General features: G+C 63.1%; 54 protein-coding genes, 1 tRNA gene and 1 pseudogene. 34 read left to right on the top strand and 22 right to left on the bottom strand.

The genetic code is table 11. The annotated features are described in order from the left end of the window. Positions 1–187, top strand: a pseudogene (locus AC1D1L_RS27360) (integrase); the annotation flags it as partial. Between the two features lie 291 nt (positions 188–478). On the opposite strand, the gene rpoH reads toward AC1D1L_RS27360, so the two are convergent. Together rpoH and AC1D1L_RS27370 are read right to left on the bottom strand one after the other, a co-directional pair. Then, on the bottom strand, positions 479–1,390 hold the full coding sequence (gene rpoH, locus AC1D1L_RS27365) for an RNA polymerase sigma factor RpoH (RefSeq protein WP_112559526.1): 912 nt from the start codon (positions 1,388–1,390) through the stop codon (positions 479–481). 188 nt (positions 1,391–1,578) lie between these two features. Then, positions 1,579–2,619, bottom strand: a complete 1,041-nt coding sequence (locus AC1D1L_RS27370) for an RluA family pseudouridine synthase (protein ID WP_477344389.1) — start codon at positions 2,617–2,619, stop codon at positions 1,579–1,581. Positions 2,620–2,645: 26 nt separating this feature from the next. Here AC1D1L_RS27370 and AC1D1L_RS27375 point away from each other — a divergent pair, with 26 nt between their 5' ends. From AC1D1L_RS27375 to AC1D1L_RS27400, 6 genes are all read left to right on the top strand, one after another. After that, positions 2,646–3,026: a fimbrial protein gene (locus tag AC1D1L_RS27375; RefSeq protein ID WP_436261691.1), complete on the top strand. Its 381-nt coding sequence runs from the start codon at positions 2,646–2,648 to the stop codon at positions 3,024–3,026. 10 nt (positions 3,027–3,036) lie between these two features. Continuing rightward, positions 3,037–3,444 carry a VOC family protein gene (locus AC1D1L_RS27380; protein ID WP_477344390.1) on the top strand — a complete coding sequence of 136 codons (408 nt, stop codon included), beginning with the start codon at positions 3,037–3,039 and terminating at the stop codon, positions 3,442–3,444. Positions 3,445–3,536: 92 nt separating this feature from the next. Further along, positions 3,537–3,611 (top strand) — tRNA-Glu (locus AC1D1L_RS27385). A 699-nt stretch (positions 3,612–4,310) separates the two neighbouring features. Then, positions 4,311–4,892 carry a VOC family protein gene (locus AC1D1L_RS27390; RefSeq protein ID WP_352591263.1) on the top strand — a complete coding sequence of 194 codons (582 nt, stop codon included), beginning with the start codon at positions 4,311–4,313 and terminating at the stop codon, positions 4,890–4,892. 25 nt (positions 4,893–4,917) lie between these two features. Beyond that, positions 4,918–5,802 carry a glutathione S-transferase family protein gene (locus AC1D1L_RS27395; RefSeq protein ID WP_477344391.1) on the top strand — a complete coding sequence of 295 codons (885 nt, stop codon included), beginning with the start codon at positions 4,918–4,920 and terminating at the stop codon, positions 5,800–5,802. Between the two features lie 232 nt (positions 5,803–6,034). Beyond that, complete coding sequence (locus AC1D1L_RS27400) at positions 6,035–6,403, top strand: hypothetical protein (protein WP_477344392.1); 369 nt, start codon at positions 6,035–6,037, stop codon at positions 6,401–6,403. 134 nt (positions 6,404–6,537) lie between these two features. Here AC1D1L_RS27400 and AC1D1L_RS27405 read toward each other — a convergent pair whose 3' ends face one another. Both AC1D1L_RS27405 and AC1D1L_RS27410 read right to left on the bottom strand, forming a co-directional pair. Next, positions 6,538–6,753: a hypothetical protein gene (locus tag AC1D1L_RS27405; RefSeq protein WP_477344393.1), complete on the bottom strand. Its 216-nt coding sequence runs from the start codon at positions 6,751–6,753 to the stop codon at positions 6,538–6,540. 719 nt (positions 6,754–7,472) lie between these two features. Continuing rightward, positions 7,473–7,826 carry a hypothetical protein gene (locus tag AC1D1L_RS27410; RefSeq protein ID WP_436261681.1) on the bottom strand — a complete coding sequence of 118 codons (354 nt, stop codon included), beginning with the start codon at positions 7,824–7,826 and terminating at the stop codon, positions 7,473–7,475. A 417-nt stretch (positions 7,827–8,243) separates the two neighbouring features. On the opposite strand from AC1D1L_RS27410, the gene AC1D1L_RS27415 reads away from it, so the two are divergent. From AC1D1L_RS27415 to phoB, 7 genes are all read left to right on the top strand, one after another. Then, positions 8,244–12,767, top strand: coding sequence for a PAS domain-containing protein (locus AC1D1L_RS27415; RefSeq protein WP_477344467.1), 4,524 nt, complete (start codon positions 8,244–8,246; stop codon positions 12,765–12,767). A gap of 495 nt (positions 12,768–13,262) precedes the next feature. Then, positions 13,263–14,291: a PstS family phosphate ABC transporter substrate-binding protein gene (locus AC1D1L_RS27420; RefSeq protein WP_477344394.1), complete on the top strand. Its 1,029-nt coding sequence runs from the start codon at positions 13,263–13,265 to the stop codon at positions 14,289–14,291. Positions 14,292–14,386: 95 nt separating this feature from the next. After that, entirely contained in the window at positions 14,387–15,847 is a 1,461-nt protein-coding gene (gene pstC, locus AC1D1L_RS27425; protein WP_477344395.1) for a phosphate ABC transporter permease subunit PstC, read from the top strand. Continuing rightward, the gene (gene pstA, locus AC1D1L_RS27430; RefSeq protein ID WP_203279577.1) at positions 15,844–17,160 is read left to right on the top strand and encodes a phosphate ABC transporter permease PstA; all 1,317 of its coding nucleotides are present in this window, start codon (positions 15,844–15,846) and stop codon (positions 17,158–17,160) included. The genes pstC and pstA overlap by 4 nt, the downstream gene beginning before the upstream one ends. Before the next feature lie 17 nt (positions 17,161–17,177). Beyond that, entirely contained in the window at positions 17,178–18,002 is an 825-nt protein-coding gene (pstB, locus tag AC1D1L_RS27435) for a phosphate ABC transporter ATP-binding protein PstB (RefSeq protein WP_112559514.1), read from the top strand. A 41-nt stretch (positions 18,003–18,043) separates the two neighbouring features. Next, positions 18,044–18,748, top strand: coding sequence for a phosphate signaling complex protein PhoU (phoU, locus tag AC1D1L_RS27440; RefSeq protein ID WP_477344396.1), 705 nt, complete (start codon positions 18,044–18,046; stop codon positions 18,746–18,748). Between the two features lie 16 nt (positions 18,749–18,764). Continuing rightward, entirely contained in the window at positions 18,765–19,454 is a 690-nt protein-coding gene (gene phoB, locus AC1D1L_RS27445; RefSeq protein WP_010911896.1) for a phosphate regulon transcriptional regulator PhoB, read from the top strand. A 24-nt stretch (positions 19,455–19,478) separates the two neighbouring features. Here the strand turns inward: phoB and AC1D1L_RS27450 are convergent, their stop codons facing one another. Then, a complete protein-coding gene (locus tag AC1D1L_RS27450) occupies positions 19,479–20,714 on the bottom strand; it encodes an ROK family protein (RefSeq protein WP_477344397.1) in 1,236 nt (411 codons plus the stop codon). Positions 20,715–20,978: 264 nt separating this feature from the next. Here AC1D1L_RS27450 and xylF point away from each other — a divergent pair, with 264 nt between their 5' ends. From xylF to AC1D1L_RS27470, 4 genes are all read left to right on the top strand, one after another. Beyond that, positions 20,979–22,019, top strand: a complete 1,041-nt coding sequence (xylF, locus tag AC1D1L_RS27455; protein WP_477344398.1) for a D-xylose ABC transporter substrate-binding protein — start codon at positions 20,979–20,981, stop codon at positions 22,017–22,019. 149 nt (positions 22,020–22,168) lie between these two features. After that, complete coding sequence (locus tag AC1D1L_RS27460; RefSeq protein WP_112559795.1) at positions 22,169–23,500, top strand: sugar ABC transporter permease; 1,332 nt, start codon at positions 22,169–22,171, stop codon at positions 23,498–23,500. Positions 23,501–23,513: 13 nt separating this feature from the next. Beyond that, positions 23,514–24,311 carry an ATP-binding cassette domain-containing protein gene (locus AC1D1L_RS27465; protein ID WP_192259350.1) on the top strand — a complete coding sequence of 266 codons (798 nt, stop codon included), beginning with the start codon at positions 23,514–23,516 and terminating at the stop codon, positions 24,309–24,311. A gap of 165 nt (positions 24,312–24,476) precedes the next feature. Next, positions 24,477–26,123 (top strand): CHASE domain-containing protein, encoded by a 1,647-nt coding sequence (locus AC1D1L_RS27470; protein ID WP_477344400.1) that lies wholly within the window; start codon positions 24,477–24,479, stop codon positions 26,121–26,123. A gap of 38 nt (positions 26,124–26,161) precedes the next feature. Here AC1D1L_RS27470 and AC1D1L_RS27475 read toward each other — a convergent pair whose 3' ends face one another. The 6 genes from AC1D1L_RS27475 to AC1D1L_RS27500 form a co-directional block, all read right to left on the bottom strand. Next, positions 26,162–26,404 carry a YMGG-like glycine zipper-containing protein gene (locus AC1D1L_RS27475; protein WP_112559509.1) on the bottom strand — a complete coding sequence of 81 codons (243 nt, stop codon included), beginning with the start codon at positions 26,402–26,404 and terminating at the stop codon, positions 26,162–26,164. 83 nt (positions 26,405–26,487) lie between these two features. Then, a complete protein-coding gene (locus AC1D1L_RS27480) occupies positions 26,488–26,814 on the bottom strand; it encodes a hypothetical protein (RefSeq protein ID WP_477344401.1) in 327 nt (108 codons plus the stop codon). A 151-nt stretch (positions 26,815–26,965) separates the two neighbouring features. Beyond that, a complete protein-coding gene (locus AC1D1L_RS27485) occupies positions 26,966–27,148 on the bottom strand; it encodes a hypothetical protein (RefSeq protein ID WP_477344402.1) in 183 nt (60 codons plus the stop codon). A gap of 182 nt (positions 27,149–27,330) precedes the next feature. Then, entirely contained in the window at positions 27,331–28,371 is a 1,041-nt protein-coding gene (locus tag AC1D1L_RS27490) for a sensor histidine kinase (protein WP_477344403.1), read from the bottom strand. A 165-nt stretch (positions 28,372–28,536) separates the two neighbouring features. Next, positions 28,537–28,704, bottom strand: a complete 168-nt coding sequence (locus tag AC1D1L_RS27495) for a DUF1328 domain-containing protein (protein ID WP_023670098.1) — start codon at positions 28,702–28,704, stop codon at positions 28,537–28,539. Positions 28,705–28,929: 225 nt separating this feature from the next. After that, positions 28,930–29,724: a response regulator gene (locus AC1D1L_RS27500; protein WP_192259355.1), complete on the bottom strand. Its 795-nt coding sequence runs from the start codon at positions 29,722–29,724 to the stop codon at positions 28,930–28,932. A gap of 221 nt (positions 29,725–29,945) precedes the next feature. On the opposite strand from AC1D1L_RS27500, the gene AC1D1L_RS27505 reads away from it, so the two are divergent. Continuing rightward, a complete protein-coding gene (locus AC1D1L_RS27505) occupies positions 29,946–30,140 on the top strand; it encodes a NepR family anti-sigma factor (protein ID WP_477344404.1) in 195 nt (64 codons plus the stop codon). A 3-nt stretch (positions 30,141–30,143) separates the two neighbouring features. Next, positions 30,144–30,695, top strand: coding sequence for a sigma-70 family RNA polymerase sigma factor (locus AC1D1L_RS27510; protein WP_023670095.1), 552 nt, complete (start codon positions 30,144–30,146; stop codon positions 30,693–30,695). A gap of 51 nt (positions 30,696–30,746) precedes the next feature. On the opposite strand, the gene AC1D1L_RS27515 is transcribed toward AC1D1L_RS27510, so the two are convergent. Beyond that, a complete protein-coding gene (locus tag AC1D1L_RS27515) occupies positions 30,747–31,124 on the bottom strand; it encodes a response regulator (protein WP_112559504.1) in 378 nt (125 codons plus the stop codon). Between the two features lie 291 nt (positions 31,125–31,415). On the opposite strand from AC1D1L_RS27515, the gene AC1D1L_RS27520 reads away from it, so the two are divergent. The 3 genes from AC1D1L_RS27520 to AC1D1L_RS27530 all read left to right on the top strand — a co-directional run bounded on the left by AC1D1L_RS27520 (position 31,416) and on the right by AC1D1L_RS27530 (position 33,114). Continuing rightward, a complete protein-coding gene (locus AC1D1L_RS27520; protein ID WP_436261669.1) occupies positions 31,416–32,177 on the top strand; it encodes a Crp/Fnr family transcriptional regulator in 762 nt (253 codons plus the stop codon). 136 nt (positions 32,178–32,313) lie between these two features. Beyond that, positions 32,314–32,640 carry an ElaB/YgaM/YqjD family protein gene (locus tag AC1D1L_RS27525; RefSeq protein WP_142866548.1) on the top strand — a complete coding sequence of 109 codons (327 nt, stop codon included), beginning with the start codon at positions 32,314–32,316 and terminating at the stop codon, positions 32,638–32,640. Positions 32,641–32,652: 12 nt separating this feature from the next. Then, positions 32,653–33,114: a hypothetical protein gene (locus AC1D1L_RS27530; RefSeq protein ID WP_477344405.1), complete on the top strand. Its 462-nt coding sequence runs from the start codon at positions 32,653–32,655 to the stop codon at positions 33,112–33,114. A 20-nt stretch (positions 33,115–33,134) separates the two neighbouring features. Here AC1D1L_RS27530 and AC1D1L_RS27535 read toward each other — a convergent pair whose 3' ends face one another. Continuing rightward, entirely contained in the window at positions 33,135–34,655 is a 1,521-nt protein-coding gene (locus AC1D1L_RS27535) for a sensor histidine kinase (RefSeq protein ID WP_477344406.1), read from the bottom strand. A 169-nt stretch (positions 34,656–34,824) separates the two neighbouring features. Between AC1D1L_RS27535 and AC1D1L_RS27540 the strand changes: the two genes are divergently transcribed. Beyond that, positions 34,825–35,019: a hypothetical protein gene (locus tag AC1D1L_RS27540; RefSeq protein WP_352585274.1), complete on the top strand. Its 195-nt coding sequence runs from the start codon at positions 34,825–34,827 to the stop codon at positions 35,017–35,019. Between the two features lie 26 nt (positions 35,020–35,045). Here the strand turns inward: AC1D1L_RS27540 and AC1D1L_RS27545 are convergent, their stop codons facing one another. After that, on the bottom strand, positions 35,046–35,966 hold the full coding sequence (locus AC1D1L_RS27545) for a diacylglycerol/lipid kinase family protein (RefSeq protein WP_477344408.1): 921 nt from the start codon (positions 35,964–35,966) through the stop codon (positions 35,046–35,048). A 256-nt stretch (positions 35,967–36,222) separates the two neighbouring features. Between AC1D1L_RS27545 and AC1D1L_RS27550 the strand changes: the two genes are divergently transcribed. Then, positions 36,223–37,536 carry a PRC-barrel domain-containing protein gene (locus AC1D1L_RS27550; RefSeq protein ID WP_477344409.1) on the top strand — a complete coding sequence of 438 codons (1,314 nt, stop codon included), beginning with the start codon at positions 36,223–36,225 and terminating at the stop codon, positions 37,534–37,536. 108 nt (positions 37,537–37,644) lie between these two features. Here AC1D1L_RS27550 and AC1D1L_RS27555 read toward each other — a convergent pair whose 3' ends face one another. Further along, positions 37,645–39,192: an alkaline phosphatase family protein gene (locus tag AC1D1L_RS27555; RefSeq protein ID WP_477344410.1), complete on the bottom strand. Its 1,548-nt coding sequence runs from the start codon at positions 39,190–39,192 to the stop codon at positions 37,645–37,647. A 221-nt stretch (positions 39,193–39,413) separates the two neighbouring features. Here AC1D1L_RS27555 and AC1D1L_RS27560 point away from each other — a divergent pair, with 221 nt between their 5' ends. From AC1D1L_RS27560 to AC1D1L_RS27575, 4 genes are all read left to right on the top strand, one after another. Further along, positions 39,414–40,346 carry a VOC family protein gene (locus AC1D1L_RS27560; protein WP_477344411.1) on the top strand — a complete coding sequence of 311 codons (933 nt, stop codon included), beginning with the start codon at positions 39,414–39,416 and terminating at the stop codon, positions 40,344–40,346. Positions 40,347–40,350: 4 nt separating this feature from the next. Next, complete coding sequence (locus tag AC1D1L_RS27565) at positions 40,351–40,983, top strand: alpha/beta hydrolase (RefSeq protein WP_352585283.1); 633 nt, start codon at positions 40,351–40,353, stop codon at positions 40,981–40,983. Further along, positions 40,976–41,275, top strand: a complete 300-nt coding sequence (locus AC1D1L_RS27570; protein WP_477344412.1) for a GNAT family N-acetyltransferase — start codon at positions 40,976–40,978, stop codon at positions 41,273–41,275. Before AC1D1L_RS27565 ends, AC1D1L_RS27570 begins: the two co-directional genes overlap by 8 nt. A gap of 224 nt (positions 41,276–41,499) precedes the next feature. Continuing rightward, entirely contained in the window at positions 41,500–42,558 is a 1,059-nt protein-coding gene (locus AC1D1L_RS27575; RefSeq protein WP_352585285.1) for a dipeptidase, read from the top strand. Here AC1D1L_RS27575 and AC1D1L_RS27580 read toward each other — a convergent pair. From AC1D1L_RS27580 to AC1D1L_RS27595, 4 genes are all read right to left on the bottom strand, one after another. Continuing rightward, on the bottom strand, positions 42,555–42,803 hold the full coding sequence (locus AC1D1L_RS27580) for a hypothetical protein (protein ID WP_477344413.1): 249 nt from the start codon (positions 42,801–42,803) through the stop codon (positions 42,555–42,557). The two genes, AC1D1L_RS27575 and AC1D1L_RS27580, sit on opposite strands and share 4 nt — an antisense overlap. A gap of 2 nt (positions 42,804–42,805) precedes the next feature. Further along, a complete protein-coding gene (locus AC1D1L_RS27585) occupies positions 42,806–44,041 on the bottom strand; it encodes an aminomethyl transferase family protein (protein ID WP_477344414.1) in 1,236 nt (411 codons plus the stop codon). Between the two features lie 211 nt (positions 44,042–44,252). Then, positions 44,253–45,818 carry a phytoene desaturase family protein gene (locus AC1D1L_RS27590; protein WP_477344415.1) on the bottom strand — a complete coding sequence of 522 codons (1,566 nt, stop codon included), beginning with the start codon at positions 45,816–45,818 and terminating at the stop codon, positions 44,253–44,255. Further along, a complete protein-coding gene (locus AC1D1L_RS27595) occupies positions 45,805–47,424 on the bottom strand; it encodes a phytoene desaturase family protein (protein ID WP_477344416.1) in 1,620 nt (539 codons plus the stop codon). Before AC1D1L_RS27595 ends, AC1D1L_RS27590 begins: the two co-directional genes overlap by 14 nt. A 254-nt stretch (positions 47,425–47,678) precedes the next feature. Here AC1D1L_RS27595 and AC1D1L_RS27600 point away from each other — a divergent pair, with 254 nt between their 5' ends. The 5 genes from AC1D1L_RS27600 to AC1D1L_RS27620 all read left to right on the top strand — a co-directional run bounded on the left by AC1D1L_RS27600 (position 47,679) and on the right by AC1D1L_RS27620 (position 52,807). After that, positions 47,679–48,479: a class I SAM-dependent methyltransferase gene (locus AC1D1L_RS27600; RefSeq protein WP_477344417.1), complete on the top strand. Its 801-nt coding sequence runs from the start codon at positions 47,679–47,681 to the stop codon at positions 48,477–48,479. 27 nt (positions 48,480–48,506) lie between these two features. Further along, positions 48,507–49,172, top strand: a complete 666-nt coding sequence (gene betI / locus AC1D1L_RS27605; RefSeq protein ID WP_112559488.1) for a transcriptional regulator BetI — start codon at positions 48,507–48,509, stop codon at positions 49,170–49,172. 55 nt (positions 49,173–49,227) lie between these two features. Continuing rightward, positions 49,228–50,307 carry an ABC transporter substrate-binding protein gene (locus tag AC1D1L_RS27610; RefSeq protein ID WP_477344418.1) on the top strand — a complete coding sequence of 360 codons (1,080 nt, stop codon included), beginning with the start codon at positions 49,228–49,230 and terminating at the stop codon, positions 50,305–50,307. Positions 50,308–50,423: 116 nt separating this feature from the next. Further along, positions 50,424–51,500: an extracellular solute-binding protein gene (locus tag AC1D1L_RS27615; protein ID WP_477344420.1), complete on the top strand. Its 1,077-nt coding sequence runs from the start codon at positions 50,424–50,426 to the stop codon at positions 51,498–51,500. Further along, positions 51,497–52,807 (top strand): flavin monoamine oxidase family protein, encoded by a 1,311-nt coding sequence (locus AC1D1L_RS27620; RefSeq protein WP_477344422.1) that lies wholly within the window; start codon positions 51,497–51,499, stop codon positions 52,805–52,807. Before AC1D1L_RS27615 ends, AC1D1L_RS27620 begins: the two co-directional genes overlap by 4 nt. On the opposite strand, the gene AC1D1L_RS27625 is transcribed toward AC1D1L_RS27620, so the two are convergent. Genes AC1D1L_RS27625 through AC1D1L_RS27635 form a run of 3 tightly spaced genes read right to left on the bottom strand, consistent with a single transcriptional unit; the run spans position 52,771 to position 55,635 of the window. Further along, positions 52,771–53,844 carry an ABC transporter ATP-binding protein gene (locus AC1D1L_RS27625; protein WP_477344423.1) on the bottom strand — a complete coding sequence of 358 codons (1,074 nt, stop codon included), beginning with the start codon at positions 53,842–53,844 and terminating at the stop codon, positions 52,771–52,773. The two genes, AC1D1L_RS27620 and AC1D1L_RS27625, sit on opposite strands and share 37 nt — an antisense overlap. A gap of 52 nt (positions 53,845–53,896) precedes the next feature. After that, positions 53,897–54,721, bottom strand: coding sequence for an ABC transporter permease (locus AC1D1L_RS27630; protein ID WP_477344424.1), 825 nt, complete (start codon positions 54,719–54,721; stop codon positions 53,897–53,899). After that, positions 54,718–55,635, bottom strand: coding sequence for an ABC transporter permease (locus tag AC1D1L_RS27635; RefSeq protein WP_477344425.1), 918 nt, complete (start codon positions 55,633–55,635; stop codon positions 54,718–54,720). Before AC1D1L_RS27635 ends, AC1D1L_RS27630 begins: the two co-directional genes overlap by 4 nt. Positions 55,636–55,855: the final 220 nt, after the last annotated feature.

A 55,855-nucleotide genomic window follows, 5' to 3' on the forward strand; every position in this document is an offset into this window, starting at 1 on the left:
TGGCGGCTTCATCTATGTCTCGCAAGCGCTGGCCGGCGAGCCGGTCGCAGCCGCGCAGACCGAGGACGGCGAATGGACACTCTCCTTCCATGCCCATCCGCTCGGCATCATCGACACCAGGCGTATGAAGCTTGTCCGCCGCAGCGCCGCGCCAACCAAACCGCTTGGCGCTGCGCCGGACGCATAGGGGAAGAGAAGTGTTACCTATGTATCCGGTTCATTCTGTTACCCATCTATCGGCTGGACAGCGGCAGCCGGATGAGGGGCGGCGCCAACGTTTGTTGTGATCGCGCCGCTGCTCTTGTGGTGGCAAACCCGAAATCTCGGCGCTGCCCTCATTGTCCTGCCGGACATTTCTCCCCGTATAGTGACGGGGAGAAAGGGCTGTCACGCCGGTTTCGCCAATCGCCAGCGGACACAAAAAGGCGGCGCCAGTTTCCTGGCGCCGCCTTCGTGTCTTTCGTAACCGAACCCGACCTTAAGCCGCGGGCTGCGCCTCAATTGTGCGCAGGGCCTGCGTCTGGCGCTTGGCGGCGGCCTTGACCGCATCCTGCACCTTCTCGAAGGCGCGCACCTCGATCTGGCGCACGCGCTCGCGGCTGATGTCGAACTCGGCCGACAGCTCTTCCAAGGTCAGCGGCTCTTCGGCGAGGCGACGCGCCTCGAAGATGCGCCGCTCGCGATCGTTGAGCACGGCAAGGGCGCCCGACAGCATGCCGCGCCGGTTTTCCAGCTCGTCCTGCTCGATCAGCATGTCTTCCTGGCTTTCGTGGTCATCGACCAGCCAGTCCTGCCATTCGCCGGATTCGCCTTCGCTGGCGCGGATCGGCGCGTTGAGCGAGGCGTCGCCCGACAGGCGGCGGTTCATCGACACGACTTCGGCTTCGGAGACGTTCAGCCTGGTGGCGATCTCGGTGATCTGTTCGGGCTTAAGGTCGCCATCGTCCAGCGCCTGGATCTTGCCCTTCACCTTGCGCAGGTTGAAGAACAGGCGTTTCTGATTGGCGGTCGTGCCCATCTTGACCAGGCTCCACGAACGCAGGATGTACTCCTGGATCGAGGCCTTGATCCACCACATGGCGTAGGTCGCGAGGCGGAAGCCACGCTCGGGTTCGAATTTCTTGACGGCCTGCATCAGGCCGACATTGCCTTCCGAGATCACCTCGCCGATCGGCAGGCCGTAGCCGCGATAGCCCATGGCGATCTTGGCGACGAGCCGAAGGTGGCTGGTGACGAGTTTGTGCGCAGCGGAAGTGTCTTCATGCTCGGCGTAACGCTTGGCGAGCATGTACTCTTCCTGCGGCTGAAGCATGGGAAAGCGGCGGATTTCTTCCAGGTAGCGGCTGAGGCCGCCTTCGCCGGAAACGATACTGGGTAGTGACTGGGCCATGATAGCGCCCCCTCTCTATTAGAGTGATGCCCCCGAAACGCGGCGGGCATATGACGCGAGCACCAAAAGGCTCGCCCGCGACAACCGACTTATATAGGAACAAAACCAGAAAAGACAGGCATTTGTTCAACACGAAACAGTGTGTCACGCCAAAGTGAACAATGCCGCTCAGGTTTTAGATGGCGGGTTTAGAGTTTGCGAAAGCCGCCGACGAGTTCCTCCATGTCCCTCGGCATCGGCGCCTCGAACCTCATCGGTAGATGGGTAGTCGGGTGACGAAATGCAAGGAGCCAGGCATGCAAAGCCTGCCGGGAAAATGCGTTGACCTGGCTTTTCAGCGGCTCGGGCAGCCGGTTGACTTTGGTGCGGAAGGCCTGGCCGTAATCGGGATCACCGATGACGGGATGGCCGATATGGGCCATGTGGACGCGGATCTGGTGGGTGCGGCCGGTCTCCAGCCGGCATTCGACCAGGCTGGCGGTGGCGAACGCCTGCTGGTCCTCGCCGAAACGCTCCTGCACGGTGAAATGGGTGATGGCGTGGCGGGCGTCGTCGCGGCCTTCCGGCACCACGGCGCGGCGCACCCGGTCGGCGGCGCGGCCGAGCGGCGCGTCGACCGTTCCCGTCGGCCGCGGCGGGATGCCCCAGACCAACGCCAGATAGGCGCGTTCGAGGTCGCCGGTGCGGCCATGGTCGGCAAAGGCCTCCGACAGCGCCTTGTGGGCACGGTCGGTCTTGGCCACGACCATGACACCACTGGTCTCCTTGTCGAGGCGATGGACGATGCCTGGGCGTCTGACGCCGCCAATGCCTGAGAGACTGTCGCCGCAATGATGGATCAGGGCGTTGACCAGCGTGCCGGTCCAGTTGCCGGCGCCGGGATGGACGACGAGGCCGGCCGGCTTGTTGATGACGATAAGCTCGCCGTCCTCATAAAGCACGTCGAGCGCGATGGCCTCGCCTTGCGGTTCGGCCGGTTCGGGTTCGGGCATGACGACCGAGACACGCTCGCCAGCACTCATCTTGCGCTTGGTCTCGTCAACACGCTTGCCGTCGACCGACACCGCGCCCTGTTTGATCAGCATCTGCACGCGGCTGCGCGACATTTCGGGGCCGAGGCTCGCCGCCAGCCACTGGTCGAGGCGCTGGCCGGCCGCATCCGCGCCGGCTTCGAGCACGGTTGGCTCCGCCTCTATGAATTGTCTGGTCTCTTCGCTATGAGCGCTCATCGAAAAAAGTTCCGGAATGTTCTGCCATGGCCCGGCCCGTTGCCGACGAAGAAGAAAAGCCGCTCGATCCCGAGATCGAAAAGGTGCGCGGCAGGCTCATCCGCTTCATGGCCATCAATCTCGGCCTGCTTTTGCTGGCCCTTATGGTGGTGATCGCGGCCATTGTCTACAAATCGCGCAAAGCGCCGCCCACAACCCCGCCGCTCGCCAATGATATTCCAGTACCGCCCGGCGAGCCGCTCGCGGCCGACATCGTGCTGCCGGTGGGAGCCAAGGTGATCAGCCAGGCGCTGTCGGGCAATCGCATCTCGATCGACGCTGAGCTTGCCGACGGCAGCCGCACCATTTTCGTCTACGACATCGCCGAGCGCCGCATCATCGGCCGCTTTGCAATCCGCAACAAATGAGCCTGCAGGCATGACCGGGTTTGCCAACCATCGCCGGGTCGCGACCGTCACGCTCGTTGTCGGCAGTTACGATGAGGCGATCGCCTGGTATGTCGAACGGCTGGGCTTTCTGCTGACCGAAGACGTCGATCTCGGCGGTGGCAAGCGCTGGGTGACGGTGGCGCCGGCGAACGGTCAGGGCGTGCGGCTGCTGCTGGCCGAAGCCGACGGTGAGGCGCAAGGAAAAAGCATCGGCAACCAGACCGGCGGCCGCGTCTTCCTGTTCCTCGAAACCGACGATTTTGCCCGCGACCACAGAGCGATGCTCGAAAATGGCATCGATTTCCGCGAGACGCCACGCAATGAGCCTTACGGCACAGTGGCGGTTTTCGCCGATCTCTACGGCAATCTGTGGGACCTGATCGAGCCGAAAGGCTAGGTCCGCAAACCTACATTCCATAGAAGCGGTCCGGCCGCTCGAAGCCCAGTTGCTTTTTCCAAACCGTCAGCCTATATCGCCGGTTCTTGAACGCGCCCATCGTCTAGCGGTCAGGACACCGCCCTCTCACGGCGGGAACAGGGGTTCGATTCCCCTTGGGCGTACCAAATAACGGCTGGGCCGTTTCTTCCCCCACTACTTCTGACAAGCTCGAACGTGGATCGCGTTTTGACCGCGAGGGTCGGCGGCATCAGCGAAACCCGGCCAGTCGGTGCACACGGATACACCCAATTTAAGTCAGGCCGCTACGCTTGAAAGCGTAGCAATCTCTGCTACTTGCGGTACGGGGCAGCATCTGCGGCAGCGCGGATTTGGGTCGGGTAAAGCAGGTATGAGTTCGGTGAAAATGCCATGCCCGCACTGCCTCGGCAGCGGGAAGATTTTCGATTGCTCCAGATGGCACGCGTCAAAAGGGCATTGCTGCCCGCAAGGGACGCATCGGGCCGGCTGCCCGGGGCAGACCATGGCATGCGCTGAATGCGCGGGCCAGGGCACATTGGCGGAAGCCGAGTTCAGAGCTGTCGCCTAGCGAATATCCTCTTAGCGAATGTCCTGCAGCCTTGAAGGCCTGGCTCTCTTTCATCTTCACCGCCATGCGCCGGTCGACATCGTCGCTTCTGGCGCGTCGCTGCCAATTGCACTAGCATCATTGCACGACGCCGTTACGGCGCGCAGAACGCCGGGGAACGGATCGGGAAAAGCCGTCAGGCATGCACATCCGCCGCGCGCATGGCGTGCGGCGATGGTATGATTTGGCAAGATCCAAGTTCGCACAAGAAGGCGAGGGGTCGGCGGGGAGGAGACCGATGCAGAAACTGCAATCGCAGGGCGTCCATCACATCACGCTGGTCGGCGCTGGCCGCCAGACGTCGATCGATTTCTGGGAGGGCGTGCTCGGCATGCCGTTCATCTTCGAGCAGCCGAATCTCGACAAGGCCAGCGAAAGCCATCTCTATTTCGATCCCGGCGACGGAAGGCTGATCACCGTCTTCACCGACGAGAGCCGCACGCCGGTCCAGCGGCGCACGCCGACAGAGCCGGGCTGCGTCCACCACATCGCCTTTGCCGTGTCGCGCGTTACCTTTCTGCAGGCGGTCGCCCGGCTCGACGAGCGCGCCATCAAGCACAGCGGCGTCAAGGATCGCGGCTTCATGGACTCGATCTATTTCGAGGATCCGCTCGGCCTGTTGATAGAGCTCGCGTCCTACCGCTTCGAGCCGCCGGCGGGCTTCACCCATGCCGACGTCTTGATGCAGGCACACAAGCTGCGCGTCGCGCGCGGCGACTACAACATCGCCGAAGTGCATCTCGCCGACGCGATCCAGACGCTGGTCGAATGGTCACGCGCGACCTTGTCGGACGACCGGACACCGAAGAATCCATACTGACGGCCACAAAAAGGGGAGAACCATAATGGCAAAGACTGCAAAGAGCGCCGGGAAATCTGCGGCCAAGGCCGCGCCGAAAACCGCCGCCAAGCCGGCAGCAAAAGCGGCTGCCAAGCCTGCGGCGAAGGCATCCGCAAAGCCGGCTGCGAAAGCCGCGGCGAAGCCGGCCGCCAAGAAGTCCGCGCCGAAGACGGCCAAGGCTGCGAAGAAGCCGGCCTTGAAGATCAGCATGCTGAAGCCGAGCGTCAACAACATGACCGTTCGGGTGTTTGCGCGCGCGGCCGGGTTCGACCCCGCCGAGACCGACGCCTGGGGCCACACGCGTTCGCCCGAATATATGGCGCGTAACCCCGCGCATCTGACACCGATGATCGAGGACAAGGGTCTCCCCAGAGGCGTGCTGTGGGAAAGCTGCGCCATCATGCAGTATCTCGCCAACAAGCACGGGCTGGAGAAATTCTATCCCAAGGCGCCGGCCAAGCGGGCGATGGTCGACAGCGCCATGTTCTATCTGATCGGCACGCTCTATCCCTACGTGGCGCGCGCGACCTATCCGGCGCTCGGCTTCCCGCAATATGCCGGCGAGGTCGGCCACAGTGACGCCCATCCGGACAAGAAGTCCGAGGCGCAGAAGGCCGCGATGGCGGCAATTGCCGAGCCGCTGGAGGTGTTTCATTCCTTCTTCAGGGACGGCAAGCCGTTCATCGGCGGCAAGCATCCGTCGATTGCCGACATCCGCCTGGCATCGACGCTCGAATTCCTGGCCGTCATCGACTACCCACTGCCCAAATGGGCGAAGGAGTATGTCGCGGCAATCGAGAAGAAACTCGGCAAGGCCTATGCCGAGCCGGCAGGCGATGTCAGAGGCTATATCGCCTATGTGAAATCACAGGCCAACGCGCAAAGCTAAGGATTCGTTAACCAAAGCCCTGTCTATTGAGGGCAATCCACCCCGCGACCACGGATGTACTGGCGCCGAAGTGGAAGGAAAGGTCGGCGCAAAGCCGGCCTTTTGCTTTTCGCCGATGCGCCACAAGACGCGTCCCCGCGCTCCGCCATAAAGTCTGACATCGGGCACATTGCCCTTGCCTGCGTCGACCCTACCATCATGCTTGGCGGCCGAGGTACGAGGAGCTTTGCGAATGAAGGGCGTGGCGAAATTGTTTGCGGTTGCCGGCGTTGTGTTGGCCGGAGGCTACCCGTCCGATGCGGCGCCGCTCGACACCATGACGGAGGTCGGCGATGCGATCCAGGCGTGTTGGACGCCACCCACCGATGCTGGAAATGACAGCGTCACCTTGAGCTTCAGCTTCAAGCGTGACGGCACGCTGATCGGTCCGCCGCGACCGACGGCGATCAAGGTCGATGGCGACGCCAATGCCAAGAAAGCGTTTGTCGACGCTGCGACCACGGCTCTGCAGAAATGTCTTCCGCTGAGCTTTTCGCCCAAGCTTGCACAAGGCGTAGCTGGCAATGTCTTCACCATGCAGTTCGCCTCGCCCAAGCAATAGCGAGCGGTAAAGCGTTTCACCGTTTCACAGAAACGGCGACCCACTCTCTCGTTGTTTTGACGCAATTCCCAAGGAAAAAGCGCTACGCGCTTTTCCCGGAAAAACCGTTCACACTTTTCCTGGAATTGCTCTGATCAGTTGTGCCGGCGCCTTATGTCGACATACCGTTGCAGGTCGGGTGTCTCGAAGACGTAGTCGGCCCAGGCGGATTCGGGAATCTGCCCCGCCAGGTAGCATTCCAACAGCAGGCTCTGTTCGGGATCGAGCGGTCTCGGCGCCCATTCATGGTCCAGCCCCAGCGAGTGGAACAGGTTCCTGGTCAGGCCAGAGACAGTGAAGTGAATAGACATCTTCGGTCTCCTTTGCCCGATACAACGCGAGACAGCGGAGAAAGGTTTCAACCGCAAGGGCCGATAACGCGGGATTGATCATGGCGACGCCAGCCATCGTCGATGCCTGGCTTCGTCTCAATCTTGAAACAAAAGTGTAATAGCGAATTTACAGGAGCCGGCATAATACAGGTGGCGTAAAATACCTGACTGTTGCTGACATTCCGCTGAATTAGACTTGCGTCATATATTGAGGCTCGATCGGCTGGAGCGGCTGTCGGCCCCACAGGTACAAGGACTAGGATCGCCGATGATGCGTTTGTGGCCAGCCGTGATCTTCGCACTGGTGTCGATGACGGCGACCGTCCTAGGCGGCCTTCAAATACCGCGACGACGCGACTTTCAAAGCGTGTGACGTCAAGCGCTACTCCAGGCGTGTCGCCGAGTTGAGAGCGCGCACGGTTACGCCAGCCAATATCAGCAACGCCATCATTCCCCTGCCGTCGGCAAAGCCGGACCTCGTAACCGTTGCGCAAATCCCCCGGACCGACGGCTCTACCCCAGAGGCCACGGGCGCTGCCCAGCAGAAGTCGGTCGAAGCTTTGGCCGGCTCGCGGCCGGTCAGGATGGTCGGGCCGGCTTTCTTCCCGGCGGACTGACCCGCGCGGCGCCGAAATGCCCTGTTTTATCCATGTTTTGATCCCAAAACCGCGGGCCGCTGTAGGGCGACATGCATCAGGCTATTCGCAGACCATCTTGTAGCGTTTGCCGGGTTGGCTGACATTCTTGCAGGTGAGCGGGTTGGCCGGTTCGGAAGTCATCGCGGGCGGGCTGGACCTGACGTGCCGTCTCGGCGGAGCCGATGTCGTCTGTCGGCGCGCCGCCGGCCGGTACGGCTCCTGCGGCGGCGGCGTCGGAAACACGCCGGCTGCCGCCTGCATCTTGCTGGCCTCGGTCAGCGACGGATCGCGATCCCAGACCCGCCTGATATCGAGCGGCCTCGGGATCACAACCGTGCCGTCATAGCTGCGCGCGCAGCCGCTGCTGGCAAGCAACGCCACGCCCAGGAAACAAGGCACGATCCAACCAGTCATCCGCAATACCCCTGCCGACTTATAGCCCGGCCGGGGTTCCGCCGACAACCGGCGGAATACCGCAGGGCAATGTGGGCTCTGGTTGGAGTTTGGATGCGTTATGGTTAGCGGATCATTAATGCTTCTCGGGCACATTTCGCCGGCGAACCGCTGAGGGGGTTCGGCCTTGGCTTTCGGGGTGGGAACGGAATGGCTGACGGGACTGTTGGAACACGCGGCGGACGCGGTTCCCAAGAGGGGGCTGTGAACGGCAAGGATACGTCCGTCGGGGGTTCACCCGAAGCGCCGCATGAGCCGGTCGAGGCCGGTTTGCATGGCGAGGACGATTCCGCCGGGGCTTCACCCGAAGCGCTGCGCGAGCTGTTCGAGGCCGCTTTGCGTGGCGAGGACACTCCTGGCGAGGATTCGCCCGAAGCGCTGCGCCGGCTGGTCGAGATTGCTTTGTGTGGCGAGAACGCGTCCGCCGGGGCCTCACCCGAAGCGCTGCGCGAACTGGTCGAGGCCGGTGCTGACTGGGTCTGGGAGACCGACGCGGAACTGCGCTTTTCCTGGCTTTCAGAAAATTACCAGGCTGCCACCGGCATCGATCCCGCCAACATTCTTGGTCGCTTCCGCTTCGATTTCCTCAAGCAGATGGTGCATGGCAATCGACACGCCGCCGCGCATCTGGAGGATCTGCAGGCGCATCGGCCATTTCGCGACTTCGTTTATGAATTGAAGGGCGGCCGCCCCGGCTGCCGCTGGGTTTCGATCACCGGCTCGCCCCGTTTCGACAGCGAGGGCGAGTTTACCGGCTATCGCGGCATTGGCCGCAACGTCACGGCGCTGGCCGGTGCGCTGGACGACCTTCGGCAGGTGCCGCCAGCCGCAGACGAGAGCACGCAGCATCTTGCCGATCTCGAGCGGACGATGGATGCCATGCATATGGGCGTCGTGCTGCTCGACGCCAAGCTCGACACGCTCATTGTCAACAAGGCCTATCGCGACCTCTCAAGGATTCCCGACGGCGCCGTCACTGTCGGCGCGCCGTTCAGCCTCCTGATGGAGCTCAACCGCCGCAACGGCATCTATGGCGATCTCGACGAACAGCAGTGGCAGCATTACCTCGCCACCCGTATCGAGGAGATCCGCGCCGGCTCGGTTGCGCCGCGCGAGTTCACCCATGCCAATGGCCGCACCATGATGTTCTCGGTAACGGCGCTGTCCGGCGGCAAGCGGCTCCTGACCTATTACGACATCACCGAGCTGACGCTTCGCGACGCCGCGATCGAAAGCGCCAACGCCAGGACCGCCGAAACTTTCGCCAATCTGCGCACGATGGTCGACCAGATGCCGATCGGCGTGCTTGTCCTCGATGCGGACATGCGCACGGAGGTGATCAACCGCGCCTTCTATGATTTCTGGGAAATCGATCCCCGACGCGCCGGGATCGGCTGCGGCTTCCGTGAGCTGATGCAAGCCAGCCGCGATATGGACCCCTACGGCGCCGACGACGCCGAATGGCAGCGCCACATCGCCGAGCGCGAAGCAGAAATCTCGGCCGGCGTGGTGGGCTCTAGGCAATTGCCGCGCAATGACGGCCGTACGCTGATTGCATCGCTGGCGCCGCTCGCCGGCGGCAAAAGGCTGATCTCCTATGTCGATGTCACCGACATAAAGGACCGCGAGGCCGAACTCGCCGAGGCGCTCGAAAAATCACGGCTGGCCGAGGCGGTGATCAACGCCGTCGAGGACCCGATTTTCGTCAAGGACGACAATCTGCGCTTCGTCTTCGTCAACGAGGCGTTCTCGGCCCTGTTCGGACAGACGCCGCAAGCGATGCTGGGCAGGCCCGGCGGCGACTTCATGCCGGGGAAGGATGCCGCGCTGTTCGAAGACAGCGAACGCGCCGTGCTGGCGACCGGCACGCCTTATGAGATCGAGGAGAATTTCGAGGTCGAGGGCGCCAGGCGCTCGCGCATCGTACGCAAGAACCGCGTCGGCATGCCAAGTGGCCGCAACTACGTCGCCGGCTTCCTGTTCGACATCTCAGACATGAAGCGCCGCGAGACGGAAGCCGAGGACGCGCGCAAGAACCTTGCCACGGTGCTGGAATCGCTCCCCGCGGCCGTCATCATCTACGACCGCGACGACAAGTTCGTCTTCGCCAACCGCAAGCTGCAGGACACGCTGCCGGCGCTGGTGCCGGCATGGCAGCCCGGCAGCAGCTTCCGCGACGCGCTGGAACTGGGACATTCGGTCGGCTATTTCCGATCGAGCGGCGATCCTGAGATCGACAAACTCTATGACGGCGACCGCGACGTCTGGCTCAGTGCCATCCTCGCCCGCTACCACTTGCCGAACACCTCCTACGAGCGCCTCAATGCGGACGGCCGCTGGTACCAGGTCTACGATATGCGGACCGAGGACGGCACCTTCATCGGCGTGCGCGTCGACATTTCGGAGATCAAAAGCCGCGAAAAGGCGCTGCAGGAAAGCATGCGTCAGATCGACCTGTTCCGCCACGTCATGGACGAACTTCCGGTCGCCGCCTTCATCAAGGCGCAGGATCTGAGCATGGAATTCGTCAACAAGGCCTGGTGCGCGCTGACCGGCATCCCCAAGGAGGAGGTTATCGGCCGGACCGATCTCCAGCTTTTCAACATCGACGACGCCGAAACCTACACCCATGACGACACCGAGGTCGTCGTCACCGGCCGCGGCCGCGAGATCGAGGAGCCCGTTACCCATCGCGACGGCACGGTGCGGCAATTGATGACGCGCAAGAGCCGGCTGGTGGCGCTCGACGGGTCGGTGCATCTGGTCGGCTCCAGCACCGATATCACCGACGTCAAGGCGCGCGAGCAGGCGCTGGAAGAAAGCATGCGCGAGAACGAGGTGTTCCGCAATCTCATCGACAACGTGCCGGTGTCGATCTACGCCAAGCGCTCGGACCTGCGCCAATTCTACGTCAACAAGGGCTGGTGCGACCTGACCGGTCTCAGCAAGGAGGAGGCGATCGGCAAGACCGACGTCGAGATCTTCGGCGCGGACGGTGAGGCCTTCGTCGCCGGTGATATGGCCGTGCTGCGCACCGGCGAGACGCAGGAGATCGAGGAGACGGTGACGCTTGCCGACGGCAATGTGCGCCACCAGTTCGCGCGCAAGGGCGCAATGATCGCCTCCGACGGTTCGCTCTATCTCATCGGATCGACCACCGACATCACCGAATTGAAGATGCGCGAGGCCGAGCTGCGCGAGGCACGCCAGCGCGCCGTGCTCGCCGACCGCGCCAAGTCGGAATTCCTGGCCAATATGAGCCACGAGATCCGCACGCCGATGAACGGCGTGCTGGGCATGGCCGAGCTGCTCGCCAAATCCGACCTCGACACCAAGCAGAAGACGTTCACCGACATTATCGTCAAGTCGGGCAACGCGCTTTTGACGATCATCAACGACATCCTGGATTTCTCCAAGATCGATGCCGGCCAGCTCGTGCTCGACCCGGCGCCGTTCAACCTGCCCGAGGCGATCGAGGATGTGGCGACATTGGTGTCGACACGCGCCAAGGAGAAGGATCTCGAACTGATCGTGCGTGTCGAGCCGGGCCTGGAAAGCCTGTTCATCGGCGATGTCGGCCGCATAAGGCAGATCGTCACCAATCTGCTCGGCAATGCTGTGAAGTTCACCGACGAAGGCCATGTGCTGGTCGATGTCACCGGCGAGAGGGTTGTGGCCGGAACCAGGCTCACCATCTCGGTCACCGACACCGGCATCGGCATTCCGGAGGACAAGCTGAAGGCTGTCTTCGAAAAGTTCAATCAGGTCGATACCTCGTCGACCAGGCGCCACGAAGGCACCGGGCTCGGCCTTGCCATCACCTCGCGGCTGGTCGAGTTGATGGACGGCGAGATCGGCGTCGAGAGCGCCGAAGGCAGGGGTTCGACCTTCTGGTTCACCGTTACGCTGCCCAGGGCCGGTCAGCAGACGGGGCAGCGCATCATGCCGGTGGACGTCACCGGCGCGCGGGTGCTGATCGTCGACGACAACGCCGTCAACCGGTCGATCCTGACCGAGCAGATGGTGTCGTGGACGTTCGATTCCTGCGCCGCCGAAAGCGGTGCCGAAGGGCTGAAGGTGCTGGTCGCCGCGGCTGCCTATGGCGTGCCTGTCGACTGCGTCGTCCTCGACTACCAGATGCCGGGGATGAGCGGCGCCGAAATGGCGCGCATCGTGCGCAACACCGCAGGGCTGGCCGACACACCGATCATCATGCTGACCTCGGTCGACCAGTCGCTCGCCAACACCAGCTACCGCGATCTCGGCATCGACGCGCAGCTGATCAAGCCGGCGCGTTCCTCGGTGTTGCTGGAGACGCTGGTCGCGACCATCCAGCGCCATCGCCACGGCACGACAGGTCAGGCGCCGGAAGCCGCAAGCGGCGGTTCCGGCGAAGCGATGGTACAGCGGGTGTCGGTGCCGCCGGCACGCGCCCCGTCCGAGCGGGCGCAGTTGCATCCGCCGCCAGTGCGCGCCCGCGCCCGGGCCGGCGGCAGCGAACGCGGGCTCGACATCCTCGTTGCCGAGGACAATGAGGTGAACCAGATGGTGTTCACGCAGATCCTCGGTGAAACCGGCTACAGTTTCGAGATCGTCGGCAACGGCCGCAAGGCGCTCGACGCTTTCGGCCGGCTCAATCCGCGCATGATCCTGATGGATGTCTCGATGCCGGAGATGAACGGGCTCGAAGCCACGGCCGCGATTCGCCGGCTGGAGCAAGAGAGCGGCACGCATGTCCCGATCGTCGGCGTCACCGCGCATGCCTTGAAGGGCGATCGCGAGCGCTGCCTGGAAGCCGGCATGGACGACTATCTGCCCAAGCCGATCAGTCCCAAGGCGCTGCTCGAAAAGGTCGAGCGCTGGGCCGGCATCGCGAGCGAAGCCCAGCGAGACGCCGGCTAGCTGATATCAGCGCCGGGATTCGGCGGTGCCGCGACGTCCAGGGATATGGTGCGATCGCACCATATCAAAGCTTGCGCCCAGTCGGGAAAATGGCGGCAACTCAACCGCTCATTCAGTTACGGGCGGGAGCAAGCGACCGCCGACAAAGAAACAGCGTCGAAATCTACCCCAACGGACCTGTTTTTGGCGATGGCTCGGCCAAGATACGCTCTGGCCACGGGCAACGCGCTCCCGTCCGGTTTTTCTTTCTCGGCATCGCGGCCTGCGATCCGCCGGGACAAATGCCGGCGCAAAATCCCGCAAGCTTATGATTCCAGCGGCAAACTGCGGCTCTCGCGGAGATGCCGGCCGGCTGCGGCTTTCGGTGCGTCCATCCGACGTTACCGGGCTGACACGAAACTGTCATGCGACTGTAATAATCGAAGGCTATTGGCCTCAGCGGGCGCCGGCTGAAGAGGGCGCCGAGAGACCATCTTCCGAACAGGAGCAGGCCACATGAAGAAATTCCTCGTTACGGCATCGGCCGTGGCGGTAGCGTTCGCCGCATCGTCGGGTGTCGCCGCCGCGCGCGACCAGATCCAGGTCGCCGGTTCGTCGACCGTGCTACCCTACGCCAAGATCGTCGCCGAGCAGTTCGGCGAAACCTTCACCAACTTCAAGACCCCGGTGGTCGAGTCCGGCGGCAGCGGCGCCGGCATCAAGGAATTCTGCAAGGGCGTCGGCGAAGACACCATCGACATCGCCAACTCCTCGCGTCCGATCAAGAAGGACGAGCTGAAGTCCTGCGCCGACGCCGGCGTGAAGGAAGTCCAGGAAGTCCGTATCGGCTATGACGGCATCGTCTTCGCCACCGACATCAAGGGCCCGGATTGGGCGCTGGTTCCCGCCGACATCTACAAGGCGCTCGCCGCCAAGCTGGTCGTTGACGGCAAGCTGGTCGACAATCCGAACACCAAGTGGAACCAGGTCAACCCGAAGCTGCCCGACTGGGATATCGCCGCCTACATCCCCGGTGAAAAGCACGGCACCCGCGAAGTGTTCGAGACCAAGCTTCTCGACGCCGGCTGCGACAAGGCCGCCCTGAAGGCCGCCGGCATTGCCGACGACAAGGAAATCGGCAAGACCTGCATTGCCATCCGCAAGGACGGCAAGGCTGTCGACATCGACGGCGACTACACCGAGACGCTCGCCCGCATCGACTCCAACAAGACCGGCGTCGGCGTGTTCGGCCTCGCCTTCTACGAGAACAATGCCGACAAGCTGAAGGTCGCCAGCGTGGAAGGCGTCGTGCCTTCGACCGAGACGATCGCGACCGGCAAGTATCCGGTTTCTCGCCCGCTGTTCTTCTACGTCAAGAAGGCGCATCTCGGCGTCGTTCCCGGTCTCAAGGAATATGTCGAGTTCTTCCTTGACGACCAGATGATCGGCCCGGAAAGCCCGCTCGCCCAGTACGGCCTGGTTTCGGCTCCGGATGCCGAACGTCAGGCGCAGCGCGACGCGTTCGCTGCCGGGAAGAGCATGTAATCAACGACTGGATCAGGGCGCGGACCAAATCCGCGCCCTGATTTCGCTGTATGCCGCAACGGCGGCGGCGATCTGAATTTTCTCTGGGGTGGGTGATGTCGTCCTTGCTCGTACTCGCCATAGTCATCGCCATCGGCGTGGTCGCCTTCGTGATCGGCCGCCAGCGCGCCACGGGGCACGAAACCGGCAAGGTAAAGCCGCATTCGCGCGCCCACTATCACGGCTGGTGGGCCTTTCTGCTCGCCGTCCTGCCTGCCGTCCTGCTGCTCGCCGTCTGGGACATCGGCTCGTCCTTCTATCTTGACCGGCACATCCACGCCGCCCTGCCCGAGCGCACTGTCGACTCCAAGATCGCCAGCGAAGCGCTCGACGCCAGCCTGGTGAAGAGCCTCGCCAAGGGCCTGCGCCGGCTCGATGCCGGAACGCCGCTTCCCGCCACGTTCGCTGAATTGCAGCCGCTGCTCATCGCCAAGGGCGTGGCGCTGGCGACGGATACCCAGGACTACATGATCCCGATCGCGGTCGAGGCGAATGCCGTTCAGGACCGGCTTGGGCTGTTCGGCGCCGTCATCACGTTGGCATTGTCGATCGCCGGCGCCTTCTACGCGATTAGGCAAATTGCGCCGCGCGCCAGGGCGCGCAACAATGTCGAGAGGCTGATGCTGTGGGGGCTGCTTGCGGCGTCGACCATCGCCATCCTGACCACGGTCGGCATCGTGCTGTCGATGCTGTTCCAGACCATCACCTTCTTCGAAAGCGTGTCGCCGATGAGCTTCTTCTTCGGCACCGTTTGGGATCCGCGTTTCGCCGCTGCCGGCTCCGGCGGCAGCCAGGGCCAGTTCGGCCTGATACCGCTTCTCGCCGGCACGCTTTATATCGCCGCCGTCGCTCTTCTGGTGGCGGTGCCGGTCGGCTTGATGTCGGCGGTCTACATGGCCGAATATGCTTCGCCCAAGGTTCGCGCGGTGGTCAAGCCGGCGCTGGAATTGCTGGCCGGCATCCCGACCATCGTCTACGGCATCTTTGCCGTGGTCACGCTCGGGCCGTTCCTGCGCGACCTGTCGGGGGCACTCGCCGGCGGTTCGCCCTTCATCCAGGGCCAGAGCATCTTCACCGCCGGTCTGGTGATGGGCGTCATGCTGATCCCGGTCGTGTCCTCGCTGTCCGACGACATCATCACCGCGGTGCCGCGCGCCATGCGTGACGGCTCGCTTGGTCTGGGCGCGACGCGCTCCGAGACGATCAAGCGGGTGATCCTGCCGGCCGCACTTCCCGGCATTGTCGGCGCCATCCTGCTGACGGCGTCGCGCGCCATCGGCGAGACGATGATCGTCGTGCTGGCGGCCGGCGTTGCCGCCAATCTCACCGCCAATCCATTCGAGGCGATGACGACCATCACCGTCAAAATCGTCAACCAGCTGACCGGCGACCTCGAGTTCAACTCACCGCAGACGCTGGTCGCCTTCGCGCTCGGCCTGACGCTGTTCGTGCTGACACTGGTGATGAACATCGTCGCCCTCTACATCGTGCGCAAGTACCGGGAGCAGTACGAATGACCGACATTCCCCTGGACACGATGGCGGGCGCCGTTGCGCGTCCGCGCCGCGACATAGGGCTGAAGGCGCGCTACGCCGCTGAACGCCGTTTCCGCATCTACGGTGTGATTGCGATCTCGGTCGGCCTGGCCTTCCTGGCCATCATGCTGATCACCATCGTCTCGAAGGGCTACACCGCCTTCTGGCAGACGACGGTGACGCTGCCGATCAGCTTCGACGAGAAAGTCATCGACCCCTCCGGCAAGCGCGCCACCGATCCGAGCGTGCTGATCAAGGCGAACTATCCCAAGCTCGCCGACACTGCGCTGATGGCCAAGCTTGGCATCGACCCAAGCAACAAGCCGATGGTCATGAAGCTCAAGGGCTTCCTGTCGGAAGGCGCCCGCGTCCAGCTGCGCGACATCGTCGCCGCCGATCCGTCGGTGATCGGCACGACGCGCGACGTCAACATCCTGGCCGCGGCCAATCTTGACTCCGCCTTCAAGGGCCAGATCGACCTCAGCGTCGATGAAGCGCGCCGCAAGGTGTCCAACCAGCAGATCGACTGGATGAACAAACTCAAGGCCGACGGCGTAATGGCCGAGCATTTCAACACCGGTCTGTTCACCTATGGCGCCTCCAGCCGGCCCGAGACGTCAGGCATGGGCGTGGCGATCATCGGCTCGTTCTACATGATGGTGATCGTGCTGCTTTTGGCGCTGCCGATCGGCGTCGCGGCCTCGATCTATCTCGAGGAATTCGCCAAGAAGAACCGCTTCACCGACCTGATCGAGGTCAACATCAACAATCTTGCGGCGGTGCCGTCGATCGTCTTCGGTCTGCTCGGCCTTGCCGTGTTCATCAACTTCCTCGGCATGCCGCGCTCGGCCGCCTTTGTCGGCGGCCTGGTGCTGACATTGATGACGCTGCCGACCATCATCATCGCGACGCGCGCGGCCCTTGCCGCGGTGCCGCCGTCGATCCGCTCGGCAGCGCTTGGGCTTGGCGCCTCGAAGATGCAGATGGTGTTTCAGCACATACTGCCGCTTGCCGCTCCCGGCATCCTGACCGGCACGATTATCGGCCTGGCGCGTGCGCTGGGTGAGACAGCACCGCTGCTTCTGATCGGCATGGTCGCCTTCGTCGCCGACTATCCGAAGACGCCTTTCGATCCGGCGACCGCACTGCCGGTGCAGATCTACATGTGGGCAAACGAGGCCGAACGCGCTTTTGTCGAGCGCATGTCCGGCGCCATCATCATCCTGCTCGTCTTCCTCATGGCCATGAACATCACCGCGATCGTGCTTCGGCGCCGGTTCGAGCGGCGCTGGTAGAAAAAAGGCAATTTGGTATGAACATCATGACCGAACAGTCCCTTGAAAACGCAGTGGGCGACAAAATGAACGCCAAGTCGAACGAAGTCATCAAGATGCGCGGCGACAAGGTCGGCGTGTTCTACGGCGAGAAGCAGGCGCTGTTCGACGTCAATCTCGACGTCCGCCAGAACCAGGTGACGGCGCTGATCGGCCCGTCCGGCTGCGGCAAGTCGACCTTCCTGCGCTGCCTCAACCGCATGAACGACACCATCGATTCGGCGCGGGTGACCGGCAAGATCACGCTCGACGAGGATGACATCTATGACAAGAACATCGACGTCGTCGAACTCAGGGCTCGCGTCGGCATGGTGTTCCAGAAGCCCAATCCGTTCCCGAAGTCGATCTACGAGAACGTTGCCTACGGCCCGCGCATCCATGGCCTAGCCAAGCGCAAGTCCGACATGGACCAGATCGTCGAGTCGAGCTTGAAGAAGGCGGCGATCTGGAACGAGGTCAAGGACCGCCTGCAGGAGCCCGGCACCGGCCTGTCCGGCGGCCAGCAGCAGCGCCTGTGCATCGCGCGCGCCATTGCGGTGTCGCCGGAAGTAATCCTGATGGACGAACCCTGCTCGGCACTCGACCCGATTGCCACCGCACGCGTCGAGGAGCTGATCGACGAGCTGCGCCAGAATTACACGATCGTCATCGTCACCCACTCGATGCAGCAGGCGGCGCGCGTGTCGCAGCGCACGGCGATGTTCCACCTCGGCTACCTGGTCGAGGAGGGCGCCACCGACAAGATGTTCACCAATCCCGACGACAAGCGCACCCAGGACTACATTACCGGCCGCTTCGGCTGAGCCGTCCAGCGGTTGAATTTTCAGGCACGAGGACCACGATCATGGGTGAACATACCGTCGCCTCCTTCGATGAAGAGTTGGGCCAGATCAGCAAGCTGATCCGCGACATGGGCGATCTGGCCGGGTCGATGGTCAGCGGCTCGACAAAAGCGCTGCTCAATTCCGACAATGCGTTGGCGCAACGTGTCGTTTCCGACGACGCCATCATGGACGCGCGCCAGCGGGAACTCGACGATCGCGCCATCACGCTCATCGCCAAGCGCCAGCCGATGGCCAACGATCTGCGTGCCGTGGTCGGCTCGATCCGCATGGCCGGCGACCTCGAGCGCATCGGCGATCTCGCTAAGAACATCGCCAAGCGCGTTGGCACTGTGGGCCTCAGCGTCACGCCGCGCGACCTCTCGCATTCCATCGATGCGATGGCGCAGCTGGTGCTGATCCAGGTGCAAGGGGTGGTCGAGGAATATGCCGCCGCGGATGCCGCAGCCCTGGCGAAACTCAGGAATGAGGACGAACGTGTCGACGTCAAATACACGTCGGTGTTTCGTGAACTCTTGACCTACATGATGGAAGACCCGCGCAACATCACCGCCTGCACGCATCTCCTGTTCTGCGCCAAGAATCTGGAGCGCATCGGTGATCATGTCACCAACATCGCTGAAAATGCGTATTATGTGCTGACCGGCCAGCAATTGCCCGCCAATCGCCCGAAGCAGGACGAGACGGCGATGGCCACTTCGGCCTGACAAGGGTGAACTGCTGATGATCGCGCCACGCATCATGGTCGTGGAGGACGAGGAGCCGCTGGGCGTGCTTCTCCGCTACAACCTCGAATCCGAAGGCTACCAGGTCGAGGTGGTGACGCGCGGCGACGAGGCCGAAATTCGGCTGCAGGAAAATGTGCCCGACCTTCTGGTGCTCGACTGGATGGTGCCGGCGGTGTCCGGCATCGAGCTCTGCCGCCGGCTGCGCATGCGGCCCGAGACCGAACGGCTGCCGATCATCATGCTGACCGCGCGTGGCGAGGAGAGCGACCGCGTGCGTGGCCTGTCCACCGGCGCCGACGACTATCTGGTCAAGCCGTTCTCGACACCGGAATTCATGGCGCGCGTGAAAGCGTTGCTGCGCCGCGCCAAGCCGGAAGTGCTGTCCAGCGTGCTCAAGGTCGGCGACATCGTGCTCGACCGTGAATCGCACCGCGTCTACCGCAAGAAGAGCGAAATCAGGCTCGGACCGACCGAGTTCCGCCTGCTCGAATTCATGATGCGCCATCCCGGCCGCGTGTTCTCGCGCAGCCAGCTGCTCGACAATGTCTGGGGCGAGACGATCTATATCGACGAGCGCACGGTCGACGTGCATGTCGGCCGACTGCGCAAGGCGGTCAACAATGGCCGCATGCCCGACGTCATCCGCACCATCCGCGGCGCCGGCTACGCTATCCGGGAAGATTAGGCGCGCCGCGCTGTTGCCGGCCCCTCAGGCGACATGCTTGCCCGCTTTCGCCTGAATCCCCGGTGCGAAAATCTCCTGGTCGACGAAGCTGAGCGCGCGCATGGCGCAGCCTTCGCGGATCAGCGGCAGTTCGTTGGGCTCGGTGTCGAAGGAGATCGATTTCGAGTGCTGGCCGCCGGCAGTCTGAGCAATCGCTTCGCGCAATGCCGGTTCGATCAGATCGAACGCGGCGGCGCTGACTCCGACCATGGCGACAGGTGCTGGATCGATCAGCGCGAACAGGCTGCCGAGGCCGAAGCCAAGCGCCTCGCCGGCTTTGCGGTAGGCTTCGCGCTCGGGGCCGTCGGTCTCGCGGGCACGTGCGGCGAGCGCCCGCATGTCGGCGTCGCCGACATCGACCGGTTCGGCATCCTCGCTCATCATTTTGGCGCTGCGCCAGATGGCGTAGTTGCCGGCATAGGCCTCCACGCAGCCGCGCCGCCCGCAACGGCACAGCGCGCCGCCGGGCCGGTGGATCATGTGGCCGAACTCGCCGCCCGAGGAATGGGTGCCGGTGAACAATTCGCCCTTCAGCACCAGCCCCATGCCGATGCCATGCGAGAGCAGGATGGCGATGAAATTGTCGCGGTAGCGCTCAGGCTGGCGCCATTGCAGCGCCACCGCCATCATGTTGCAGTCGTTTTCCATGGTGGCCGGAATGCCGAATTCCGCTTCCAGTATGTCGGCGAAGGCAATGTCGGTCAGCGGCGTGATAGGCGACCACAGCATGGCGCGCGCCTGCGAATCGGTGATGCCCTGGATGCCCATGGCAATGCGGGCGATGCTCTGAACATCAAGATCGGGATCCTCGAGCCGCCGCCGCACGATTGCCGTGCATTCGCCGATCAGCTCGTCGCGCGGCATGGTCAGCGTGTCCAGCCGGCGCTGCTCCTCGGCGACCACATGGCCGGCATAGTCGATGACGGTGACGGAGAGGAAGTTCAGCGACAGCACCACGGTCATCACCGCCGCCGCTTCCGGATTGAGGCCAAGGCCGACCTGCGGCCGGCCGCGCTTCAGCGCACCCGTCTCGCCGGGTTTGCTCTCGGCCAGGATGCCTTCTTGAATCAGATCAGACGAGATCGCCGATATGGTCGAATGGCTGAGGCCGGTGGTCGCCGCAATCTCGGTCCGCGACGGCTGGCCGGCCCGGCGCACGGCCGAAATCACCATCGCACGGTTGCGACGGCGCAGATCGTCGTGGCGGATTCCAACCGACATTTTTCCTCCCGGTCCTCCTCGCGCCTCATGATAGTGGAGGCATTTGGTGGCACCAGCCAAATATTGGCAGAAGCAGGCCGCGCTGTCATTGTTTATTGCGAGTCTCGAAAAAATTCACAGAGGCCATCAGATTCCATCAGAATCGATGTTGACAGCGCCTCGCCGTTGGACCAGTATTTTTTCGAGGCTCGAAAAAATAGAGCCTCTGTGTGCCGGCCTTCGGGCCAGTTTTGTCGCGCCGCGCGCGGCGCAGGGAGGGTTATCATGAACAGATTTGCAGCCGCCATGCTGGCGGGTGTCGCCATGTCGCTGACGCTAGTGTCGGTCGCGCAGGCGAAGGACAAGGTCATCGGCGTGTCGTGGTCGAACTTCCAGGAAGAGCGCTGGAAGACCGACGAAGCGGCGATGAAGGCGGCGATCGAGGCGGCCGGCGACAAGTACATTTCCGCCGACGCGCAGTCCAACCCCGGCAAGCAGTTGACCGACGTCGAAAGCCTGATCTCGCAGGGCGCCAACTCGCTGATCATCCTGGCGCAGGACGCCTCGGCCATCGGCCCGGCGGTGCAGAAGGCGCTGGACGAAGGCATTCCAGTCGTCGGCTATGACCGCCTGATCGAGAACAAGGACGTCTTCTATCTGACCTTCGACAACAAGGAAGTCGGCCGCATGCAGGCCCGCGAAGTGTTCAAGGCGAAGCCCGAAGGCAACTATGTCTTCATCAAGGGCTCGGGTGCCGATCCGAATGCCGATTTCCTGTTCGCCGGCTCGATGGAAGTGCTCAAGGAAGCCATCGACTCGGGCAAGGTCAAGAATGTCGGCGAGGCCTACACGGATGGCTGGCTGCCCGCCAACGCCCAGAAGAACATGGAACAGTTCCTGACCGCCAACGACAACAAGGTCGATGCCGTGGTTGCGGCCAATGACGGAACCGCCGGCGGCGTCGTCGCGGCGCTGACGGCGCAGGGCCTTGCCGGAACCGTTCCGGTCTCGGGCCAGGACGGCGACCATGCCGCGCTGAACCGCATCGCGCTCGGCACGCAGACCGTGTCGGTGTGGAAGGACGCGCGCGAGCTCGGCAAGAACGCCGCCGAGATCGCGTCGCAGCTGGCCGACGGCAAGAAGACGGGCGACATTGCCGGCGCCAAGGACTTCACCACGCCCGGCGGCAACACCGTCAAGTCGCTGTTCCTGACCCCGGTTGCCATCACCAAGGACAACCTCAACGTCGTCATCGATGCCGGCTGGATCAAGAAGGACGAAGTCTGCGCCGGCGTCACTGCCGGCAGCGTTGCAGCCTGCAACTAAAACCGGACCCTATCGGTTCGAAATCTCGGCGCCGCGGCCCAAAAGCCGCGGCGTTTCTCCAAGGGCTTTCCGCTTCAAATGACCACGGAAAGCAAATAGCATCCATGTTCCGGCATCCGCGCCAGACGGCAAACCGGTGGGAGGATAGCATGACCGACACGACCTCTAATCAGCCGGTCGCCAGCACTGCTGCGGACCGGGCGCGCGCATCCGAGCTCAGCGCCGTCGGGCGGTTCCTCAAGGCTACCGAACTCGACACGCGCATGCTCGGCATGGTCGGCGCCCTGCTGGTCATCTGGGTCGGCATACACATCCTGTCGGGCGGGCTTTTCCTGACGCCGCGCAATCTGTGGAACCTGTCGGTGCAGACCTCCTCGGTCGCGATCATGGCGACCGGAATGGTGCTGGTCATCGTCATGCGCAACATCGACCTTTCGGTTGGCTCCGTCGAAGGCGTGATCGGTATGATCATGGGTGTGGCGCAGGCCGAATTCCTCATTCGCGTCATCGGCTTCCAGCTCGGAAATCCCTGGCTCTGGATCATCGCGCTGGCCGCCGGCGTGGTGCTTGGTCTGCTGATCGGCGCGTTCCAGGGCTTCATCATCGCCTATATGGAGGTTCCGGCTTTCATCGTGACGCTGGGCGGCCTACTGGTGTGGCGCGGTATGGCATGGCTGATCACCAGCGGGCGCACGGTCGCGCCGCTCGACGCCACCTTCCAGCTGATGGGTGGCGGACCACGCGGCTCGATCGGTGCTACCGCCAGCTGGATCGTCGGCATCGTCGCCTGTGCGGCGGTTGCCTTCGCGCTGCTCAACGGCCGCTCGCAGCGCAAGCGGTTCAGCTTTCCACTGCGCCCCGTGTGGGCTGAGACCTTGCTTGGCGTGGTCGCTTGCGCGGCCATCCTCGGCGCCGTCTGGATCGCCAATTCCTATCCATGGCCGATCGGCATCGTGCGCCAGTATGCGCTGCAGAACGGCATCACCCTTCCCGAAGGCGGGCTGTTTATCGCGCATGGCATCGCCATACCGGTGCTGATGGCGGTGGCCACGGGCATTATCATGACCTTCATCACCAAGCGCACGCGTTTCGGCCGCTATGTCTTCGCCATCGGTGGCAATCCGGAAGCAGCAGAACTTGCCGGCATCAACACGCGCTGGGTGACCATGAAGGTGTTCATGATCATGGGCGTGCTGGCGGCGATCAGCGCCGCGATCTCGTCAGCCCGCCTCAACGCGTCGACCAACGCACTGGGCACGCTGGACGAGTTGCTGGTCATCGCCGCCGCCGTCATCGGCGGCACGTCGCTGGCCGGTGGCGCCGGAACGGTGATGGGCGCCATGCTCGGCGCGCTTCTGATGCAGTCGCTGCAATCCGGCATGGTGCTGCTCGGCATCGACTCGCCGCTGCAGAGCATCGTCGTCGGCGCCGTGCTGGTCATCGCCGTGTGGCTCGACACCGTCTACCGCAAGCGGGTCTAGGGGAGGAACGATCATGGAAAAAACTGCTCCCACGGGCACAGCGCTGATCGACATGCGCAACATCTCGATCGCCTTCGGCGGCATCCGCGCCGTCGACGATGCTTCCATCGATCTTTTCCCGGGCGAGGTCGTGGCGCTGCTCGGCCATAACGGCGCCGGCAAGTCGACGCTGATCAAGATCCTGTCGGGCGCCTACAAGCGCGACGCGGGCCAGATCTTCGTCAACGGCCAGGAGGCGGCGATCTCCAACCCGCGCGACGCCAAGAAATACGGCATCGAGACGATCTACCAGACGCTGGCGCTGGCCGACAATGTCGACGCCGCCGCCAACCTCTTCCTCGGCCGTGAGCTGATGACCGGCTGGGGCACGCTCGACGATGTCGCCATGGAAGCCGAGGCGCGCAAGGTCATGGGCCGGCTCAATCCGCGTTTCCAGCGCTTCAAGGAGCCGGTGATCAAGTTGTCGGGCGGCCAGCGCCAGTCGGTGGCGATCGCGCGCGCCATCCTGTTCAACGCCCGCATCCTGATCATGGACGAACCGACGGCCGCCCTTGGTCCGCAGGAAACGGCGCAGGTCGGTGAGCTGGTCAAGCAGCTCAAGGCCGACGGCATCGGCATCTTCCTGATCAGCCACGACATCCACGACGTGTTCGAACTCGCCGACCGCGTCTGCGTGATGAAGAACGGCCAGGTCGTCGGCACCGCGCGCACCACCGATGTCACCCAGGACGAGGTGCTTGGCATGATCATCCTCGGCAAATGCCCACCCGGCGCCATTCCCGGACCGGGCGCGCTGAAGATCGCCGCCTGAGACGAGCGCCATCATCGGCTGACGGTCATCTTCTCCGATGCGCGATCGATAAGCCGGCTAATATCTGGAACGTGATGTGCCAGCTGTCACGATGGTTTGGCCTCGCCATTGTGTTGGCACGGTGACGTGCCATAAAGGTCCCAGATACATGGGCCGCAGCATCCTTTGAAGAAGTTTTTCCCGATCGTCGCCTTCATTGCCGTCGCGCTGATCAGCATGACGATGGCAGGCTTCGCCTACTTCGCCACCCAGGAGGCGGCACGGATCAAATTCGAGGCAACGGCCGACGATGCGCTCAACCGTATCGAAAGCCGCATCGACCTGCATCTGTCGCTGCTGCGCTCGACGCAGGCGCTGTTCGACGCCCGCAATGGCGAGATTTCGAGAAGCGAATTCAAGGCCTTCTTCAGCGCGCTCGACGTCGACAGCAATTTTGCCGGCCTGCGCGGCATCGGTTATCTCAGGCTGGCCAAAACCGGCGACGAAGCGGCGGTCGAGCGCGACATGTTGCGCGACCGTGGCGTGCCCCACGCTGTCTATCCGGACACGTCACAGTCCTGGCGCACGCCCGTCGTGCTGTTCGAGCCGCTCGATCCTGCCAACGAGTCGACCATCGGCTACGACATGTTCACCGAACCGGCGCGGCGCGAAGCGATCGAAAAGGCGATGGCCGATGACGCACAGCATGCAAGCGGCCTGGTTCAACTCGGCCAGGGCGCGGGCGCGGCACAGACCTTTACCGGCTTCCTGGTCTTCGTCAGGCTCAATGTCGAAACCGCGCCGGATGGCATTAACGCCTCCAGGTCGTCAACATCAGGCTTTCTCTACGCCGCTTTCCGCGCCCGCGACCTGTTCCAGACCGCGCTCAGCCGCACGCCGCTGCTGCCGGTCAACACCGAGGTCTATGACGGCAAGGTCGATGCCGACAATCTTCTGTTCCAGTCGGAAACGCCGCCGGTTGCGAGCTTCGGCGACAGGCTCTTGGTGACGCGCAAGATCATCGTCGCCGGCCGGCCGTGGACGGTGCTGTTTCGGCCGACCAGCGCTTTCTCGCAGCCGTCTTCGCGCGCCATTCCGGTGATGCTCGGCCTGTTCGGGTTGCTGTTGGCCGGCGCGATCGCTTTGGTGGCGCGCTATCAGGAGCGCGCCTATGACGCCAAGTCGCTGTTGCATGAGACGACGGAAAAGAGCCTGCTCGAAAAGGATCTGATGCTGCAGGAGATGAAGCATCGGATCAAGAATTCGATCACGCGGGTGCTGGCGATCGCGCGTCAGACGGCAGCGCACGCCACCGACGTAAAGGAGTTCTCCTCTTCCTTCTCGGCTCGCCTGCAGGCAATGGCGGCTTCCCAGGACATGCTGACGCGATCGCGCTGGCAGAAGGCCGACCTTGGCGATTTGCTGCGCATCGAGCTTGGCCAGGTGTTCGGCAAGGAGCTCCCGGACGGGATATTGTCAGGCCCTCGGGTGCTGCTCGACGAGACGACGACGCAGGCGCTTGGCCTGACCTTTCACGAACTGGCGACCAATGCGCTGAAATATGGCGAAGCTGGCAATTCGGTCGGCGCGCTTAAAGTGAAATGGTCGTTCGAGGGACGCGGATCCGACAGGATGCTGGTTCTGAACTGGCGCGAGGCCGGGCAGAAGCAACTCGAAGCGCCGGCCAAGACCGGCTTCGGTACCAAGCTGATCGATCTCAATGTCACGCGCGAATTGCGCGGCACGATCGCCAGAGATTTTCGTGCCGACGGGCTTACAGTGGAAATCAGGATTCCGCCGCCCGATACACGCAAACAAACGGAGACCGGCTAACCGGTCTCCGTCTCGATTGTTTGACGCTTTGAAGCGGATCAGCAGCGAGCGGTGTAGAGCCGGCCGCGATTGTCGCGATACTGACAATAGCCATTGCGCAGGTTGCGCACCAGCAGACCGGAACCGGCACCAACGGCTGCGCCGATGAGCGCACCCTTGCCGCCGCCAACCAGGCCGCCGACGCCGGCGCCTACCAACGTGCCGACACCCACGTCCTGTTCGGTCGTGCTGCAGCCGCTGACGGCGACCACGGCAACCATGGCAATAATCAATTTCCGCATTGAGTCTCTCCTCACTTTCGTCCTCACTTTAGTAAGCTCCAGCCGCCATTTAGCATGAAATGGCGGCCTTTGCCCGCTCGATCTTATTGTTGGCTAAGATAGTCTTTTTCGCGGCGCGCCACATTCGACGCGACCATGACGTTGGAAATCTGCAAGGATGCGTCAAGTGAACCGTCCGGGCGCACGTTCCAGACGATCTGGTCGTAGTCGTCCTCCAAGGCAGGATCGACGGCAAGACATTTGGCGACGACATGCTGGGCCTGACCCTGCACGTCGCCCATGGCAAAAGGCCGCTCGGCGGTGCATGCCTCCGCGGTTTCGAACACGCTGACCGGCACCGACAGTTCGCGGCACTCGGTCATGCTGTTCGAACAGCCGATAATCAGAAGCAAAGCAGCGATGTGTTCCACGGCGAAAGATCCTCTCGCCATAAGAACGGTCAACAGCCGTCAAAGTTCCTGTGATGCAAGCTGGAACGTTAATAATCGGCTTGGCCAGGAGCCAGACCAGCCTTCAGCTCAGCCAGATTTGGGAGCAGCGTGAACCCGAAGCGAACGCGGCTCAGCCCAGCTGCGACGCCACGATCAGAACGATGGCGGCGACGAGCGCGACAGCGGCGAAACGAAGCAAGGGATGCCAGGCGTGCGGCGCAGGCGAGGCGGAAGCATAAGGATCCTGAAAGCCGCTCATCGAGACGCGGGCGGCCTGCTCCAGCCTGTTCATATCGGCAACCGTCAAGATCATTCCTCCCATAGTTGGGTTGCAGGCCACGGCCGAAGCGTCGGTTGAATCGGTCAAGAGCCGGCAATCTCTGGGAGCCTCAGCATCGGACTTTATGGTGAACAGCCGGTTAAGGAATCCGGCGCTCCGGGCTCTCTGTTTGACGCAATTCGGGGACGGAATTGCTCTGAGGCAAATCTGGCCGCTCACTCGGTTTCGAAATTGCCGTGCGGAACGACAAGCCGATATTCGAGGCGGTCGCCGGTGATTTCCAGCGTCGCCGTGCCGTTCAGCGATACCGGCACAACGCGTTCGAGAGCAACGCTGCCGAAGCGTTTCTCCGTGCGCCTGTTGTCATTGGCGACAATGGCCTCGACCCAGGTCAGCGACAAAGCCGGCTTATCAGCGGCCTCCGTGACGCTCGACAGATTGGCGGTTACCTCGACGAAGCCATCCGGCCGCGCCAAGGCGCCGTAACTGAATGAATTGACTGCGAGTTCGTGCATGGCCAGGCCGATATGAAGAGCGGCGTTGGGATTGAGGTAGGGATTAACGCCATTGAACCGCAGGCTCTGCGCGGGATCGGCGCCATAGCGCACGACCTGGCCACGGACTAGTTCGCGTAGTGCGGCACCCCGCCAATTCGACGACGTCACCAGATCCTGGGAGGAGGCCAGTGACTGCAGCCGACCCCGAAAGCGCGCCAGGAAATCGTCCGATGTCTCGGAATAACGGCTGGTCTGTGTGGCAATGCTCTGGATGATGGCCAACAGGTTCTTGGAGCGGTGACTGACCTCGCGCAGCAGCGTCTTCAACGTTTGCTCTCGGCGTTTCTGCTCGGTTGTCTCCACCATTGTGGTGACAACGCCTTGGACATCGCCGCCGTCGCCGCGATCGGCATCGACCCAGACTTGAAACCAGCGGATGCCTTCAGCCGTGGGAACGCTGAGCTCGAGGCGTTCAGGATTGCCGGAAGCGATGACATGGCGTCTGGTGGTATCGATGTGGTCTGCCTGCGCCGGCGGCAGGATGCCGTTGCTGTCCGCAGTATCGGAAGCCCATGGCTCACGCATGTTGCGCGCCCACACGGTCTTCATCTCGCGGTCCTGGTACAGAACGGAAATGCCGGCATTGTGCAGAGCATGGAGCAAGGCGCGGCCGAGCTGCATGCCGCTTTCAGCGGGATGCAGGGCGATGACTTCGTCATTACGCCCGCTTTCGCCTGTCTCTCCGCCTCTGGAACGCATCAGTCACCTGTCCACCCACTCAAGCTGAACGATTCACGCTGAAATCAGTTCCTGAAATAACCCCCAAAACAGGTCCGCCGGACGGTGTCCCGTTGAGGACACCGCCCGGCGGTGGCTGGAAACCGTTTGAGGGGTGCGGCTTCCAGTGTTGGCTCGCTGCCGGTCTTACGAGGCCCGCCTGAACAGGCCGGCCAGAAGCGAGATGACGAGGAAGGCGAGAAAGATGAAGAACAAGATTTGCGCGATGCCGGCGGAGGTGCCGGCGATACCGCCGAAACCAAGCGCGCCGGCGATGATCGCCACGACAAGAAATACGAGCGCCCAGTAGAGCATTGATCCGTCTCCTTCCGATGCTGAGATAAAAACGTGGGTGGTTGGTGTTTGTTCCACCATTTGCCGAAAAAGACAGGCTTTGGAAAGGCCCGGACGCGAATTGATTCGGGGCACGCGAGCGCGACCACGCAAAGCGCGGCATGGAGCGGCCGACAACTGGCGATCACCGGGTGGACGATCGCCAGTACTTGGCAACGCCGGGATGCGGCGACGTTGGAGATTGCGTCAGGCGGCGGCCTTGGCCTGACGGTCGAAGAACAGCGCCTGGCTGATCAGCGCCTTGACCATGTCTGGATTGAACGGCTTGGTGACGAGGAAAGCGGGTTCGGGCCGCTCGCCGGTCAGCAGACGCTCGGGGAAGGCGGTGATGAAGATCACCGGCACCGAAGTCGACGACAGGATTTCGTTGACGGCATCGATGCCCGAGCTGCCATCGGCAAGCTGGATGTCGGCCAGCACCATCTTCGGCCTGGTCTTGCCGAACATCGCCACCGCCTCGGCATGGGTGCGGGCGGTGCCGACGACACGGTGGCCGAGGCTCTCGACCATTTCCTCGATATCCATGGCGATCAGCGGCTCGTCCTCGATGATCAACACGTCGGTCGCCACCTGGCGGGAGATCTCGTTGCTCGCCTGGGCCAGCAGTTCGGAGAATTCCCTGGCGTCGACATCGAGAATTTCAGCCGCCTCGTCCTCGCTAAAGCCTTCGACGGCGACCAGCAGGAAGGCCTGGCGGGGCCGTGGCGCAATGGCGTTCAGATTGGCGGCGGCGCGCTGTTCCCATGCCGATTGCGCATGCTCCTGCGGAACGCGGATGGCAATGGAGGTGAACAATTTTGCGAAAACCTTATAGATCGCGATGCGGTCGTTCGACGCTTCGGGGAAGATGTCGACATCGGCGATGATGGCTTCGAGCATCGCGGCGACCAGCGCATCGCCACTCTCCTGTGATCCCGAAACGGCGCGCGAGAAGCGGCGCAGGAACGGCAGGTGCGGAGCAATGGTTGCGGAAAGGCTCATGATAGACGTCTCCCTCAGATGACGTAATTGCATAGATTCCAGGTCAAGCTGATTGCAAGCCCCGGCAAACAACGCGGGTTTTGTGAAAAAGTTCCGAGGGTTGTGGAACGAATCTCCAAGGACGACGTTTGTGGTGCGATGGGCAACCAGACGAGGGGGCCGCTTTTGGCGTTGTGTAACAGGGCGGCTAAGGCGCTGGAATTTAAGGGCGAAATGAGGACATGAATAAAGAAACACTGGCTGGCGCCGCTGACAGGCGCCGGGCCAATTCCGGTGACCCGCTCGGGGCGAATTCGGAAATCGGCCGCAAACTCAAACAATATTATGACGAGCTGGTCTCCGACAATGTGCCGGATCGCTTCGCCCAGTTGCTCAGCCAGCTGGAACAGGCCGAACCCGCACAGAAGAAGGACTGAGGCATGGCAGCTGTCTCACAAGGGTTCAAGACCGATTTGCTCGGCTCGATCCCGAGCCTGCGGGCCTTTGCCGTGTCGCTGACGCAGAATGCCGACAAGGCCGACGATCTGGTGCAGGAGACGCTGGTCAAGGCCTGGGACAAGCATGAGAGCTTCCAGCCCGGCACCAACCTCAAGGCATGGCTGTTCACCATCCTGCGCAACGAGTTCTATTCGCAGATGCGCAAGCGCGGCCGCGAGGTGCAGGACAGCGACGGCATCATGACCGCCAGGCTCGCCGTTCATCCGGCCCAGCACGGCCAGCTCGACCTCAAGGATTTTCGCGGCGCGCTCGAGCAACTGCCCGAGGACCAGCGCGAAGCCATCATCCTCATCGGCGCTTCCGGCTTTTCCTATGAGGAGGCGGCCGAGATTTGCGGTTGCGCGGTCGGAACGATCAAGAGCCGGGTCAGTCGGGCTCGCACACGGCTGCAGGAGATCCTGAAAATCTCCGGCGAAGACGAATACGGCCCCGACGCCATCTCGTCGCAGGTTACCGGCTCAAACGCCGCCTGACAGCGGAGCCCGTTTGCGGGCTCGGGCTCTCGAGTGCCGATCGAAGGCATTTCAGACTGGCGCGCGGCCGCAGGCCACCGCCAGCGCCCCGACGAGATCGTCTCCCGAATATGGCTTGGTTACCAGTCGTACGCCGGGGAAAGACGCCCTGATCTCGTCCGCGTCCGAATAGCCGGAGGCAAAGACGAAGGGCGTGCCCGCCTGGCGCAGTTGCGCGGCGAAGTCGAGCGTCGACGTTCCACTCAGCATTAGGTCGACGATAACGCCGTCGAACTTGTCGGCGATCGTCTGCTCGTCGATCTCTGCCAGGTCGCGGGCAATCACCACGTCGCCGGCGCCATGGTCGCGGCAAAGCTGCTCGACATCCATGGCGATCAGGAATTCATCCTCCAGGACAAGAATTCGCAATCCCTCAAGTAATGGGGGCACCTGGCAATCTCTCCTTAATTCTTGCGGCATCGGGCTCAATGACTCCAGTCAACCGCATCGCGGACCTTGGGGGGAATGGCCAGTGGGCCTTAATCCGAAAAATTCGCTCGCCGGGTCTGCTCCAACGCCAGGCGAGCTTCGAATTCGCCTCACGGGAGTGCAGTGAGTCATGATCGCTATTTGCCATCCTGTCATTTAAAAAAGACATGCCCATCGCCGGCGTGGAACTGCGGCCCTTGCAAAGGCGTTGCAGTCAGTCTCTGTCAAAGGGGCATTCGAAGAGGGGTCGAAATGTCTGGCCAGAACGGTCGTTCCTTTTCCAGTCGCCAATATCCGTGCGAGAAGTGCCCGCTCCGGCCGTTGCAGGTGTTCCGGGACTTCGAGAAGCAGGAGCTTGCGTTCGTCAGCACGTTCAAGAAGGGCGAACTTGCCGTCGACAAAGGCGCGACCGTCCTCGTCGAAGGCAGCCACAGTGCTCATCTCTACACGGTGCTGTCGGGCTGGGCTTTCCGCTACAAATTGCTGTCGGACGGCCGCCGCCAGATTCTGAACTATTCGATGCCCGGCGATCTCATCGGCCTGCAGGGCAGCCTGCTTGGTGAGATGCAGCACTCGATCGAGGCGCTGTCGCCGATGCTGTTATGCGTCTTTGAGCGCGAAAACCTGCACGAGCTCTACCGCAACCATCCGGGCCTTGCCTACGATATCACCTGGCTGGCATCGCGCGAGGAGCGCATGCTGGACGAGAATTTGCTCAGCATCGGTAGGCGCACGGCGCTAGAGCGCACCGCCTATCTCATCGCTTTCATCGCCAGCCGCGCGGCGATAGTTGGGCTCAACGGCAAGGCGCCAGTGCAAATCCCGATCACGCAGCAACACGTCGCCGATACGCTCGGCCTGTCTCTGGTCCACACCAACAAGACGATCCGCAAGCTGATCGACCGCAAGCTGATCGTCTGGCGCGACGGCGGTTGCGAAGTGGTCGACCGGGAGGCGCTGAAGGACCTCGCACGCTGGGAGGGCTTGAGCGAGGGCCGCCGGCCGCTGATCTGAGGCTGATCTGAGAGGGAAACGAGTCCGCCGGGCTGGACTCGCACAAGCAAACACCCTTTCATGGATATGGTCTCCGATTTCGGAACCTTGACGTGTGTGGGGCGTTTGAAACCAAGCAAACGCAAGGAGTTATAGAATGGCAACTGCCACAGGAAAAACCGCTGGCGAAACCCAGACGAACGCCGACCTCGAAGCCGATATCCGGCAGTTGAAGGCCGACATAGAAAAGCTGACCAAGCAATTGGCCAAGACCGGCGAGCATGGCTACGGAACGGCGCGGCGCGCTGCCGCCGAAGGCGTCGAGCAGTTGCGCGCCCAGGGTGAGGCTGCCTTCGACAGCCTGCGCGGCAACGCCAAGGACATCGAAGCCCAGATCACCGCCAATGTGCGCGAAAAGCCGGTGACGTCGCTGGCCATCGCAGCCGGCGTCGGCTTTCTGTTCGCGCTTCTCGCCCGGCGCTAGTTTTCGCTAGAGATGGGGACGCTGGCATCGTTGATTTCGGCTTTGGCCTCGGGTGAAGCCATTGCCGCCATGCGCCGCGCGCGCACGGCGGCGATCGTCTATGGGCTCGCCGCGGTTGCGGCTCTGTGCGGGCTCGGATTTTTCTTGGGAGCGGCCTATATCTGGGCCGCCGACCGCTATGGGTCGATGGCGGCCTGCCTGGGTTTCGCGGCCGGCTTCCTGGTGCTTGCCGGGCTCATCCTGCTCATCCATCAACTGGCGGCCGGCACGCGCGCCCGTAGACGTGCGCGAAGGCGCAATGCCGACCTCAAGGCACTCGGCATCACGGCGGCCCTTGCCGTATTGCCGTCGCTGCTCAAGGGGAAAGGCGGCAAGGAACTTGTCCTTGGACCGATCATCGCGCTGGTGGCCTATGCCATCTACAAGGAAAACGTCAAACCGCGCCCGGGCGATCCGGACGGCGACGCCGAGTAGGCCCGAACTCCCCCGACGCTTCAGCTCGGCAAATCTTCCAGCGGCATCGATATTTTCGCGAACACGCCTTCCCGACGGAACTCGTGCACAACCTCGCTGGACAAAACCTTGGCCAGGCTGCGGCGGATCAGGATCGAGCCGAATCCCTGGCGTTCCGGCGGCTGGACCTGCGGCCCACCGCTTTCGCGCCAGGTCAGCACAAGGCGGCGTGCGCCTTTCTTGCCCAGCGCCTTCCAGTCGACGTCGACCTTTCCCGAGCCCACCGACAGCGATCCGTATTGCAGCGCGTTGCTGGCCAGTTCGTGCATGATCAGGCCGAGCCCCACCGCCTGGTCGGGCGAAAGCAGCAGATCCGGACCGGAAATCGCGATACGCGACTGTTCGGTCGAATCGAACGGCTTAACCTCTATCTGCATCAGTTCGCGGATGCCGATGCCGCGCCATTCGCGATCGGACAAGAGGTTATGGGCAGCCCCCAGCGCCTGCAGCCTGGCGCCGAAGGCTTCGAGGAATTCGCTTGGGCGGCGGGCGTGGCGAACGGTCTGCGTCGCCAGCGCCTGCACCGTCGCCAACGTGTTTTTGACCCGGTGGTTGAGCTCGCGCAGCAACAACCGTTGCCGCTCCTCACCGAGCTTGCGTTCCGATATGTCGTAGTTGACGCCGAAGATCAGCGTCGGCTTGCCCTCGCCGTCGCGCTCGATAACGCGGCCGCGAGTGGCTATCCAGCGCGGCGGATCGAAGCCCTTGACCCGGTATTCGCCAAAATAATCGTCGCTGCCGGTCAAGGCGTCGCGAAAGCGCGTCTCGGTCTGGTAGACGTCGCGCGGGTCGATGGCGCCCAATATGTCGCGCGCCCGCAACCGGTTCGAGCGCGGCAGGTTGAACAGTTCCGACAGGCGCACATCGCATTCGATCATGTCGGTGCGGATATCCCAGGCCCAGCTGGCGAGCGAGGCGGCATCAAGCGCGATGGCACGGCGCTTTTCCTCCTGCGCCAAAGCTGCGGCGGCGATGGCGCCGCTGCGGGTCGCGTCCTTGAGCGTAAACAGGCTGGCGGCGAGGCCGGCCAGCGCCTTCAGCTGATGCAGTGCGGCAGTGGAGGGAAAATTATGCGGCTCCCGGTCGAGCACGCACACGGTGCCAATGCGCGCGCCGGCCACGACCATGGGCGCGCCGACATAAAAGCGCAGATGATGCTCGCCGATCACGAGCGGATTGGTGGCGAAGCGGGGATCGATGCTTGCATCGGTCACCACCATAGGCTCGTCGCCGGCGGCAATGGCGTGGGCGCAGAACGAGATGTCGGTGGCGGTCTCGGTCTCGTCGAGGCCGACACAAGACTTGAACCACTGGCGTTCGGTGTCGAGCAACGTGACCATGGCGATGGGCGCCTGCATCACGGCGCCGGCAAGACCGCTGATGCGATCGAAGTCGGGGTCCGAGGCGGTGTCGATCGCGTCAAGCCCGTGCAGCACGGCAAGCCGCTCCGGCGCCGCCACGGCGCGGCGGACCTCGACTGGCAGACCAGCCTGCTTCGCCACCTTGCTATCCACCAAGCCCCCTCGCTTGCAGGCCCCATCCGCAGTGGCGCGCGTCTTGCGCAGCCGTCGCGAACCGGAACTTTTGTAGCAAGCAATCGTTACCCGACCATGTTTCGCCAGGCGTGGTCTTGTCCACCACGCTTGCAGTCGCACCACGGGAACGCCGCCAATGACCAAGATCATCCCTGAGAACAAAGCCCGTCAGGGGCGCTGGGGTTGGCATGGGCTGCGCATCCTGATCGCCGCGCTGCTGCTGGCCTTCATCGCCTGGGGCGCCGCCGAGATTTATGGCGAGAAGATCGACAACAGGGCTCCCGCCAACCAGAGCGCGCCCGCCGGCCAGGACCAGCCAGCCGGCGGCTGAAGCGCGCCTCTTGTTAGGCGCTCGCATCAGGCGGCCTTTGCCTGCGCAGCCCGCGCCGGCACCAGAACATTCAACGCGCCGGGGTGAATCTGCACAGTTGTTTCGCGCTCCAGCTTGACCAGTTCACCGTCGATGACGGCGCCGAATTTTTTGCTTCCGGTGTGGATTTTCACGACTGCCTTGTCGGCCTGATGGATTTCGACATGGTCGCTGTCGCGCCACCGGCCGCGCACCATGTCGAAAAGGGCCCTGGCCAGTTCGCCGCGCTGCCGCGCCACCGTGACATAGATGCCGAGCACGCCGCCGGCAGGGTTGTCGGCATAGGGCAGGTGGCCCTCGCCGAACAGATTGTTGGAGATGCCGATGCCGCTGATACGGGTGACGATCTCGGCGTCGCCGACCGTCAATGTCACCTTCATGGCGGGTGGATTGTTGATCGTCGTCCAGGCGGCCTTTGCCGAAGCACGGATCTTTCCCAGGCGCGAAGCAAACTCCATGGTGTCGCGGAGCCTCACCATCCTGGCGTGCAGGCCGATCGAGAACTGATGCACGAAAGGTCGGCCATTGGCACTGGCGATATCGATCGCGATGACCTCGCCGTTAGCAAAGGAAGTCAGGGCCCCGTCGAGGGTCTGCGGAATGCCCAGGCCGCGGGCGAACAGGTTCATGGTCCCTGCAGGCAGGACAGCCAAGGCTTTCTTGCTATTCATCAGCCGCGCCGCAGCGGCCGAAATGGTGCCGTCGCCGCCACCGGCCAGCACCACCTCGATGCCGCGTCGCGAGGCGACCTTGTCGAGCGCCGCGACAATGTCCTTGCCTTCTACGATGTCGATATCGATGGTGTGGCCAGCCGCCTCAAGCGTCTGGCGCATCCGGTCCGAAAACGCGGAAAGATCGGTCGTCCGCAAGGTGCCGCCGTCCCGGTTCAGCACCGCCGCAAATCGCATGCCCGCTCCGTATTCTTTTTAGCGGCCGGAATATCCAGCCACAGGCTGAAACGGGCAAGCCTTACAAAGGTTCCACGACTGGCCGGAAATGTCGGGCGATTCCACGGACTTGCCCGAGGTGCGGCTACAACCCCGTTTTTTCGGAACAAGCGCCTTGTCACGACGTTGTGAACGCATTGGAGGCGCCGCTTTCGGTCTCCCGGCGACGGTTTGCCGGTTGCGGCGCGCACGAGATCACGCAAGAGGAGACTTAATCATGATCCGCACTCTTTTCGCGACGACCGCGCTCGCAACGCTGATCGCAACTGGTGCGTTTGCGCAGTCAACGACCGCCCCGGCGACAACTCCGGCGCCGGCTGAAGCCCCCGCCACCATCGCGCCGGCCGCGCAGCGGGCCGAGGGCGCCCTGATGACCAATGTTATCGGCGAATCCGTCTATAACGGCACTGCCGACGACGCACAGAAAATCGGCGACGTCAGCGATGTCGTCTTCGATGAAAATGGCCATGCGAAATCCGCCATCATCGGCGTCGGCGGCTTTCTCGGCATAGGCAGCAAGGATGTCGCTTTCGACTACGGCAAGCTCAAATGGGTCGAAAAGAATGGCGACCGCTGGCTGGTTGCCGAGACGAGCAAGGAAGCGCTGACGGCGCTGCCGGACTTCGACCGCAAACCTTATGATCCGGCGCCGGCGACCGCCACTACGGACAGCGCGCAGAATGATCCGCAGAAGCCTGTCGATCTGAACGCCGCGCCGTCGGAGCCAGTGGTGAAACGCGCCGAGGGCAACCTCGCCACCAACATCATCGGCGAGAGCGTCTATAACGGCACTGCGGACGATGCCCAGAAGATCGGTGACGTCAACGACATCGTGCTGACCAAGGAGGGCAAGGCGCAATCACTGGTGATTGGCGTCGGTGGCTTCCTCGGCCTGGGCGAAAAGAATGTCACCTATGATTTCGCCAAGGCCGAGTGGGCGCAGAAGAACGGCGATCGCTGGCTGGTGGCGCACACCACGAAGGAGGAACTGCAGGCACAGCCTGATTTCGACCGCAAGGTCTATGATCCGGTGCCGGTGACGACGATGTCCGACGCCGGGACGCCGGCTGCCCCTGCAGCCACCGCTCCGGCTGAGACGGCTGCGCCAACGGACAAGACGGCCGAGGCTCCGGCGGCCAAGTCGCCTGACGTGAAGGCCACGGACCCGACCCAGACGGCGGCTATCGACAAATCGACGCTGACCGAAATGCCGGTCGGTGAAATCAGGGGCGACGATCTGAAAGGCACGACCGTCTATGGCGCCAACGACGAAAAGGTTGGCGAGATCGGCGACGTCGTGCTGGCGCCCGACAGCAAGCCGGATGCAGTCATCGTCGATGTCGGCGGCTTCCTCGGTATCGGCGCCAAGGAGGTCGCGATCGGCATGGACAAGCTCAAGTTCATGACCGACAAGGACGGCAAGAAGTACCTCTACACCAACTTCACCAAGGACCAGTTGCAAGCGCAGGCCGCCTACGACAAGGGCAGCTATGCCGAGAAGCGGGATCAGCAGCGGTTGATGATGCAGTAGAGGAAGGGAGTAGGGCAGTACGGCAGTAAGGCAGTAGGGATAAAAATTAGGGAGCGCGATAGCACCGCCTATCCCATACTTTTCCTACTGCCCTACTGCCCTACTGCCCTACTGCCCTACCACACACCCAGCCACGCCATCCTCGGTCAGCTCTGCCAGCGCCAGCGACTGGTCGAGATGTTCGGCGCGCCAGGCAAGCAGACGCTCGGCAAATTCGAGCCGCGCGGCGAGGTAGGTCGGGTCGGCGGCAACATTGGCCAACTCGCCCGGATCCTTTTTCAGGTCGAACAGCAGCGGCGGCAAACCACCGCCGAAGTGCACGTATTTGAAGTCTTCCGTGCGGATGACGGCGAGGTTGCACTGACGCGAGGCGATGCCGAAGTGCCGCTCGGCTTCCCCTTCAGCAATGGAGCGGAAATCGAACTCCCAATGCGCGGCGTCGCGCCAATCCTTAGGCGGTTTACCTTCCAGGAACGGTTTCAGCGAGCGGCCGTCGAGATGCGGCTGGGCGTCGGCATCCAGCAGATCGAGCAAGGTCGGGAAGATGTCGACGGCCTCGGTGAAGCGATCGACGGTCGAGCCGGCTGCATTGCCGCGGCGCGGGTCGCGCACGATCAGCGGGATGTGATAGCTGCCGTCGAAGAAACCGCCTTTGCCGAGCATGAAATGGTCGCCCATCATTTCGGCATGGTCCGAGGTCAGCACGATGATGGTGTCGCTCCAGGCGCCAGCGGCCTTGAGTGCCTGCCAGATGCGGCCGAGTTGCGCATCGACCTCCGAGATCATGCCGTAATAGATCGCGCGGATGGCGCGGAGATTGTCATCGCCCCAGTCGCGGACCTTGCCGTCTGTGCCAGGGCGGAAACTTCTCCGCTTCTGGCGGCCGAGCTCGTAAGCCAGATAGGGATGGCTTTCTGCTTCCGCCTGCGAACTTTCCTGGCGGCGGAAGGCCGGACCGTCTGCGGGATCATATAGCGTGTTGTAGGGCTCCGGCACGATGAAGGGCGGGTGCGGGCTCATGAAGGAGACATGCGCGAACCATGGCGCATCCTGCTCGCCCAGCCAGCGGATGAACTCACCGGCGAGGAACGCGGTCGGCGTCTCGTCCCTGGAATAGACAGGTGGTGCGTTGGTGACGGCGTCGCTCGCTTCCCCGCCCAAGGGGCGATGGATGCCGGGAGAACCGGCGCTGGTGTCGACGCCACGCGCCTTCAGCCATGACAGCCACGGTTTCTGATGCTCGGGCAGGAACTGGCGCACGCTGAAGCCCGGCAGCACGCCCTCATAGGTTTTCAGCCGGGGATCGCCCGGCGCCATTGTGCGTGGATCGGACGAGACGTCGGTGTAGCCGAACAACGTCGGATCGTAGCCGAAGGCGCGGGCCGACAGCGCGATGTTGCCGTGGCGGGCGTCAAGCGGCGTGCCGTTGCGGCAGACGCGGTTGTTCATCTGGTAGAGACCGGTGTAGAGGCAGGCGCGGGCTGGAGAGCAGGGCGCCGCGCCGCCGTAGTGCCGCTTGAACAGGACGCCCTCGGCGGCGAGCGCATCGGTATTCGGCGTCTTCACCACCGGATGGTCGGCAGCCGAAAGACAGTCGCCGCGCCATTGGTCGCAGGAGATCAGGAGGATGTTCGGACGTCTGCTTTTCGCGGCCAATACCTGTATCCTGTCACGTCGGGAAGACGCTCAATGAACCGGATTCTGGCGGCGGCGCAAGACCGTCAGCTTTACTGAAATGGTGAACGAAATTTTTCTACTGTTCACGATTGGGATACAGTCCATTCTGAGTTTGCCGCCTTTGCCTGCGCCGGGCGGCCCCTCATATAGGCGTGGACAGCGGCGAGGGCCGCACAAACACCAAGGGAAGGAGCAAGACAATGCTCGACCAGATCAAGGGCTTGCATCACGTCACGTCAATGGCCGGCGATGCGCGCCAGAACAATGATTTCTTTACACACAAGCTCGGTCTGCGCCGGGTCAAGAAGACCGTCAACTTCGACGCGCCCGATGTCTATCACCTCTACTATGGCGACGAGCACGGCACGCCGGGCTCGGTGATGACCTATTTTCCGTTTCCCGACATTGCGAGGGGCCGCCACGGCGTCGGGGAGGTCGGCACCACAGCCTACTCCGTGCCGGCGGGCACGCTTGGCTATTGGGAAAAGCGCTTTGCCGATGAAGGCGTCAGCGGTCTCTCGCGCGAAGAAACATTCGGCGAGAAGCGGCTTGCCTTCGCCGGTCCCGATGGCGATGGCTTCGCGCTGGTCGAAGACAAGGCTGACAGCCGCGCGCCGTGGTTGAAGGGCGGTGTTCCCGCCGACGAAGCGATCCGCGGCTTTCATTCGGTGTCGCTGCGCCTCAAGGATGGCGGCGCCACGGAGGAGCTGTTGAAGTTCATGGGTTACGAGCAGGTCGACAAATCCGGCAATGTCAGCCGTCTCGCCATCAAGAACGGCAACGGCGCCGATGTCGTCGACATCCAATCGCTGCCGACGGCTGGCTTCGCCAATCTCGGCGCCGGCTCTGTCCATCATGTCGCCTTCGCCGTGGAGAACCGCGCCAAGCAGCTCGAAGTGCGCAAGGCGCTGATCGATACGGGCTATGGCGTGACGCCGGTGATCGACCGCGACTATTTCTGGGCGATCTATTTCCGCACGCCGGGCGGTGTCTTGTTCGAAGTGGCCACCAATGAGCCGGGTTTCGACCGCGACGAGGACACTGCTCATCTCGGCGAGGCGCTGAAATTGCCGACGCAGCACCAGCATCTCAGGCCCTATCTCGAAGAACATCTGCAGAAGCTGGAAGGCTGAGAAAATGAGCAAGGACGCTTACATTCATAAGGCGCTGCCGGGTTCGCCCGGCGGTCCGCTGCTCTTCGTCTTCCACGGCACCGGAGCCGACGAGAATCAGCTACTGTCGCTGGGGCGCGATCTCGCGCCCCAGGCGACCATCGTGTCGCCGCGCGGCGATGTCTCTGAATATGGTGCTGCCCGCTTCTTCCGCCGTACCGGCGAGGGTGTCTACGACATGGACGACCTTGGCCGGGCGACCGCAAAGATGGCCGGCTTCATCAAGGCGCAGGTGGAAGCGGCAAAGCCGTCTTCCGTGCTCGGCCTCGGCTATTCCAACGGCGCCAACATACTGGCTTCCGTGATGTTCGCTGCGCCGGATCTGTTCGATGCGGCGGTGCTGATGCATCCGCTGATCCCGTTCGAACCTGAGGTGAAAGGCAGCCTTGCCGGCCGTCGTATCCTGCTCACCGCCGGCAAGCGCGATCCGATCTGCCCGCCCAATCTGACGTCGCGGCTGGAAGCCTATTTGCGCGCCGATGGCGCCGATGTCACAGTGGAATGGCACGATGGCGGCCACGAGGTGCAGCCGAACGAGATCGAAGCGGCAAGGCGGCTTTTCGCTGGCGCGCCGGTTGAAGGAGCAAGCAATGCCTGACCAATTGCCTGAAATCGAACTGGAGGACCGCGGCCCGAAGGGCCGTTATGTCCTGCGTGGGCCGGGCGGCGCCGAGGCGGAGATGACCTTCACCAAGGTCGGCGAGCACCAGATCATCATCGATCACACCGAAGTGCCGGACGTGTTTCGCGGCCAGGGTGCCGGGCTTCGGCTCGTCACCCGCGCCGTCGAGGATGCGCGCGCAGCGGGCAAGAAAATCATCCCGCTTTGCCCCTTCGCCAATGCCCAGTTCCGCCGCCATCCGGAATGGGCCGATGTGCTGAAGCAATAGGGTGAGCAGCCGGTTCGCGAAGCGAATTCATCGTGCCGGTGGCACGATGAAAGGCTGGCGAACGGCGGGACGCTGCGAAGCAGCGGTGACCCGGCAGGTGGATCGGAGCCGCTCAGCCACAAGAGCGAACACGTCTCTGGCATTTGCGCAGTTCGGCCTTCTTGCCTAAGTACACAGTTCGCTGCGGTTCGTCCGCTCCTGCCAACTGACCGAATGGCTTCCTGATGACCGAATCCGATCTCGTCCCCGTCTTCGACGGCCACAACGACACGCTGCTGAGACTTTACCAGTCGAAGGACACAGACGTCGAAAAGCTGTTCGTCGAGGGAACGCAGGGCGGTCACATCGACTTGCCGCGCGCCAGGAAGGGCGGCTTTGCAGGCGGCATGTTCGCGATCTTCCCGCCACCGGTCGAGAAAAGCAAACGCTCTCCGGTGCCACCGGCGCCGAGCGACAACGAGCCGTTGCCGCCGGAACTGCCGCGTGCTGAAGCGCTCAATTCCACCATCGGCATGGCGTCGATCCTGTTTCGGCTGGAGCGGGCGGGAGCGCTGACCGTCTGCCGCAGCGCCGGTGACATTCGCGCGGCGATGGCGAAAGATTCGATCGCGGCGGTCTTCCACATCGAAGGCGTCGAGGCGATAGACCCCGAGCTCACGCTGCTCGATGTGCTCTATGAAGCCGGCCTGCGCTCGCTCGGCATCGTCTGGAGCCGTCCCAACGCCTTCGGCCATGGCGTGCCGTTCCGCTTTCCTTCGTCACCCGACACTGGGCCGGGGTTGACCGATGCCGGCAAGGCGCTGGTCAAGGCCTGCAATCAGCTGAAGATCATGATCGACCTCTCGCATCTGAACGAGAAAGGCTTTCGCGATGTCGCCGCGCTCAGCGACGCGCCGCTGGTCGCCACCCATTCGAACGTGCATGCGCTTTGCACCCATTCGCGCAACCTGACCGACTGGCAGCTCGGCGCCATCCGCGAGACCGGCGGCATGGTCGGGCTGAATTTCGCCACCGGCTTCCTGCGCGACGACGGCAGGATGAACTCGGACACCAGCCTCGACATCATGGTGCGCCATGTCGATTCGCTGCTGCAGGCGCTGGGTGAGGACGGTGTCGGTCTCGGCTCGGACTTCGACGGGGCGATGATCCCGGCGGTCATCGGCGACGTCGCCGGCCTGCCGAAGCTGATCGATGCGCTCGCCGCGCGCGGTTTCGGCCGCGCGCTGATCGAGAAGATCGCTTATCGCAATTGGCTCAATGTGCTGGAGAGGACCATCGGCTAGGCGCCCATGCGCTTCAGCCAGTCCTGGCCGGCGCCGCGATCCCTGATGATCGGCAGCGGGTTCTCGGAATCCAGCCGCGCGCAGATGCGGTAGACCTCGAGCGTCTCGGCGCTCATCTCGCCGCGCTTGTAGAAGAACATGGCGGCGGCGTAGCGCGTGCGGCCCGACCATTTTTCGCCGAGCGGCGTGTTGACCAGTTGCCACTGTTCGGCGGTTTCCGCCTCATCGTCCTGTTGATCGACCATGGTCAGAAATCCGCCGGCGGATTGGCGGTGCGGCGGTCGAGTTTTATGAACGGACGCGCCACCACCTTGGCCCGCTTCATCAGCTTCTGGTATTGCAACTCGCGCATGGCGTAGATCTCGACCCAGAGGTCTTCCACCATCGTATCACCGTAGGGCCGCGTAAGCGAAGCGATGGCGATGTTGCGCTTGGCCATCGGCGACCACATGGCGGCGCTGACCAGGCCTACCTCCTGGCTTTTCTTGTGGTAGACGATGGCGTGTTCGGCTGGGACGTTACCTTCGATCTCCAGCCCGACCAGCACATGGCGCAGCTTGCGCTTGGTGCGGGCTTCGAGGATGGCGCGGCGGCCGTTGAAATGACCCTTTTCCAGATCGACCATGAAGCAGAGGCCGATCTCATCCGGCATGCGCAAACGGTCGGCGCGAATGGCATGCTCGGCGGTGGTGAAATCGGCATTGGCGACGATCAGCCCTGCCTCGAGGCGGGCGCGGTTGAGCGCGGTATAGCCGATGGCGCGGATGCCTCGCAGTTCGCCTGCGGTCATCAGCCGGTCCCACAGACTCAGCGCATTTTCAGCCGGTACGAACAGTTCGTAGCCGAGATCGCCGGTAAAGCCGGTGCGCGAGATGGTTACCGTGCCGCCATCATGCGGGAACTCGGCGAGGTCGAAGATTTTCAACGTCTCGACGCCGGCGAAACCGGCATCGCGCAGCACGGCGAAGGAGGTTGGTCCTTGCAGGGCGAGACCGGCGACGCTTTCGGTCTCTTCCTCGACCGCCACATCGAAGCCAATGGCGCTGTCGAGCAGCCAGGGGAGGTGCCGTTCCTGCGAGCACAGGCGGAAGCGGGTCGGCGACAGCCGGAACAGCGTACCGTCGTCGAGCACGAAACCCTCGTCATCGCACCAGGCGGTGTAGTGGACGCGGCCGGGCTTCAGCTTCGTCACATCGCGCAGCGTGACGCGATCGAGAAAGGCTTCGGCATCCGGGCCCTCGACGCGGTATTTCGTCATCGGCGAAATGTCGAACAAAGCTGCCTGGCTGCGAATGGCGAAATACTCGAGCTCTTCGTCCCACAGCGAATGCGGGGCGCGGTAGCCGGCCCAGTTGTACCAGTCCTGGGTCTTGGCCAGTGCATCGATGCGTGGCTGGAACGGCGTGCCGAGGCGTAGCGTGCGGAAATGACCCTGCGCGATGCTGCGGGCCTTCGATGATTTGATGGTGGGCTGATGGTTCATGACAGCGATCCTTCGCGCCCCCCTCTGTCCTGCCGGACATCTCCCCCACGAGGGGGGAGATTGGCTCTCACCAGCGATTTCGCCAATCTCCCACGCTGCAAGAAAGGCGCCGACAAATCGAGCTGCTGATCTCCCCCCAAGTGGGGGAGATGTCCGGCAGGACAGAGGGGGGCGCCGTAGAGTGCGGCGGTAACGAATTGCAAAATCATGCTCACCCCTTCACCGCGATGATGCGCTTCGCGGCATTCAACCCCGGCGCACCTGAAACGCCGCCACCCGGATGCGAGCCGGCGCCGGCGAGGAACAGCCCTTCCACCGGCGTGTCGTAGCCCGACCAGCCGGAGACCGGTCGCGACATCAGCATCTGATCGGCCTGCAATTCGCCGTGGTGCCAATGGCCGCCCGGCATGCGGCAATGGGCTTCGATATCGGCCGGTGTCAAAAGCTCGGCGTGCAGCACGGACTTGCCGATGTCGGGGGCATAAGCCTCGAGCTGCGCCATGATCGCCTTGAGGAATTTCGGCTTGCCGGCGTCCCAGCCTTCTTTCAGCGCGTAAGGCGCGTATTGCACCACCGCCGACAATACGCAGGCGCCGCTTGGCGCGAGCGACGGGTCGGAGAGCGAGGGCAGTGTGATCTCCATCACCGGTTCGGGCGAGAACTCTCGATATTTCGACGCGTTGAAGGCGCGCTCGACATGGTCGGGCGAGGGCGCGATGACCATGCGGCCCTTGTGGTCGGCGGCGTCGACGCCGGAAAACTGCGGCGGCTGGTCGAGCGCCAGATGGAGCTTCGCCGCATCGCCCTTCATGCGGATGTTCTTCACCTTGCGCACGAAACCGGTATCGATCTCGCGCGGCCCAACGAGGTCGAGCATGGTGGTGGCGGGATTGATGGCGGAGACGATGGTTCTGGCGTGCAGCATCTCGCCGCTGTCCAGCGCGACGCCGACGGCGCGGGATTTCTCGACAATGATCCTGGCCACGGGTGCCGCCGTGCGGATGGTGACGCCGGCTTTCTCCGCCGCAGACCTTATGGCGGTGACGACCGCGCCCATGCCGCCTTTCGGCAGCATCTGCGCGCCGGCCGCACCGCCGGTCTCGCCAGCCAGCCGGTAGTAGAGGCCGAGCAGCGAGGTTGGCGAACGCGGGCCGAGATGGCTGCCCAGCGTGGCGTCGAAGGCAAGCAGGCCTTTCAGCCTGATATCGGCAAGCTGCTCGTCGAGCAGGTCGGCGACGTTCATCAGGAGAACGCGCAGGAAATCGCGCATGTCTTCCTTGCCGAGTTTTTTCAACGCCAGAGCGGTCTGGCCAAGCGCCGCCGTCTCCTTGAGCGACATGCTGGCGAGATCGGGCGGGCGGCGGGACAGGAATGGTTTCAATATGCCGGCATAGCGGAGCAACTGCGCGCGCAATTCCTTCCAGGCGGATTGCTCGGACGGAGTGGAACCGGTCAGCACTTCGCCATAGGCGCCATGCAGAACCAGCGGCGGGCCGTCCTTCGACAAGGCAACGGACGGTATGAAGTCGCCGCGCGCGATTTGCAGCCCGTGCCTTTCCAGCTCCAGTGTTTTCACCACATCGGGGTGCAGGCGGTTGAGCACATGGGCGATCGAGGAGACGCGGAAGCCCGGCGCGAAGTCTTCGGTGCGCGCCGCGCCGCCGACATCGACGGCGGCTTCCAGCACTAATACCTTGCGGCCGGCCTTCGCCAGCGTGGCGGCTGCGACAAGGCCGTTATGGCCGCCGCCAATGACGATTGCATCAAATGACGTCATGGGCCGGGCTCATGTGCGAGGTCGATTTGGCGAGGTCGCGAAGGATCTCGGCTGCCGCATTGCGGCCGGGTGCACCCATGACGCCGCCGCCGGGATGGGTCGAGGAGCCGCACATATAGAGCCCGCCGACCGGCGAGCGGTATTGCGCGTAGCCCGGCACCGGACGGTTGAACAGCAGCTGGTCGAAGGTCAGTTCGCCCTGGAAAATGTTGCCTTCGGTGAGGCCGACCTCGGCCTCGATCTCGCGCGGCGTTCGCACCTCCATGTGGACGATGCGGTCGCGGAAACCCGGCGAGTATTCGGCGATCTGCGCAATCACGCTTTCAGCGAAACCGTCGCGGTCGGAATCGGTCCAGTCACGGCCGTTCACCTTGGGCGGCGCATATTGCACGAAGCAACTCATGAAGTGCTTGCCGGGCGGCGCCATCGTCGGGTCGAGCGTCGTCGGGATGACCATGTCGAGGAACGGGTCGGCCGACCAGCGCCCGGCCTTCCAGTCGTCATAGGCGCGCTCCATGCGCTCCATCGAATCGGTGAAATGCATGTCGCCGCGATAGACCGGCGAATCCTTCGGCAGCGCCGGGAATTCGGGCAGCGAATCCAGCGCAATGTTGACCTTGCCGGACGAGCCGCGGATCTTGAAATTCCTGACCCGGCGCAGGAAGATGTCGGGCAGTTCCTTTTCCTCGACCAGTTTCAGGAAGGTGCGTTTGACGTCGGCGTTGGAGACGACGAGCTTGCCGTAAATCTCCTCGCCGCCAGCCAGCACCACGCCCTTCGCCTTGCCCCTGCCGACCAGCACATGGTCAACCTCGGCGCCGGTGCGGATGGTGCCGCCGCTCGCCTTGAAGGAGGCGGCGAGCGCCTTGGTGACGGCGCCCATGCCGCCGCGTGCATAGCCCCAGGCGCCGACCGAGCCGTCGACCTCGCCCATATAGTGGTGCAGCAGCACATAGGCCGTGCCGGGCGACATCGGCCCGAGCGCGGTGCCGATGATGCCGGACAGAGCGAAGTTCGCCTTGATGACGTCGGTCTCGAAATACTCGTCGAGGAATTCCGAGATCGACATGGTCCAGAAGCGCAGCGTCAGCGCCATTTCCTCGGCCGAAAGGCCGGCAAATTTCTTGCCGAGATAAAGCAGTTCGCCGAGGTCGCGTGGCCGATAACTGGTCGGGTCGGGGGCGGTGCGCATCAACAGCGGCTGGATAAAGCGGCACTGCCGCGTCACGTCGCGCGAATAGCGATCGTAGGCTTCGGCGTCGCGTTTGGAGAAGCGGGCGAATTCGCGCCGGTGGGCGTCATGGTCGCGGTGGTTGGCGAGGTAGTCGCCGTCGCGGGTGAACACGGCGCCGCCTTCGTAGGAGATGACCTGCAGGCCAAAGCGCGGCAGTTCGAGGTCGCGCATGATCTCTGGACGGAACAACGAGCAGACATAGGAGCAGTTGGAGTAGAGGAAACCCGGCGTCAGCTCGCGGCTGGTGGCGGCGCCGCCGACCCAGTCGTTCTTTTCCACCACCAGCACGTCGAGCCCGGCGCGCTGCAGGTAGCAGGCGTTGACCAGGCCATTGTGTCCGCCGCCGATGATGATCGCATCCCAAGCTTTCATTCTGCCTCAGTCTTCTCTCTTTTTCGCAATTCCGGACGGAAAACCGCCCACACTTTTCCTGGAATTGCGTAGGCGATCCGCTGTTCATTTTTGCGTGGTCTGTTCCCGAATGCGCGGAATTTGGCACGGCAGCCGCCATTTTGTCCAGCCATATTGAATGAATGTTCAACAAATGGTGTTGCGTTTTCTCTGATATGCGCTACGTTTTGCCGGCAATCGAACGTGTTGAATTCGGCTGACGGGACCGAGGTACGATGATCGAAGCGGCAGATGCCGAGCCGGAATATGACGACACCGCCATCCGCTTCCTCGAGGCGCTGTGGGGCGAGGGTTATCTGTCGCCGGGCGGACCTGATGAGGTCGACCGAGTCGTCGAGGGGCTGTCGCTGAGCGGCAAGACCATCCTCGATATTGGCTGCGGCTCAGGCGGCATCGCGCTGCATCTGATCGAGCGCCACGGTGCCGCCCGTGCCACCGGCTTCGACATCGAGCGCCCGGTGATCGAGGCGGCGATGCAGCGCGCCGCCGCGCGCGAGCTTTCAGACCGCGCAAGCTTCATTCAGGCGCCGCCGCCGCCGCTGCCTTTTGCCGATGCTTCGTTCGATGTCGTCTTCTCCAAGGATGCGCTTTTGCATGTGCCCGACAAGGACGCGCTGTTTGCCGAGATTTTTCGCGTCCTGAAACAGGGCGGCGTCTTTGCCGCCTCCGACTGGTTGATCGGCCATGACGGCGAACCGTCACCTGACATGAAGGCCTATGTCGCGGCTGAGGGCCTGTCCTTCGCCATGGCGTCGCCGGCGCGCTATGCGCAGGCGATGCAGCGCGCCGGCTTTGCCGATGTGGTCGTTAAGGACCGCAATCCCTGGTATCGCGAGGTCGCGCGCGGCGAGCTGGAAAGGCTGAAAGGCCCGCTCTACGGGACCGTGGCGGCCGCGGTTGGGGCCGCCTATGTCGACAAGAACATACGAACCTGGGAAGCCATGCAGAAGGTGCTTGACAGTGGTGAGCACCGTCCCACTCATCTTCGCGGGTGGAAGCCGGCTATGGTGGGATAGCCGGCAATGTGGAGCATGACGGCACCGATGAAAGCTGCAGCGCGCGAAGAGCGATCCTCCGACACGTCTGGAAAAACCGAACCGGAAAAACGCGGCCGCAAGGCGTCGAAGGAGGTCAGGCAGCAGCAACTAATCGAGGCGACCATCGATTCGCTGGCCAAGCGCGGCTATGCGGAGACAACAATGGCCGATGTCGCCGATGGCGCCGGCTTGTCGCGCGGCATCGTCAATTTTCATTTCGAGAGCAAGGAGAAGCTGCTGATCGCCACGCTGCAGTATATGTATGACGAGTATTCGGCACATTGGCGTGCGGCCCTGCAGAAAGCCGGCGATGATCCGGCCCGCCAGTTGCAGGTGCTGGTTTGGGCCGACTTCGACCGCTCGATCTGCAACAAGCGCAAGCTCGCCGCCTGGCTCGCCTTCTGGGGCGAGGCCAAGTCGCGGCCGGTCTATCAGGCGCTGAGCAGTTCTCGCGACGCGTATTACCAGCAGGTCTTCATCGATCTCTGTGCGACGCTCAAAGAGAGCGGCGGCTACGGCTATGAGCCGCAGGTGATGGCGCTGGCGCTGTCGGCCATGCTGGAAGGGCTATGGCTGCGGCTGATGATGGGAACCGAAGACACCACGCGCGAGACTGCGCTGCAAGCCGCGAACGCGTTCCTCGCGGCGGCCTTCCCCAAGCACTACGGATAACCAGAAGCCGGTCAGTCGAGCCGGCGACGCAACGACAAGAGAGGATGGAACAGCAATGAAAAGACTAACCAGTCTGACGCTGACATTGGCGCTGACGGCAACGCTTGCGGCTTCCGCCGCGGCGCTCGCGGTTGCCGCCGATAAGGATCTGATCGTGTTCGACTGGTCCGGCTATGAGGATCCGAGCTTCCACCCGAAATATGTCGAGAAGAACGGCGACTCGCCCACCTTCGCCTTCTTCGGCGACGAGGACGAAGCCTTCGAGAAGGTGCGCTCCGGCTTCAAGGCCGATCTCGGCCATCCCTGTTCGCAGAGCGTGACGAAGTGGCGTGAGGCAGGCCTGTTGCAGCCGCTCGACACGTCGAAGATCACGGGCTGGAAAGACCTCAATCCCGGCATCATGGCGATGAAGGATTTGGCCACCACCTCGGATGGCAAGGCCTGGTTCATGCCCTGGGACTGGGGCAACACCCAGCTCACCTACAACTCCGACAAGATCGACGCCAAGGATGTGCAGTCGCTAAAGGCCTTCGCCGATCCCAAGTTCAAGGGCCGGGTCTCGATCGGCGACAATGTCGACGACGCCTATGCGCTGGCCAGCCTTGCCATCGGACTTAAGGACTGGACCAAAATGACGGATGACCAGTTCAAGCAGGCATCCGACTTCCTGCGCCAGGTGCACAAGAATGTCCGCTCCTACTGGACCGATACAACCGATGTCGTGCAGTTGCTCTCCGGCGGCGAGGTCGATCTTGCCTGGGCGTGGAACGACGCGACGGTGCAGTCGGTCGCTGCCGGTGTGCCGATCAAGGCCAAGAAAGACACTGACGAAGGCATCTCGACCTGGGTGTGCGGTTACGTCCTGTTCAAGGACGCGCCCGGCAACGTCGATAAGGCCTATGACTATCTGAACGCCATAAACGATCCGGAAACCGCCAAGGTGCTGGTCAAGGACTGGGGCTATGGCCAGGCCAATGCCAAGGGCATGGCCGGTGTCGACCAGGCGATCCTGAAGGAAAAGGGCTATGACGACGTGCAGAAATTCGTCGACAAGACCCTGTTCCAATCGCCGGTCCCGTCTGCGCTCAAGCTCAAGATGATCGCCGAGTTCGAGAAGATCAAAGCGGGCTACTAAAGCCCTGTCCGGCCTTATCCGTCTGCCCGCGATTGAAGCGAGCGGACGGTCTCGCCAAGGTCGCTGAAATTCCGTAACGTCGCCCGGCCGCTTTTAGCGATGAGGAGTTTCGCACCATGAATTCCATGCTTCGCCGCGTTGCCCTTGCCGCTGCCATAACAGTGGGCGCCGGCGCCGTGCTGGCCTATGCCGAGGGCGGTGGCGACCTCGTCGTGTTCGACTGGTCGGGCTATGAGGATCCGCTGCTGCATCCCGACTACACCTCCAAATACGGCGCCGAGCCGACCTTTGCCTTCTTCGGCGACGAGGAAGAAGCCTTCCAGAAGATGCGGGCCGGCTTCAAGGCCGACATAGCGCATCCCTGTTCGCAGAGCGTGGTCAAGTGGCGTGAGGCCGGCATTCTGCAACCGCTCGACACCAGCCGCATTGCCGGCTGGAAAGATCTCAATCCCGGCATCATGGCGATGAAGAACCTCGCCACCACCGCCGACGGCAAGGCGTGGTTCATGCCGTTCGACTGGGGCAACACATCGCTGCTCTACCGAACCGACAAGGTGACGGCTGAGGAGGCGCAATCACTGAGGATTTTTGCCGATCCCAAATTCAAGGGCCGCGTCACCATCGGCGACAATGTCGACGATGCCTATGCGCTGGCAAGCCTGGTCGTCAGCCTCAAGGACTGGACCAAGATGACCGACGCGCAGTTCCAGGAGGCGTCAGCCTTCCTGCGCGACGTGCACAAGAATGTCCGCTTCTACTGGACCGACGATACCGACCTCAACCAGGCCTTTACCGGTAATGAGGTCGACCTCGTCTGGGGCTGGAACGAGACCTTCGTGACGCTCAAGGGCCAAGGCATGCCGATCGCCATGAACCGCGACACCAAGGAAGGCATATCGACCTGGGTGTGCGGCTATGTGCTGATGAAGGACGCGCCGGGCAAGCTCGACCAGGCCTATGATTTCCTGAGCGCGGTCAACGCGCATGCCGTGTCCGACTATCTGGTCAAGACCTTCGGCTACGGCCACGGCAACAGCGCCGGCATGGCGGCGATCGACCATCAGGTGCTGACCGACCGCGGCTTCGACAATCTCGACAAGTTCCTCGACAAGACGCTGTTCCAACAGCCGGTGCCGCCAGAGCTCAAGCAGCGCATGGTTACCGAATTCGAGAAGATCAAGGCCGGCTATTGAGCGACAAGACCGAAAGAACCGACGTCGTCATCGTCGGCGCCGGTTTCACCGGGCTGTCGGCCGCGCTTGAACTGAAGCAAGCCGGCATCGATGTCGTGCTGCTCGAGGCGCGCGACCGTGTCGGCGGCAGGGTCGAAGCGGTTCGCAACGGGCTTGGCGAACGGATCGACAGCGGCGGCCAGTTTTTCTGCGAAGACATGCCGGAGGTGACGGCGCTGGCGGCGGCCCGCGGCAAGGCCTTCGTCGAGACCTATGTGGATGGCGATTTCATCACCCATCCGTCGCTGTCGGTCGAACAGGCCGAGCGGACCTATTACGGCGCGATGGCGATCCGCGAGCGCATGAATGCGATCGAGCCGGACGATCCTTCGATCGCCGGCATGAGTGTTGCCGTCTGGCTCGAACGCCAGCCTGATCCCACCGATGCCAAGACGGCTTTCCGGTCGATGATCGAAGGCCTGTGGTGCCTGGCGATGGACAGGGTGCCGCTGTGGCACCTGATCGACAATGACCGCCGCATCACCAACGAGGTGCCGGAATTGCAATATTCTCTGCGCGATACCATGCAGTCGCTGGCCGAGGATTTGGCCGGCGATCTCGGCGACCGGGTGCGGCTCAACGAACCCGTTACGCGCGTCGAGCACGGGCTGCATGGCGTTCGTGTCGTCTCGGCCGGTAGCGTCATAGAGGCGCGAAAAGTGCTGGTCGCGCTTCCGCCGGCAACGGCCGCGAAGCTCGATTTCGCGCCGGCCTTGCCGTCGGTCCTCGAGAAGGCGCTTGGCGTCTGGGAAAGCGGTGCGGTGATCAAGATCCTGGTGCGCTATGCCAAGCCGTTTTGGCGCGATCGTGACTTGTGCGGCATGGTGATGTGGCGCGATTTGCCGGGCCTGTTCGCCTGTGACGCCAGCAAGGATATCGACCACGCCGCCCTGGTCGTCTTCGTCGGCGGACCGCTGGCACTGCGCTGGTGCCCACTGGACGATGCTGCGCTGCGCGCGGAAGTAACGGCAAGGCTGGTGAGCGCCCTTGGTCCGGACGCGGCCGACATTATCGATTTCAGCCAGCGCGACTGGATCCAAGACCGCTGGAGCGGCGGCGCCTACAGCGACCTCATTGTCGATGTGACGGCACGGGATGCCGAACACACGATCCGCGCCGGCGCGGCTCCTGTCCATTTCGCATCGTCGGAACTGTCGCCGTCCTTTCCGGGCTATGTCGAAGGTGCGATCGTGATGGGGCGGATTGCCGCCAAAGAGATTGCGGCCGCGCTTCAGTCGGCCATAGCCACCAAAGCCTCGGGGTCGTAGGCGAGGCGGATCGAAGTTCCGACAGGAATATCGTCGGCGCCGAAATCATTGGTCTCGGTCACCGACAGCGGCTTTTCCAGGCCCGGTATCTCGACGATCAGATGGGTGATCTCGCCGAAATAGTGGCGCTCGACCACCTTGCCGGCGACCTCGAATTTGGCCGTCGCATTGTCCCACAGCACACGCAGGCGCTCCGGTCGGATGCCTAGCGTGGCGGCGCCGCCATTGCGCACGAAGGCCTTCGGCTTGTCGGTCCTGACACGGCCGAAGCCCAGTGTGTCGACGACCAGCGAGGCGGCATTCTCCTCGACGATCTGAGCCTTGACGAAATTCATGCCGCCGAGGAAGTCGGCGACCTGGCGGTTGACCGGCCGCTGGTAGATTTCCTTGGGCGAGGCGACCTGGGCGATCTTGCCGCCGAACATCACCGCGATGCGGTCGGACATTGCCAGCGCCTCGTACTGATCGTGGGTGACCAGCACGAAGGTGATGCCGACCGCCTGCTGCAGGCGGCGCAGCTCGACCTGCATCTGCTCGCGCAGCTTCTTGTCCAGCGCCGACAGCGGCTCGTCGAGCAGCAGCACCTTGGGCCGCATCACCAGCGCGCGGGCGAGCGCCACGCGCTGACGCTGGCCGCCGGAAAGCTCGGTGGCGAGGCGCTTGCCGAGTCCAGTCAGCGACACCTGCGCCAGCGCCTCCTCGACGCGGCGCTTTTCTTCCGTTCCGCCCAGCTTCAGCCGTTTCAGCCCATAGGCGACATTCTGCTCGACATTGAGATGCGGGAAGATGGCGTAACTCTGGAACACCATGTTGGTCGGCCGGCGGTTGGCCGGGATGCCTTCCATCGACTGGCCGCCGACCGAGATCGAACCGCTGGTCGGGTTGTCGAAACCGGCAATCATGCGCAGCAGCGTTGTCTTGCCGCAGCCGGAGGGGCCGAGCAGCGAAAAGAACTCGCCTTCCCTGATGGTCAGCGTGGCATCGTCAAGCGCCTTGATGGCGCCGTAGCTGCGGGTGACGCTGCGGATCTCGATCATAGCACGCTCGGTTTGGGGTCGATCAGATTGGGGCCGTTGGGTCTGGGTTGGGTCAGGCATAGAGGCCTCCCTCGTTCTGGGTGCGCCTGGCCGCACGGCGGCGCAGGACTTCGGCAACGGTCATCAAGACAAAGGATGCGAGCAGCAGCAGCGTGCCCAGCGCCAGCACGCCCGGCAGCTTGGCGGCGAAGCGCAGCTGGCCCCAGATGTAGATCGGCAGCGTCGTCTCGGTTCCGGTCAGGAAGAAGGCAATGACGAACTCGTCGAGCGAGATGGTGAAGCAGACGAGCAGGCTGGAAATGATCGCCGGCACCACCATCGGCAGCGTCACCCGACGGAAGGTGCCGAAGGCGCTTTCGCCGAGATCGGCGGAGGCCTCTTCAAGGCTGCGGTCGAAGCCCTCGAAGCCTGCGGTCAGCACCGTCATCGAATAGGGAATGCAGACCAGGACATGGCCGAGCACGACGGTGAACAGCGACAGGCTGAGGCCCAGTTGCAGCATGACTAGCAGCATGGAGATGGCGAGGATGATTTCCGGCAGCACCAGCGGCGCCATGATCAGGCCGTTGATGGTGCGGCGGCCGGGATAGCGGTAGCGGGTGATGGAACGGGCGGCGAGGATACCGAGCAGCGTCGCCAGCACCGATGCCGAGACGCCGACGATCAGGCTGTTCCAGGCGGCATCAACCAGTGCCGGCGTCTTGGGCAGGTCTTCGTACCATTTCAGCGTATAGCCGGTGAGGGGAAACTTCGGCGTCGGCGCGGTGTTGATCGAGAAGATCGGCAGGAAGATCACGGGCAGATAGAGAAAGACGATGTAGAGGAAGGCGTAGGCGGTCAGCCAGCCGCCGGCAAAGAGGCGCCGCATCGCCGTCATCGCGCCAGCCTCTGAATGGCGCGGATGATGAGCACCGTGGCGCCCGCCATCAGCGACACGACCAGCATGGTGGTGACCGAAAGTGCCGCGCCGAGCGGCCAGCTGGCGGCCTTGCCGAACTGCGCCTGGATGGCATTGGCGATCATCACGCCGTCCTTGCCGCCGACCAGCTTCGGGGTGACGTAATCGCCTACCGTCGGGATCATGACGATGAGTGCCGCCGAAATGACGCCCGGCGCCGACAGCGGCAGCGTCACCCGCAGGAAGGAGCGCAGCGGGCCATCGCCGAGATCGGTGGCCGCCTCGACCAGCGTGCGGTCGACCTTCTCCAGCGAGACGAAGATCGGCAGGATGGCGAAGGCCGCCCAGGCATGGGTCAGCGTGATGATGACGGCGCTGGAATTGTAGAGCAGTGCTGTCGACGGCTCGTCGATGATGCCGAGGCCCATCAGGCCGGAATTCAGCACGCCGTTATAGCCGAGGATCACCTTCCACGACATCACGCGCAGCAGATAGCTGGTCCAGAACGGGATGGTGATCAGGAACAGCCACAGGCTCTTGTGGCGGCCGCCGTGGAACGAGATGAAGTAGGCGATGGGATAGGCGAGGATGACGGTGAAGAAGCTTACCGTCAGCGAGATGTAGAGCGAGCGCCAGAGGAGATCGCGGTAGATCGGCTCGGTCAGCGCGATACGGTAGTTTTCCAGTGTAAAAGTGTGGTCGATGTCGAGGTAGTGCTGCGTCCAGAACGAATGGGCGAGCACCACCAGGATCGGCAGCACAAGCAGGATCAAAGCGTAGACGAAGGTCGGGCTGATCAGGGCAAAACCCTGGACGGATTCGGACTGCAGAAGGGCGTTTCGCCTGGCCCGCGTCATGCCGAATACGGGCGACCCTTCGGCAGCAGCTGTCACTGCAGCGCTCCGGGCGTGATCTCGGTTGCTGGCTCGTGTCCCGCCATGATGCTCCCATTGACCGGGCCGGCTGCCTGTTCCCAATTTTTGCGGAGCGCGATCGAACCAAAGCCTATGACTGCTTTTGCTGGCCGCGCTTCAAGCTTGCCGGCTTTCTTTCATCATGAGCGCATCCGTGGATTGAAATCAAGCGCTATTTCTGTAATATTGATTGAACGGA

The sequence above is a fragment of the Mesorhizobium sp. P2_D6 genome (assembly GCF_056404315.1).

Bases quoted from the DNA above. Each gene is read 5' to 3' on its own strand.
- AC1D1L_RS27575 (WP_352585285.1), top strand. From the start codon at position 41,500: ATGACCGAATCCGATCTCGTCCCCGTCTTCGACGGCCACAACGACACG.
- AC1D1L_RS27380 (WP_477344390.1), top strand. From the start codon at position 3,037: ATGACCGGGTTTGCCAACCATCGCCGGGTCGCGACCGTCACGCTCGTT.
- AC1D1L_RS27610 (WP_477344418.1), top strand. From the start codon at position 49,228: ATGAAAAGACTAACCAGTCTGACGCTGACATTGGCGCTGACGGCAACG.
- AC1D1L_RS27530 (WP_477344405.1), top strand. From the start codon at position 32,653: ATGGGGACGCTGGCATCGTTGATTTCGGCTTTGGCCTCGGGTGAAGCC.
- phoB (WP_010911896.1), top strand. From the start codon at position 18,765: ATGATCGCGCCACGCATCATGGTCGTGGAGGACGAGGAGCCGCTGGGC.
- phoU (WP_477344396.1), top strand. From the start codon at position 18,044: ATGGGTGAACATACCGTCGCCTCCTTCGATGAAGAGTTGGGCCAGATC.
- AC1D1L_RS27540 (WP_352585274.1), top strand. From the start codon at position 34,825: ATGACCAAGATCATCCCTGAGAACAAAGCCCGTCAGGGGCGCTGGGGT.
- AC1D1L_RS27505 (WP_477344404.1), top strand. From the start codon at position 29,946: ATGAATAAAGAAACACTGGCTGGCGCCGCTGACAGGCGCCGGGCCAAT.
- xylF (WP_477344398.1), top strand. From the start codon at position 20,979: ATGAACAGATTTGCAGCCGCCATGCTGGCGGGTGTCGCCATGTCGCTG.
- AC1D1L_RS27490 (WP_477344403.1), bottom strand. From the start codon at position 28,371: ATGCGTTCCAGAGGCGGAGAGACAGGCGAAAGCGGGCGTAATGACGAA.
- AC1D1L_RS27630 (WP_477344424.1), bottom strand. From the start codon at position 54,721: ATGACGGCGATGCGGCGCCTCTTTGCCGGCGGCTGGCTGACCGCCTAC.
- AC1D1L_RS27510 (WP_023670095.1), top strand. From the start codon at position 30,144: ATGGCAGCTGTCTCACAAGGGTTCAAGACCGATTTGCTCGGCTCGATC.
- pstB (WP_112559514.1), top strand. From the start codon at position 17,178: ATGAACATCATGACCGAACAGTCCCTTGAAAACGCAGTGGGCGACAAA.
- AC1D1L_RS27485 (WP_477344402.1), bottom strand. From the start codon at position 27,148: ATGATCTTGACGGTTGCCGATATGAACAGGCTGGAGCAGGCCGCCCGC.
- pstA (WP_203279577.1), top strand. From the start codon at position 15,844: ATGACCGACATTCCCCTGGACACGATGGCGGGCGCCGTTGCGCGTCCG.
- AC1D1L_RS27450 (WP_477344397.1), bottom strand. From the start codon at position 20,714: ATGTCGGTTGGAATCCGCCACGACGATCTGCGCCGTCGCAACCGTGCG.
- AC1D1L_RS27565 (WP_352585283.1), top strand. From the start codon at position 40,351: ATGAGCAAGGACGCTTACATTCATAAGGCGCTGCCGGGTTCGCCCGGC.
- AC1D1L_RS27465 (WP_192259350.1), top strand. From the start codon at position 23,514: ATGGAAAAAACTGCTCCCACGGGCACAGCGCTGATCGACATGCGCAAC.
- AC1D1L_RS27615 (WP_477344420.1), top strand. From the start codon at position 50,424: ATGAATTCCATGCTTCGCCGCGTTGCCCTTGCCGCTGCCATAACAGTG.
- AC1D1L_RS27370 (WP_477344389.1), bottom strand. From the start codon at position 2,619: ATGAGCGCTCATAGCGAAGAGACCAGACAATTCATAGAGGCGGAGCCA.
- AC1D1L_RS27590 (WP_477344415.1), bottom strand. From the start codon at position 45,818: ATGACGTCATTTGATGCAATCGTCATTGGCGGCGGCCATAACGGCCTT.
- betI (WP_112559488.1), top strand. From the start codon at position 48,507: ATGAAAGCTGCAGCGCGCGAAGAGCGATCCTCCGACACGTCTGGAAAA.
- AC1D1L_RS27585 (WP_477344414.1), bottom strand. From the start codon at position 44,041: ATGAACCATCAGCCCACCATCAAATCATCGAAGGCCCGCAGCATCGCG.
- AC1D1L_RS27545 (WP_477344408.1), bottom strand. From the start codon at position 35,966: ATGCGATTTGCGGCGGTGCTGAACCGGGACGGCGGCACCTTGCGGACG.
- AC1D1L_RS27520 (WP_436261669.1), top strand. From the start codon at position 31,416: ATGTCTGGCCAGAACGGTCGTTCCTTTTCCAGTCGCCAATATCCGTGC.
- AC1D1L_RS27400 (WP_477344392.1), top strand. From the start codon at position 6,035: ATGAAGGGCGTGGCGAAATTGTTTGCGGTTGCCGGCGTTGTGTTGGCC.
- pstC (WP_477344395.1), top strand. From the start codon at position 14,387: ATGTCGTCCTTGCTCGTACTCGCCATAGTCATCGCCATCGGCGTGGTC.
- rpoH (WP_112559526.1), bottom strand. From the start codon at position 1,390: ATGGCCCAGTCACTACCCAGTATCGTTTCCGGCGAAGGCGGCCTCAGC.
- AC1D1L_RS27550 (WP_477344409.1), top strand. From the start codon at position 36,223: ATGATCCGCACTCTTTTCGCGACGACCGCGCTCGCAACGCTGATCGCA.
- AC1D1L_RS27580 (WP_477344413.1), bottom strand. From the start codon at position 42,803: ATGGTCGATCAACAGGACGATGAGGCGGAAACCGCCGAACAGTGGCAA.
- AC1D1L_RS27560 (WP_477344411.1), top strand. From the start codon at position 39,414: ATGCTCGACCAGATCAAGGGCTTGCATCACGTCACGTCAATGGCCGGC.
- AC1D1L_RS27420 (WP_477344394.1), top strand. From the start codon at position 13,263: ATGAAGAAATTCCTCGTTACGGCATCGGCCGTGGCGGTAGCGTTCGCC.
- AC1D1L_RS27405 (WP_477344393.1), bottom strand. From the start codon at position 6,753: ATGTCTATTCACTTCACTGTCTCTGGCCTGACCAGGAACCTGTTCCAC.
- AC1D1L_RS27475 (WP_112559509.1), bottom strand. From the start codon at position 26,404: ATGCGGAAATTGATTATTGCCATGGTTGCCGTGGTCGCCGTCAGCGGC.
- AC1D1L_RS27525 (WP_142866548.1), top strand. From the start codon at position 32,314: ATGGCAACTGCCACAGGAAAAACCGCTGGCGAAACCCAGACGAACGCC.
- AC1D1L_RS27390 (WP_352591263.1), top strand. From the start codon at position 4,311: ATGCAGAAACTGCAATCGCAGGGCGTCCATCACATCACGCTGGTCGGC.
- AC1D1L_RS27500 (WP_192259355.1), bottom strand. From the start codon at position 29,724: ATGAGCCTTTCCGCAACCATTGCTCCGCACCTGCCGTTCCTGCGCCGC.
- AC1D1L_RS27375 (WP_436261691.1), top strand. From the start codon at position 2,646: ATGGCCCGGCCCGTTGCCGACGAAGAAGAAAAGCCGCTCGATCCCGAG.
- AC1D1L_RS27395 (WP_477344391.1), top strand. From the start codon at position 4,918: ATGGCAAAGACTGCAAAGAGCGCCGGGAAATCTGCGGCCAAGGCCGCG.
- AC1D1L_RS27410 (WP_436261681.1), bottom strand. From the start codon at position 7,826: ATGACTGGTTGGATCGTGCCTTGTTTCCTGGGCGTGGCGTTGCTTGCC.
- AC1D1L_RS27495 (WP_023670098.1), bottom strand. From the start codon at position 28,704: ATGCTCTACTGGGCGCTCGTATTTCTTGTCGTGGCGATCATCGCCGGC.
- AC1D1L_RS27460 (WP_112559795.1), top strand. From the start codon at position 22,169: ATGACCGACACGACCTCTAATCAGCCGGTCGCCAGCACTGCTGCGGAC.
- AC1D1L_RS27595 (WP_477344416.1), bottom strand. From the start codon at position 47,424: ATGAAAGCTTGGGATGCGATCATCATCGGCGGCGGACACAATGGCCTG.
- AC1D1L_RS27570 (WP_477344412.1), top strand. From the start codon at position 40,976: ATGCCTGACCAATTGCCTGAAATCGAACTGGAGGACCGCGGCCCGAAG.
- AC1D1L_RS27600 (WP_477344417.1), top strand. From the start codon at position 47,679: ATGATCGAAGCGGCAGATGCCGAGCCGGAATATGACGACACCGCCATC.
- AC1D1L_RS27625 (WP_477344423.1), bottom strand. From the start codon at position 53,844: ATGATCGAGATCCGCAGCGTCACCCGCAGCTACGGCGCCATCAAGGCG.